Here is a 57,671-nt window from a genome sequence, read left to right on the forward strand (position 1 = left end):
TATTGTCTTCTGGTCGGAAAAGATATAAACCAACAATTCGCGGTTGATAAGACTCTATTTTCTTTAATAGCTGATTGATTGTCCGATCTGATAGAGGCCATTTCTCGCGTTTGAGATCGTTATCAGTAATTTTTACTAGCACAATCCGCCGATCGGGTGCTTCTGATGGACGCGATCGCAACATCTGGTCATAAACTCTTAACTCCCAAGGCTGTAACCATTTGAGTTCCCGAATTCCCCAGATAAAGGCAGTAACTCCTATACTGGTAACAAAAATAATTTGTAGCCAACTTTTGCTCTTAGAAGTTTCACGGGAATCCTGAACTTTGACAAAAGGTACGCGGAGTTTTTCTAATAGTCCACTAATCACGGCGTCGAGGCGGTAGCCTGAATTGGGTAGATGTTGTCGGCACAGAAGTCAATTTTGGGAATCTAGGTTAAAAGCTAATTAACCTAAAGCTCCTATTAATGTAACAATTTACTTGTTAGTTAGAGATTTTGACGTATTCCTACTTTTAAAGCAAGCTTACGCCCAGCGTCAACCATAGAATTAGACAAGCCCTAATCATCTGTTTGAGATGTTGGAACATCTTCAACAGAATTGCTAATTGGGAAAGAAATCGGATTAGTAGATGGAGTTAGTGAATCTAACTGAGGTTGTTCAAGTGATGCTTCAATGCTGGAATCTGCAAAATAGGAGCCGACAATTTTATCATAGTTAGAAGCAACAGCTAAAAAAGCGCCACCCAAAATATAGATAGGTAACGGCAGATTAAACTCTTGCAACCAGTCAAACAGTTCTGCTAAGGCAAACAACACTAAAAAGCAAGCAAGCCAAACCTTCATATTCTTATCCCCTGAATTGAAACAATTCTATTACTAGCTTAAATAGCTTGCATCATAGTTGATGTAATACATAATCACCAACTTACAAGGTCTATAGCCGGAGATAAATGGAGTCAAAGTTATCGCAGATGCTATATTCCAATATTTAAGTAGGTGGGTGGGAAAATTTATTGTTGAAATAAGGCAGGAGGTAGGGGAGCAGGGGAGCAGGGGGAGAATTTATAACTTCTAACTCTTGGAAAGACTTGGGTTAATCGCGTCTCTAATGGTGCTACACCTACTTAATGACAAGCTAGCTGAATTAGCTAACATAAATAAGGAAGACTTCTTAGGCAAGAGTATTTGGGAGTTTCCTGACACAGTTAATGGCCTACTCTACACTGAACTGCACCGGGCTGTTGCTGAACATCGAATTTTTCAGCGCTCAAATTTTAGAACCTGACACCAATTTACTCAAAATGATGAGAGTGCGATCGCCACTCAAATTGGTCAGTTCATTGAGCAGCAGCGAAGCTCGTCACTATTGCCAGAAACGGAGGAAAAATATCGTCAGATTTTTGAAATTCCAGGTGTCTCGATTGGAGAGGAAAATTATACCATTGTTAAGTAGGTGGGTGGAAACATTTATCGTTGAGATCGGGCAGGAGGGAAGAGAGTTTTAGCCTAGTTAATTTTTCTTCATATAATTTGGTTTATTGTGCCGACTTACTTAAAGATTTAATTGATAACCTGAAAGCTCGAGAGGTTACAGATTTGCGACAAGATTTGGATGAACAGCAGCAAGTAGAAGAAAATCTGCGTCATAGTGAAGCACGCTACCGCTCACTGGCAGAAGCAAGTGCATCCATCGTCTGGAGCGCCGGGCCTTGGGGCAACGTTGTTGACGAGATTCCGACTTGGGAGGCGTTCACTGGGCAAAGTCCCGAACAATACAAAGGATGGGGTTGGTTTGAGGCACTACACTCAGATGACCGGACATCTGTAGCTGCTATTTGGAGACAAGCCTTTTTTGGGCGCAGCGTTGCAGTTGCCGAGTATCGCGTTTTGCGGCATGACGGCGAATACCGTGACATGGCTATACGCGGTGTGCCTATACTTGACGAATCAGGCGAAATTCAGGAATGGGTAGGAATGTGCGTGGATATCAGCGAACGCAAGCAAGCTGAGGCAGAACGCGAGCAACTGTTGGCGCTACTGAAAACAGAGCAGACTCGTTTGGTTGAAGCTAACGTTCTACTTGATACCCTCTTTAATAACGCCCCTGTAGGTATTGGTCTATGGGATGAGAAATTGAGATACGTTCGCTTGAATGACGCTTTAGCTGAGATTAACGGTTTTCCCCAAGAAGCGCATATCGGTAAGACCGTCGCTCAAGTGCTACCTGGAGTAGATCCTGCGGTGATGGAAGCTTTACACCATGCGATCGAGACGGGAGAACCTATTACCCAAGAGGCCAGTGGAGAGACACCCGCCGCACCTGGAAAGCAGCGGCACTGGTTGGTAAATTATTATCCGATTAAACTACCAAGTGATATTACTTGGGTGGGTGCAATCTGCCAAGAAATCACGGAGCGCAAGCAAGCAGAAGCCGAGCGGGAACAGCTGTTTGAGCGAGAGCAAGCGGCTCGTGTTGAGGCTGAAACTGCCAAAGAGCAAGTTACCAAGATTTTAGAGAGCATAACTGACGGCTTTCTTGCCTTTGATCGTGAGTGGCGCTTTACCTATCTCAATCATGAGGGAAGCAGAACTTTGGGGCGTTCCTGCGAGGATCTGCTCGGAAAAAATTTGTGGTCAGAGTTTCCAGAACTGGCTAATACTAGCTTTGGTCAACTTTATCTCAGCGCAGTTGCTCTAGGAATGCCGCTTGAGCTTGAAGATTATTACCCACCCTTTGATACATGGTTTGCGGTTCGTGCCTATCCTTCAGCCACAGGGTTATCACTTTATTTCCGTAACGTTAATCTACGCAAGCAGGCAGAGGCAAAACTGCGTGAGAGTGAGGCGTGTTTTCGGCTGCTGGCTGAGAATTCAACTGATATTATTTCCCGCCACACAGTAGATGGAATTCTTCTGTATGTTTCACCAGCTTGCTACACAGTATTGGGATATCAACCAGAGGAACTAGTCGGTCATCCCAGCCAGGAGTTAGTTCACCCAGAAGATTTGGCAGAGATTGCCAAGAATTACCCAGTCAATGCCGATTTACCAGATATTTATACCGTTACTCACCGCGCTCGTCACAAAGACGGGCATTATATCTGGTTGGAAGCAACTATTCGAGCTATTCGCGATCGCCAAACTCAAGAAATTTTAGAGATGCAAGGGTCTTCGCGAGATATCACTAAGCGCAAACAAGTGGAAGAGGAGCAGCGTTTCTTAGCTGAAGCTAGTGGGATTTTGGCTGCATCTTTGGACTACGAAACAACCCTAGCAGGTTTGGCGCGTTTAGCAGTGCCGGAAATCGCTGATTGGTGCTTAGTTGATATTATTGGTGACAATCAATTAGTTCGCCGACTTGCAACAGCCCATGCCAATCCAGAGAAGCAAGAATTGGTAGAACAGTTACAAAATTATCCGCCTGATTTGGCACAAACAGCAGGTGTTGCGAAGGTAATACGGACAGGCAAATCACAAATTACTCATTTTATTTCTGAGGAACAGCTCCAAGGGTTAACCCACAACGCTAATCACTTCAAAGTCCTGCAAGAACTAAATCCAACATCTGGGATGAGCGTACCGCTGATCCTTCGAGGACGAGTGCTGGGTGCTATAACTTTGGTATCTTCTTCAGGTCGTTTATACGATAACAAAAGCCTGATGTTAGCTGAGGAATTAGCTGGCCGAGCGGCGATCGCAGTTGATAATGCCCGACTCTACAGAGAAGCCCAGCAATCTCAACAGGCGGCTTTACGCGCAGCATCTCGCACTACCCGTCTGCAAGCCATTACCGCTGCTCTTTCTGAATCTTTAACTGCGACACAAGTTGTTGAAGTAATTGTAGAGCAAGGTATTGCAGCTTTGGGAGCTAGTTCTGTTTTTGTGGCACTACTGACTGAAAGCGGCACTGAATTAGAACTTATCCGCACTGTTGGCGGGCAACAAGAAATAATAGATTCATGGCGTCGATTCTCGATTAATGCATCCGCGCCACTGGCAGAAGCAGTCAGAACTAAGCAGCCTATTTGGGAAGAGCCAACCGAAGCGAGGATTGCTCGTTACTCAAATCTTGCCAAGGAATATGCTCAGTCCAACTACAACGCTTGGATTTCGATTCCATTGCTGATTGAAGGACAAGCTATTGGGGGAATGTCTCTAGCTTTTACCGAAATTCAGAAGTTTAATCAAGACGATCGAGCCTTTATGCTGGCACTCGCACAGCAGTGCGCACAAGCGATGGAACGTGCCCGTCTATACGAGGCAGAGCAAACCGCCCGGAAAACAGCAGAAAACGCCAACCGGATAAAAGATGAGTTTTTGGCGGTACTTTCTCATGAATTGCGATCGCCACTCAACCCAATTTTAGGTTGGTCAAAGCTACTCCAAACCAAAAAACTTGATGAAAAGACAATTCCTCAAGCGCTGAAGACTATTGAGCGAAATGCGAAGTTACAGGCTCAACTGATTGAAGACTTACTGGATATCTCCCGGATTTTACAAGGTAAAATCAGCTTGAATATCTACCCAGTCGATCTGACATCTGTGATTTCGGCAGCAATAGAGACAGTGCGGCTATCGGCAGAAGCTAAGTCAATAGAGATGCACATCAGCCTAGAACCAAATTTGGGGCAAGTTTTGGGTGACTCCAACCGATTGCAGCAAATCGTTTGGAACTTGCTCTCAAATGCAGTTAAGTTTACACCAGAGGGCGGACGGGTTGATATTCGACTATCGTCATATTCTAATGTCAACTCAGCACCCAGCACTCATAACTCAGCACTGATTCAAGTCAGCGACACAGGGAAAGGCATCGACCCCAATTTTCTGCCTTACGTGTTTGAATATTTTCGTCAAGAGAATAGCAGCACCACCAGAAAATTTGGTGGATTGGGGTTAGGATTAGCGATCGTCCGTCACTTAGTCGAATTGCATGGTGGGACAGTCCAAGTAGAAAGTGGGGGCGAAGATCGGGGGGCAACTTTTACTGTAAAACTACCGTTAATCCAAAATCAATTAGAGATTAAACAAGATAGTAGTAATTCTGAGCCATCTTCAAATTTGAATGGTGTGAAAATTTTAGTAGTGGATGATGATACAGATACGCGAGAATTTATTGTCTTCTTACTGGAGCAGTATGGGGCAAATGTGACAGCAGTAACATCAGCAAATGAAGCCCTAGCTACTTTAGCCCAATCCTTGCCAGATATACTTTTAAGTGATATTGGGATGCCAGAAGTGGATGGATGTATGTTTATCCGACAGTTGAGAACACTGCCACCAGAGCAGGGAGGAAAAATTCGCGCGATCGCCCTTACCGCCTATGCTGGAGAAATGAACGCTCAACAAGTACTAAGAGCCGGATTTAACAAGCATATAGCCAAACCAGTAGAGCCAAGCGAGTTAGTAGATGCGATCGCTAACTTAATCGCTGAATAAACCTGCTTCTATATGTTCGCCATTACTTGATACAGCTAAAACTAATTGTCAGTTTTAAATCATATAGCAACAGTCAAGGTGGTTAGGACATCAACAGACGATAAAACTTAGACACAAAAAGGCTTTTCACCCAGTCCCCAGTCCCCAGTCCCCAGTCCCTTGCTATATCTGTAAGAATATTTGCGATCGCTTGTTCCTTCCTTGGTTTTTACTTAACCAAACAATAGGCTTAACAAGTTAGTTGAGCAAATTGTTAAGCCCCTTGTTCAAGTTAGGCAAACTTCATATCTGATTATTCTCTACTTTTCACTTATCAGTGTTGGTGGAGTAATAGCTGCATATTCTTCAGGCGTGAGTAATGCTTCTTTAATATCAATTTTTTTGGGTAATATTTTTTCGTTATAGAACAAATCAGCAACATTTTGTTGAGCTTGCATTAGTTCTGGAGTAATTCCTCTTAAACGATAAGTAGCACGGCTAGAAATTACTTCCTGAATAGGTAGATCAATTTTGAGTACAGGTGCTATGAGTTTCGCTACTTCTTTACGATTCGCTTCTGCCCATTCACCATTTTTCTCAATTTCTTCTAAAATGGTGCGAACTAATTCGGGATTTTCCTTAGCAAATTCTCGTGTTCCTACATAGTATCCGCCTGGAGTACCGATATTGGTTGCATCTCTAAGCACACGAGCACCGTGGAGTTTTTCTACCAAAGCTAAATGAGGATCGCCAGTTACCCAAACTGGAATAGTGCCTTGAATAAATGCGCCACGGGCTTCCACATTGGGCATACTTAAGACTTGAATATCACTATATTTTAAACCTACTTCTTTTAAGGCTTGGATGATAAAATAGTGAGAAGCAGAACCTTTTTGAAAGACTACTTTTTGACCTTTAATATCAGCTAATTTTTTAATTGGAGAGTTTTTCGGAACTGCGATCGCACTACCTTTACCTGAATTAGGCCCAAGTCTTCTCCCAGCCAAATAGATGATTCTTGCACCCGCAGCTTGAGCAAAGATGGGAGGCGTTTCTCCAACAGAGCCAATATCAATTTTGCCCACATTCATTGCTTCCATAAGTTGTGGCCCTTGAGCAAATTGTGACCACTCTACTTTCAAGCCCAAAGGCTCCAAACGTTTTTCTAAAACTCCTCTGACTCTAACTAAATCACCAGAGCTTTGATACCCTATTCGCAGTAACTTTGTTTTAAAAGTTATAGTCTTAGCCCCTGCTGGCTCTGCTTTCGGAACGCTTCCTGCATTTGTGTTAGATACATTTGACGTACAACTTATTAAAGTACTAGATAAAGCCACAAAACCAGGGATTATAAATAAGGCTATTTTATTGATTACTGTTGTCTTATTTTTCACAAAATTATTAAACATTTCCCCCTCACTTTTTGATTAACTGCTGATTTAAAAGCATTAGCTAATAACGTAACTTTTTCAGTTTCTTAAACTTAATTACAGTTCTTTACTTATTAGATTTAATTGAATCAGGTGTGAATGCTGCATATTCTTCTGGAGTAAGTACTCCATCTTTGACATTAACCTTTTTTGGTAAAAGCCCTTGTGCATACCATAAATCAGCTATTTGTTGTTGTTTTTTAACAACTTCATCAGTAATTGGTAGCAGACCATATACTGCTTTACTATGAATTGTTTTGAGAGTGGGTACATCGATACCAACGTCACTCGTTTCAAGTTCTGCTAACTTATCAATATTTTTCTGCGACCAATCTTCAGCTTTAATAAACTCCTCTAGAAAAACTTTGAGAATATCAGGATGCTCTTTAGCAAATTTACGTGAGCTAGTATAAAAAATACCAATATCCTGAAGTCCTTGCCCATCTATTAATACACGACCAAGATTTTTTTGGACATTTCTAGTAATGTAAGGTTCCCAAATTACCCAAACATCAATTCCTCCCTGACTAAAAGCCACATTTGCATCTGGAGGTGGGAGAAACAGAGATTTTACATCACTCAGTTTTAGTCCCTCTTTTTGCAACGCTTTTAGCAAAACATAGTGGGCAATAGAAGCTTTTTGAAAAGAAACTTTTTTGCCTTTAAAGTCAGCAACACTTTTAATCAGAGAGTTTTTTGGTACTAAAAAAGAAACTCCTCTACCATTAAATCGGGTCGTTGCAATATACACAAGAGGCGTACCTGCGGCTTGAGCAAATATAGGTGGTGACTCAGCTGTAGCTGCGATGTCAAGAGAACCAGCATTTAACGCTTCTAAAGCTTGTGGCCCAGCAGCAAACTCTAGCCACTTGACAGTAAAATTCTTTGCTGCCAAACTTTTTTCTAGAGTTCCTTGCTTTCTCATCACTGCAAGAGAACCAAGCTTAGAATAAACAACTCGTAGTTCTTGTTTTTGGGGAGTATTAGAGACTGTTTTACTTTGAGATTGTGTACTAATTGGGGATAGTTGGTTTTGAGTATTTTTAGTTTCTTGACTACAACCAACTATGCTCATTGGTATAGTGAAAGTGCAAGCAGCAATTAATAAATATATATGTTTCGGCTCAATTTTATATTTAGCTTCTATAAGTTTAATATTTAGGCTAGATTCACATAGTATCTTGGTATTTTTGATTTTTGAGTGCAGAGGTTTATTGCTAGACAAACTTAACCTTTGCAAAGATTTGAAAAGCTTCATAATATTTTTTTAGTTAAGTTCAATAGTTCCCGTATTAGCGCTTTTAATGAGTGCTAACAACTCTGATTTTCAGTCTAGAGTCTATCAAAGTTGGTCTAAAAATAAAGTATTCATGAACACTTGTTTTTAACCAAAAAAATAATTTTTACTATTTTTGATTTACAAGCATAGAGTATGATATGTAGACAAGTTTTATTGGTCAAAAGTCCAGAATAACTCTTGACTTTTGACCAATAAAAGGTATATTTAAACGCTCATCAACTCAATCTTCTGAGCTATAAATCCTAAAAGGGACGACTACCTGCAAGGCTAACCCGCTTTAATACTCGTCGCTCATTCGGATCGAATGCTTGACGGTAATGTAAGGTAGCTTGATTATCCCAATAGACAATATCGCCTACAGACCATTTGTGTTGGTAGTAGAACTTGGGTTGAGTTAGATGTTGCCTCAATTGTTCAATCAGTTTAGATCCTTCTTCCGGCTCTAACCCGACAATTTCCACTTCTGTGGCAGCATCTAAATAAAGATGCTTTTTCCCACTCTCTGGATGGGTTCTAACTAAAGGATGGGGAAAGATCGGACTAATTAAAGGAATAGTTTTGTCTAAACGATACAAAGAGCGGGGTGCATTCCGATCTCGCAAAAATGGGTTGTAGGTAATTAACTGTAAATCTGCAATCCGTTCTTTGGTGGCTTCATCTAATGCCTCATAGGCTAAATTGGTATTTAACCAATAAGTATCTCCACCATGAGTTGGTATTTCCAACGCATAAAGAAGTGAACCACTAGATGGGATAGGAGTCCATTTGTGATCGGAATGGAAAGTGAGTTCTCCAGTACCGGTATAGCCACCATCAACATTGGAAATCGGAATCACCACCGGAGTTTCTCCTGGTTTAGAAGCCAATACTGGAGTTTCATCAGATGGTACAAAAAGCGCACCAAAGTATAGAGAAAAGTTCAAAAGTTGTTCATCGGATAGCTTTTGATTTTTGAAGATTAAGATGTGGCGATCGCGCAGAACTGCTTTAAGTTGTAAGATGACTTCAGGTGCGATCGCTTGACTGGCATCAAGATCGGTAACTATCGCTCCCAAAGGAGCATCAATAGACCTAATTTTCACCTTTGTCAAAGTCGAGGTAGACATAATATTCTCCTGAATTTTAGTTTCTTTTTAGGGATAACTACTTATTCGCTAGAACCTCTGAAGGAGTAATTTTGGCGTACTCTTCAGGTGTCAGGAATCCGTCTCTAACATTTACTTTCTTGGGGATAAGCCCTAAGCTGTACCACTTATCTGCAACTTCTTGTTGCTTAGTAATAGTTTTATCGGTGATTGGTAGCAACCCATAGTCATATTTTTTATGCATTATTTCTAGAGTTGGTGGATCTAGTTGAGTTACAGGAGCAAGCAGTTGTGCAACTTCTTTGGGATGATCCTTAGTCCAAATTTCTGCCTTTTCTAACTCCTCTAGAAACACTTTGATAACATCAGGATGAGCCTGATAAAACTGGCGTGAAGTTGAATAAAAGTTGCCAGTATCCCGCAACTTCTCACCATCGGCTAAAACACGAGCTATTTTATTTTGTACATTTCTGGTAGCAAATGGCTCCCAAATATACCAAGCATCCACCTTATTCTGACTGAATGCTGCATTTGCATCTGGCGGCGTTAAAAAAACTGATTGGACATCGCTCAGTTTTAGTCCGGCATCTTCTAAGGCTTTAACTAATAAGTAGTGACCGATAGAAGCTTTCTGAAAAGCTACTTTTTTACCCTTCAAATCGGCAACACTTTTAACAGGAGAGTTGACAGGAACTAAAAGTGAAATAGCTTTACCACTGGGGCGTGTAGTAGCTAGATAAACAAGAGGCGCTCCGGCTGCTTGTGAAAATACAGGAGGCGATTCGGCTGTAGATGCGATATCCAGTCCATTGGCATTTAGGGCTTCTAGTTGTTGTGGTCCAGCCGCAAACTCAGCCCACTGTACTTTAAAACCCAGAGGCTCTAATCGCTTTTCTAAGGAACCCTGTTTTTCTAAAATTGCTAAAGCAGTAAGTTGTTTTGAACGTACAATCCGCACTACTTGCTTCTCAGTTGACTTCTGTGTAGTGCTAGATGCAGCTACAGACTTAGGGGAAGCTGATGACTGCTGAGTGTTATTTTTGGCTTCACCACAACTCGATAAGACCGTCGATAGCATTAAGCAGTAGCCCAAAGCAAACAACAACGAACGACGTGTTGTTCTCTGGTTTTTCCTAAATTCAAACTTTCCTTTTAAAGCTGGCATGGGTTGTTTTATTGATTTCCCTCTAAGTGGTTGAAACGTGATGATTAATTGCTATGTGAAAAAACAAAAAATCTTTTTTATTAAGTTATTTAATAAGTAAAATAAATATTTTTACTCAAAATACCTTATCTATTAAATTAAGAAATAGGTGGGTATAACCCACCCTGAAACGACTCGAGGAACTGAGAATTTAATAGTTAGGAGGAAAAAGTTAGGAAGTGGAGTGAGAAAGACCCACTCCAAGGGGATGCTAGTGGAAGATTGAAATGTGTGAATGAAGCTCTGTTTTAATTTGAGTGCAATTTTGTTAGTGTTTCCAAGCGACTAAAATTGTAGCTTTGAGTTCTTCTGTAAAATTTCCAGACGGCTCAACTGCTAGTAGCGCTTCTCTAAGATCCTTTTCAAATGCTGGAGCGTTATCACCATAGAAAATTTTCAGAGAGAAGGCTGTAGTGTATAAATAGCCGAGATAGCTATCGATAGTCCAAGATTTTTCAAATAGCACTTCATAGTTTTCTTGACGAGCAAAAGCTGAATTACCAATTACAACTTCATGGGGAGGATCGAGTGGTTTACGAATGCCTTGTCCTCGTTGTCCAGTCCGGCGTTCTTCACCTAGCCATTTTTTCACTACTCCAACAGCAGCTTGCTTCCAAGGTAGATTGCTTTCCCAAGGGTTATCACCAGTCTGAAGCAGTGCTAATGCACCATCATCAGTTAACAATTCATAAAGGCTCTCAAGTACTAGTTCGCGTTCCATCCAGTGGAAGGCTCTACCGATAGTGGCTAACTTAAATTTTCCTAAACTAGCGTCGATGAATTCTGCGCCTTGTTGTAACCAAGTGATATTATTTGCTCCGACTGCTGCTGCTTGCCGTTTAGCTTCTGCAATCATGTCGGGATCGGGATCGATCGCTACAACTTCCTCAAATTTGGTACGCAGACCAATTGAAATTAATCCTGGGCCAGTACCTAAATCAAGGAGTCGTCCTTCACCATTGAGATTAAATATTTCGGCTAGTTTGTCGAATACAATCGGTGGGTATTTGGTTCTATATTGAGCGTAACCCTCAGCAGCTCCCTCAAATAAACTTGGGTCGTAGGTAGGAAGTGTTTTTAGTTGAGTCATTAGATTTTAGATTTTGTATTTTAGATTTTGGATTGTAGAGACGCGATTCATCGCGTCTTTGGCTAAGAATATTGCGTGATAACGGGTAATTCATCATTGAGTACCCAATCGCCGATCGCTCGCAATTTGTAGTCCACAGGATCGTGCAGGGTAAAGGTTCGCAAATCCCGCCAGTAACGGTCAAATCCATACTTAGTTGCAGTGGCGCGTGTTCCCGTAACTTCAAAAATGCGGTTGGTAATATCTATACCTACACGGGTAGCTAATGCCTTGGACGCAGAAACTGCGATCGCAACTTCTCCCCTCTCTTGATGAGTAAGTTCTACATCTTTCTCCCATGCTGCTTGTACCTTCTCAACTGCTTGGTCAGCTAGAGCGATCGCAGCTTGAATTTCCACCCAAAAGTCTCCGTAATGATGCAGAATATATGGGTCTTGAGTAGCACTATCTACCCCTGATGTAATCCACGGCTGTGTAGTAGTTTTAGTGTACTCACGAGCGGCGGCGAAAGCTCCTTTAGTAATTCCTAAATAAACGTTGGTTTTTGTTAGCTGGGCAATAATCCCAAGAAAAGTTGAGAAGGCACTATCAGAGGGATTTGGTGGCCCCAAAATCTCATCTTTTTCTACTAAAACATTGTTAAATGTATAACTACCGCTATCAGTGCGGCGTTGCCCAATATTATCCCAATCTTGATTAGAAACTAACCCTTCTCTGTCTTTGGGAATGATGAATATGAAAGGCAATTCTACGCCATCTTCCAAAGCGGAGAATACTCGGTAATCGGCAACGGAAATACCTGTACCAAAGCTTTTAACACCATTAACTCGAAAGTTCTCACCTTCTGGATTTATTTTCAGCCTAGTATCCTTTGTATTAATTGCATTTGCCCAAAATAAGTTATTTTTAGCAGTTTCTCGATAATATTTTTCTTTTTGGGCTGGTGTGCCGGAAACGTGACCCAAAGCTGTCAAGTTGAGATGATTACCATATAACTGACCAATTGAACCATCTGCTTTTGATAGCTTTCTAACAATTTTTAAAGCATCAATCCAAGTTGCACCAATGCCACCATATTGCTTAGGTACAATCAGTGGTAGCAGTCCACTTTCACGCAGTTTATTAATTTCCTCTTCTGGAACTCCAGCTTTAGCATCCCGTTCAACTGCGGATTGAGCAAGTTCCTTGGATAGAGAAGCTGCTAGGTCAATGTAATCCTTTGGTTTTGTTATATCTAGTACCATAATTAAATCATTTTTGTGTAGGTTAGTTTTTACAAACCAATGCAATCAAGGTGCAAGTAAATGCATCAAAGGTGCAACCCGATGCAATCAAGGTACAAGTCGATGCAACAAAGGTGCAAGTCAATGCAATCAAAGTGCAAGTCGATGCAATCAAGGTGCAAACCGACGCATCAAAGATGTAAACCGATGCAATGAAAGTGCAGATTGTGGGTATTAGACACAGAATTTAGAGAAATGTAGAGTGGGCAGGGCCCACGCTACAAGTGAACAGAGGAAATGGAACATGGAACGTTGTTATTGTCCTTTGTCATTAGTCCTTTGTCCTTTGTCCTTTGCAAATGACTAATGACCAATGACCAATGACAGTTATTTCTTAGCCGCTAGATATTCGTTTGCGGCTTTCTCAACACCTGTACCCTTGAAGAAGTCTTGATTGAGACTGGTGTACAACTCTAAGGGATGGATTGAGAGGAAGTAGCGGAGGTCTTCTTCGGTAATGATTTCGCGTTCTGCCATTGAGTAGGCGTTGGCTGTAACGGCGGTGATATCAGGCACATCCCAGTGACCGGAATCTGAACCCAAGAAAGCTTTAACTCTGTCGCCAAAGGGATTAGCGGCACGATTAAAAGCTTGAGCTACACGGGTATCATCTGATTCTGTACCGAAGTAGAAATGATTCAAGAAGCGATCGCGCACATCTTCTGGCTTCTCTATTCCTGCTAGTTCAAATTCGTCGAGTTCGCCCGGATTTTCTGGCGCTAATAATTGATGGTGAAATCCTAAACCATCACCAATTTTATCTAAGCGTCCATTTACAAGTTCGCCACCGTAGCGGGTGTACAACTCTACTAGTGCTTCCTTATCGATAATCGCAGGATTGTTATTTGACAACAGATGTTGTTTGTTGCGAGTTTCCCAATGCCAAATAATATCGGCGTATAGACTAGCACCCCAAGCTGAACCGCCTTCCAAGAAGGCAAACTTCAATTGTGGGAAGCGGCGAGTAACTCCACCAAAGAACAGCGATTTGCATAATGCTTCGGCTGCAAAGGCGAAGTGATTAATGTGATTGTACTGGGCGTTGGTGACAGAACGCTGAGTTGTCCAACCTTGGCTAGAAGCGTGAGTTGTGGGTACAACTTTCAGTTCTTGGCACTTAGCCCAGAATGGATCGTAATCATACTCGCTATCTAAGCCAAAGTTATCAATCCAAACTACTTCGTTAGCCACTTCTTTGCCATACTTCTCAAAGGCAGGAATTGGACGACGAACATAACCGGGAATTTGAATTGCTTTGAGTCCCAGAACATTTACCGCATATTCCAACTCTTCAATCCCTTCTTCGGGAGTATGTAGGGGAATGGCGGCGATGGGTGTTAAGCGATCGCTATAAGGACGGAAAATATCAGCATGGTAGGTGTTAACTGCCCGACAAACAGCCCGCCGCATTTCTTCGTTGCCGATATTCGGGGCCATTGTTGCCAAATTGGGGTACACAACGGCAAAGTCTGTACCTGCTTCTTGCAAGCGTTCGTGCAGCAACTTGGGCAAGCTAATGGTAGCCAAATTCAAAGTGTTTTTTGTCGGACGACCCCACCAGTTAGGGCGATTAGTGCGATAAGCAAAACGTTCTTCCCAACTTTGCTTGTACCACTTAAAGCGGGAAGATCCTGGTAAATTCTCTTTGAAACGTTCAACAAGTGCAGTTCCACCAACTTGCTCTAAATAATCCAAGACTGCTGGTTCAAATTCTTGGGTATGTACATCGGTGTCAACGATTGGATAACCAAGTTTTTCCCGAATCTGAGCAGACCTGGTTTTTTGTGGGCGGTCTAGAGCGATCGTCATGATAGTTTACCTTAGATTGGGTACTGGGGATTGGGGATTGGGGATTGGGGATTGGGGATTGGGTACTGGGGATTGGGGATTGGGGATTGGGGATGGGGCATTGGGGAAGGTGGGGTTCCCTCTGGGGATAAGGGGTAATGGGGATTGGGGATGGGGCATTGGGGATTGGTTATTAATTCTTTTCCCTCATCTTCTTCATTCCTAGTCCCCAGTCCCCAGTCCCCAGTCCCTAGTCCCTAATCCCTTTCCCAGCCAAAAATTCATCTGCGGTTTTCTCAACAGCCGTACCTTTGAAGAAGTCACGATTCAGGCTGGTGTACAACTCCAAGGGATGAATTGACAGGAAGTATTGCAAATCTTCTTCGGTGATAATTTTGCGTTCTACCATTGAATAGGTATTAGCAGCGATCGCAGTAATATCAGGTACATCCCAGTGACCAGAATCAGAACCCAAAAATGCTTTAACACGATCGCCATAAGGATTAGCTTTGCGGTTAAAAGCTTGAGCTACACGGGTATCATCCGATTCTGTCCCGAAGTAGAAGTGATTCAAAAAGCGATCGCGGATATCTTCTGGCTTGGTAACTCCGGCAACGGCGAATTCATCTAAATCACCTGGTTCTAGGGGAGATAATAAATCAGCGTGGAAACCTAAACCACTACCTAGCCGATCCAAACGACCATGTACTAATTCACCACCGTAACGGGTATATAGTTCTAACAGTTCTTCGCGATCGATATTGGCAGGATTGTTATTTTCCACCAAATGGTCTTTATTGCGAGTATCCCAGTGCCAAATCAAATCGGTGTACAAACTAGCACCCCAAGCTGCACCTCCTTCTAAAAAGGCAAACTTGAGCGTGGGGAAGCGGTGAGTTACACCACCAAAAAATAGAGATTTACATAGTGCTTCCCCAGCCGATGCAAAGTGACCAATATGGTTGTATTGGTAATTGCTAATCGAACGCCGATTGATCCACCCCATACCGGAAGAGTGGGTGGTGGGTACAACTTTCAGTTCTACACACTTCGCCCAGAAGGGATCGTAATCATATTTACTATCCAAGCCAAAGGTGTCAATCCAGATGGCTTCGTTGGCTACTTCTTCGCCATACTTCTCGAAGGCGGGAATCGGGCGGCGGATATGTCCGGGAATTTGAATTGCTTTGAGTCCCAGCACTTTCACCGCATATTCCAATTCTACGATCGCCTCTTCGGGCGTATGCATGGGGATAGCGGCAATTGGTGTTAAGCGATCGCTATAAGGACGGAAAATATCAGCGTGATAAGTGTTAGTTGCACGGCAAACAGCCCGCCGCATCTCTTCATTGCCGATGTGTGGAGCCATTGTTGCCAAGTTGGGGTACACAACAGCAAAGTCTGTACCAGCTTCTTGTAAGCGTTCGTGCAGCAACTTCGGCAAACTAATAGTAGCTAAATTTAGGGGATCGTTAGTGGGACGAGTCCAGAAAGGAGGACGGGCGGTGCGGTAAGTGCGGCGTTCATCCCAAGATTGCTTAAACCATTTAGAGCGAGATGCACCGGGTAAGTGTTCTTGAAAACGCTGTGCGAGCGCAGTTCCAGCAACTTGCTCTAAATAGTCCAAGAATGCTGGGGGAAACTCTTGAGTATGTACATCGGTGTCAATGATCGGATAACCTAGTTTTTCCCGAATTTGAGCAGACTTAGTTTTTCTGGGACGGTCTAATGCAATAGTCATAGGTTCTACCTTATTTTTCAATTGTATTGGGTAGATAGTACTGATTAAGAAGGTTGTCTACTTTCTTTTTACCAGCATTTTTTTGAAGAAGTTGCGATTTTTCTTTACATCTAATGTGGCGAGATTAGTAAAGATAAAATCTCGAAAATCAGCAAAGCTGATCGTATTCTTCTCCACAAACTTGTATATATTAGCTGCAACAGCAATATTCATAAAATCTTCCTCTAAAGTGAGGAGTATTTTTGTGTAACAAGCTCAGACAGATAAAATTAACGAGGCTGTTCTTTAGCAACCCAATCTGTTAATTTAAAGTCGGATTTTGCTAAACCTTGCGAGACTAAAAATTTCTTTGTCCCTTCTAAAAGTTTCACGCCTTCGGCTGGTAATGGTTCTTCTGATACCTGTTTGAGTGGGAATGATACTTTAATGATGTTGATGGGATATTTAGTAGTTTGAGCATGGTACTGATAATATTCTTCAGAATTCGCTTTTAAATCCTTCGCTGCTAGGGTGAGAATTGCATTAAATTTCTGCGGAAAATCAGGTTGTTTCGCCAAAAAGCTTTCGGTTGCAACAACTAATGATGTCCCTGATAAACCCTGATGATTTCCCGAAGAATCAATCACTGGAAACCCTTGTGATTTCAGAAAAAGCCCGAGATCGCTGGAAGTTGCATAAGCTGCTACATCACCACGTTCTAAAGCAGCTTTTGCTTCAGTAGTCATTAAGTGAACAACTTTTACATCTTTGGCAATTTTAGCTTCAGCTAATAGACCCAACAGGTATCTATGCATATAAGAACCTTTTTGAGTAGCTATTTTTTGACCTTTCAGTTCAGCAAGCGATCGCGCACCATTTTTTTTCGCCACTAACCAGGCGGTTGTATCAAATTGAGTAATTCGCAGCAGTCGCGTTTCCTGACCCCTTGCTCTCAAAATTATGGCTGGTGTATCGCCTAAAGAACCAACATCTAATTGTCCGGCAACAAGCGCCTCATTTAGATCCGGGCCGTTAGGAAATCTTGCAAAAGTAATGTTTTTAAATCCTGCTTTTTGCAACTCCCGATCTAAAATTCCTTTTTTATTTGCCCAACCAAGTGGCCCTGTCGGTGCTGAACTACCTACATAACCTATACGTAGTGTAGAAATATTATTGGATGCAGCAACAGTGTTATTGACATTAACAGCCTCAATGGATTGAGCAGATTTAGTTTCGCCTTGGCTACATCCTGTAGTAACTAACAGTAGGACACAAGCCACAGAGGTTGATAATCTGGTACTAGACATAAGGTATCTAGGGCGTGTTTTCAAACCTCTGGTTAAGCAAACTAGTCTTTGAAGATCCCCCCAACCCTCCTTAAAAAGGGGGACTTTAAGAATTTCTTTTTCTCCCTTAAAAAGAAGGGCTTTAAGAATTTCTTTTCCCCCCTTTTTAAGGGGGGTTAGGGGGGATCTTCGAGTTTGAAAACAGTCACTAGACTCAAAATTCCTAACTTTTCTAGGACTACGTTCTGCTTCCTGCTTCTTGCCTCCAGCCTTCTTTAATGCCAGCATGACTTTTTCTTTGCCGTACTATTTCATCTGCTTCAAAATTTGGAATGTTTCATCGGCTTTTGCTGTTGAGGTGCGTTTATGTCCCCAACCAACATTTTCACGATAACTACCCAGTAGCCCTACTTCTGCCAATTCTGCCTCGTTGACTGAAGTGGTTACATCACTTTCTGGTGCAACATAAAGAGCATCAACTGGACAATACAACTCGCACATATAACAGGTTTGGCAGTCACTCTGTCGAGCAATGGTTGGCGGTGCATCAGGTACGCGGTCAAATACGTTGGTTGGGCAAATATTCACGCAGATATTACATTTTATGCACCGCGACTCGCTGACCAACTCAATCACACTGCTGCTCCTATTTTGGATTTTAGATTTTGGATTTTGGATTGGAAAATATCTTCTGCATTCAGTAAAGGCTGAGTTTTTACCCAGACTCGATCTAATCCGCCACTAATCAGGTGATGTTGCTGGTTAGCATCAAGTTCTGGATAGTCTTGATGTTTGTGCATACCACGAGTTTCTTTACGTTCAATGGCACTGCTGTACATCCATCGCGCTGTGGCTACCATTGCCGCAGCTTCTCGCGCTCTGGGAAGCTCTTTCTCTGATGTTACCTGGCTACTGCGGAGTTCTTGCCAAAGATGATTTAGCTTACTCAAAGACTCGGTTAAGCCTTGTTCTGTACGGAAATAGTTCTTTTCGTAGGGGAATACTTCAGCTTGGACTGCTTGAATAATTTCGTCAGTTGCTAAGGAGCGATCGCTTCCACTTTCTAATCCTACCCCTCCAACTCCCTTAGCTTGTCGTTGAGTTTTCTGTTCTCCCAAATTACGGCTATATTCAGCAGCGGATTTCCCCGACCAATAGCCAGAAGATATTGCCCAAGCAGCATTATGACTACCACCGCCAGTAAATCCGCCACAAATCAGTTCGCGTGTAGCGGCATCTCCAGCCGCATAGAGTCCTCGTACAGAACTGGCACAACTTTCATCTACAATCCGAATCCCCCCCGTACCGCGCACAGTTCCCTCTAGGCGAAGAGTCACAGGAAAACGTTGGGTAAAAGGATCGATACCTGCACGATCGAAGGGTAAAAAGAAGTTGGGCTGTGCTAAACGCATAGATGGCCGCATCGATTCTGCGGCTTTGTCTATGATGGCGTAAACTGGCTGTTGCAGTAATGTCTGGGCTATTACTGAACGTCTATGAGAACTTGCCCCTGGAATTACAGTACCGTCTTCGTAGGTGAAAGTTGCCCAATTATAAAACAGGGTTTTGGTAACTGAAGAAAAGGCGGGAGAGATGCCATAAGCATTGGAGAATTCCATACCCGACATCTCGGCTCCGGCTTCTGCCGCCATCAGATAACCATCCCCCGTCAGGACGTTGCATCCTAACGCTTTACTCAAGAATGCACAGCCACCTGTAGCGATAATTGTGGACTGCGATCGCACTATCCATTTCTCACCAGTTTGACGGTTTACACCTGTTGCACCAGCAACAGCACCATCGTCATCAACCAGTAATTCTAAGGCGGGGCTGTTGTCTAAAATCTTAACCCCAGCGCGTTGAATTTGCCGCCGCATCAGTCGCATATACTCCGGCCCTTGCAGCGATCGCCGGTAGGGTTTACCTTCATCGTCGGTAGGGAAGGGATAACCCCACTCTGCTAACTGATTGACGTTTACATAAGTCTGATTCAGTACCCGATCCATCCAGTTGCGATCGGATAAAAACCCACCTAACGATTCCCGACTTGCCTTTGCTGTTTCTCTTGCTTCGGGATCGGGTGGCACGTACCACACACCATTTCCAGATGCAGCAGCGCATCCAGTTGTGCCGCAATATCCTTTGTCCACCAAGACAACTTTAGCTCCACTTGATGCAGCACTCCATGCCGCCCAAGTTCCAGCCGGCCCACCTCCAATCACAAGTACATCTGCTTCTAAGTTGAGTTCAAAATCGTTTGTTAACGTCTTTAGCATCTACCATTTCCCTCCATCAATAAACTCTTAAGCATCAAGTCTTCATCCCATCCATGCTGCAAAATAAATATTTAAAAATCTAGAAATTGCGATCGCTTAATACAGGTTCTAACTAGCTTGACATTAATTAAATACTTTATCTTTATCGGTAAACCGTAGTTTATGACTTAATAAAGTCTTTCACAGTTTTCGGCAAAAAGCAAGCATTTTACCAAACAACTTCAAACGTAAATTTATGTAAAATTAACGGAATTATCTTTCTCAAGAACTTGCTTTGTAACGTCTTTTGTGTAGTGGTCGAATTTTAGTTCATAAGATACTTAAATTCGATAAGTTTGCCGTAGTTTAATAAATTTTTCTAAACGGTTTTGTCTAGATAGAAAAGACACGAAATTGAAATGTCTTTGTCTTGCGACAGTAACATTCGCTCCCTTAAGACTCAAGAATCCCCGGACTTTTGATTAAACGAATGTAAGTCCTGTTTTTATTCAGTCCGGGGAGTGCCATTCGGTTAAAACCTAAAGACAGTACGAACCCAAGCAAATAAACTATCAGGATTGCTGGAATCCGAATCAGGTGCAGTAATCCAGATCAAACCTGGCGTAACCTCAATATTATCTCCGATTTTATATTGGTAGAATGCCTCAACGTGCAGAGAAGTATCTCTGTCCGCTTGTCCTAGACCTTTTCCCAGATTTATATTATTACTAAGACTGATGAGTTTTGGCTCCATACCAACTAAAATCCCCCCTAAAGCACCTTCACTAAAAAGATCCGGGAATGCCAGTCCTACGGCCCAATCCATAGCTTCACCATTTCCGCGCCCCAAATAGGTGTGTACCCCATAACTTATCCACCCATTGATTGCCAACTTGGAATTAACTTGATAGAAGGCCTGTAAGCCATAAAGGTTGCCTAGAGTTGCTACTCCATCCACAGTGCTGTTTACCAGGTTACTCCCGACTGCTGGGCCAAAATTTGTCCCACTAAAACCTATTGTCCTTGGTGGGCTATAGGTATTAACGTAAGTTGCAGCTACCCGAAAATTCCGATTACCGGAGTAGTATATTAACTGTGCTAAAGCTAAATATCTGCCTGTAAATAAGCCGTTATTAAGTGTCGGATTACCACCGTTTGGTGCGCTGTACGCTATCCCGAATTGAACCTGTTTGCCTAATCCCTGGAGTATGGCAATTCCAGGGCCGCTATCTCCATAGTTATAGACCAAAGACCGCCGTGAAAATCGCGAAATCCCATTAGCACCAGTCGCAGAAGACGATTCAAAATATGGGTTAACCGGACCAGAAAGACCTATCTCACTAGCTCCGTCAGACAAGGGATAAATGTTGACTTGGGTATTTGGAAAAGGTAGAAACCGATAGCGAACACCACTGAGAATAAGAGTGTTGCGTGCAAAAGTAATACTGGAGTTATCAGCAGTTCTCCCCTCATAAGTTCCCAATAATCCAGCTCTTGTTTGTCCGAGTGATTCAATATTTCCACCTCCTATTGTTATACCTAGTGAATCTTTACCGTTAAAACTGGTGTTTAACCGTAAAGTCGTTGAGCCTTGAAGTGTGAGATTGTTAGGTGCTGGTCTCTTAGTCTCGACATTATTACCCGCCAGAAGTTCGCCAGCAACAATCTGGACTCTACCTATAAGTTTGGTTGTGGTCGTAAACTGAGTTGATTCTAACTTCGCATTTCGTGCTTCCAAGCTATCTACGCGTCCCCGAAGTTGAGCGAGTTCTGGAGAAAATTGTTCTTGTAGTTTTTTGATGGTATCCAAGTCTTCGCGTTTGACTAAATCTGTCGTTGAAGTCGCTATTAGTTCATTGAGGCGATCTAAAGCTGCATTCAACCCAGCGGCAAATTCATAGCGCGTTAGGGAGCGATCGCCTTTAAATGTACCATCTGTATATCCTGCAATTACACCGTAGCGCTCAACTAGAGACTGTAATGCTTGAAATGCCCAATCTGTCGGCTTAATATCTGATAGTTGCGAGACGGATGTAACTTGCCCTGCTGCATTCTTTGGGGTTTTTTGGTTAGTTGGCGGTGTAGCTTGCAACAATTGTGATACAGGTATCACTCGATCTTGCAGCTCGTTTGGAGCTTTTTTAAGAGTGACTGGTGCAATTGAAGTGTCTACTGTTTGATTGACAATTGCTTCTGGAGCTTTGTTCTCTTCTACAATAGTAGATACATCAGATTTAGGTAATTCAGCCTGACTTTTAGCTGGATGAAAAACCAGTATAGCTAGAATATCTAGCACAGAAATCAGCAACACTATGGATCTATAATTCCAGCGAAATTTCGACATGACTCCTTAACTCCTCAACCTTAAAGATGAATAAAATCGCCCTTTATTTGACATAAAAGACAAGACAAATCATTGCTCTAATGTTTATAGAAAACGATTAGAACATAGGTTCACCAGGGCTTTAGCCGCTAAAAAAGTGCAAAATTTTGATAAATATTGAAACCAGTACTAAGTAGTTAAATGCCCAATAAAAAATTCGCAACAAACTAAGAATTCTGACGTTTAAAATAATCCTCAAAACATCTAGAATCAGACAATGACTGCCTTAGCAAGGACTTCTCTACTTTTAAGGGAAACTCAACCACACGCTATATGAACTGATCCTTCTAATACATCCTAAAATCCTTTTTTTGGGTTATGCTGTATAAAGTTCATCAATGACTATTGACATTGACTCAAGCTTGATTTCGATTCGATTATTTGCCAATTAACATTAATTGAAAACACTATTTTCTAATCAGCTATATTTTGACAGCATCAAGCGTTACTGAAGTACGATACTTCTATCGACTTACCGTACATTCGTAGCATTATCTTTGCATAGAGCTTGGTACAATGCAAGACCTAGTACTTTTTCATCCTTAGAAAGTGCAAATTAGCAAGGTTTCTGGCGATCAAACCAGAAATGAACACTTCAAAGTCGCAAAAAGGTGAGTAATTGACACAAAACTTGTATTCTTCACAACAGCTATTGTTGCAAAAAAAGTGTCATGATGATTGGCATTGTGCGTAAAAACTCAATCTTGTGGGCAGTTATTGTTTATGAATCGTTAATCTATACTGGCGTTTTAAATAATTTCCTGTAAAATGCTGAATGTAAACTACGGTAATTCGATCGACCTACCGTAGGATATATACTTATACCCTGTCTGACACAAATGCAAATTCTCTGGTTTATTCCTACTGGATCTCATGACGGACGCTATTTAGGCACAGATATTGGCTCTCGTGTTGCCACACCTGATTATTTACAGCAAATTGCCCAAGCTGTGGATAGTTTAGGCTACACAGGCGCATTGTTACCTACAGGGAGTTCTTGTGAGGACGCTTGGATAACCGCCGCCGCTTTTATATCTGTCACCAAGCAGATGAAGTTTCTCGTGGCAATTCGTCCAGGAATTACTTCCCCAGGTGCTGCTGCACGGATGGCAGCAACATTTGACCGAATTTCTAAAGGAAGATTGTTGATTAATGTAGTGACAGGTGGAGATCCGGTGCAGCTGGCTGGGGATGGCTTGCATCTTAATCACGACGATCGCTATGATTTAACCGATGAATTTCTCAGAGTTTGGCGGGGTATCGTCAGTGGGGAAACAGTTGATTTTAAAGGAAACTACCTCGATATTAAAGGCGGTAAACTCCTATTCCCACCAGTTCAAAAACCCTATCCACCTTTGTGGTTTGGTGGTTCATCTGCTGCCGCCAAGCGGGTTGCTGCTAAACATATAGATGTTTACCTGACTTGGGGCGAACCTCCACAACAAGTGGCCCAAAAGATTGCCGAAGTTAAGAAATTGGCGGCTGAACAAGGTAGAACAGTTCGTTTTGGGATTCGCTTGCATGTAATTGTGCGAGAAACCGAGTCAGCTGCTTGGGATGCAGCCAATGAGCTAATTAAGTATGTGGATGAAGATGCGATCGCTAAAGCTCAGAAAGACTTAGCTCAATCTGATTCTGAAGGACAGCGGCGCATGAGTCAACTACATAGTGGTAGTCGAAAAACCTTAGAGATTAGCCCCAACCTCTGGACAGGAATTGGATTGGTGCGGGGTGGTGCTGGTACGGCCTTAGTCGGAGATCCTGACACCGTTGCCGCTAGGATGCTGGAATATCGCAATTTGGGGATAGAAACATTCGTTTTCTCTGGATATCCCCATTTAGAAGAAGCGTATCGCACCGCTGAATTATTATTTCCTCGCCTACCTTTGCAAAGTGAACCTACACCTTTAACATCACCAGTCTTGAGTTCTGTTGGCGAAACCGTCGCCAATGAAAAATTTGCGAAACAACTCACAAGTCCTTCATGACTAATTTGTAATTCGTAATGACGCTCGTGGACTCGCTACCGCTACCCTAACGTAATTCGTAATTAAAGAGCAAATTACAAATTACGTTGGTGATGCTTCTAGATTCATCCTTTGGAACAATCTAAAATCCCAAATTCCATGACTATTACCTTTAAAAGCACCAAAAGCAAAAACAAGATATCCCTGAGCGAGGTATTAGACAACCCGCAAATCGAGAAAATAGTTCCTTGGATTGTGCCTGTTACCATATTAATTCTTTGGGAACTTGCTTCTAGAACTGGTCTACTTTCAACCAGGATTTTACCAGCCCCTAGTGGTGTAATCGCTACAGCAATTAAACTTGGCTCAACTGGAGAACTGTTCCAACATATAGGAATTAGTGCTGGGCGGGCGATATCTGGTTTTATAGTTGGTGGCAGTATTGGGTTCGGTTTAGGATTGCTCAATGGCTTTTCCCGTACCGCAGAAAAGTTATTGGATAGTTCCTTACAAATGCTCCGTACTATCCCTAATTTGGCATTAATTCCGCTAGTGATTCTTTGGTTTGGTATTGGCGATCAAGCTAGATTATTTCTAGTATCTATGGGGGTATTTTTTCCGATATATCTCAATACATTTCATGGTATTCGTAGTGTTGACCCTGGGCTGATTGAAATGGGAAAAGTCTATGGATTAAAAACACTACAACTTCTGTGGCAAATAATTTTTCCAGGAGCTTTGTCTTCGATTCTCGTTGGTGTTCGTTTTTCCTTGGGGATTATGTGGCTGACACTAATTGTCGCAGAAACGATCGCAGCAGATTCCGGTCTTGGTTATATGGCAATGAATGCTCGTGAGTTTATGCAAACCGATGTTGTGGTTTTGAGTATTGTAATCTATGCACTACTAGGTAAATTAGCAGATGCTGTTGCCAGAGGATTAGAAACAAAATTCTTGGCTTGGAATCCCAATTATCAAAAGTCATAAATGCTAAATTCACCAAAATCAAGGTTGAAAAATCTTGATTTTAAATGTAGTTTCTTTCTTCAATATCTCACCAAATAATTAAATTCCAATTGTTCTCGAAAGGAGGTTTTGCAAGTGGTTTCAAATGTACAGGGTACACAACTAAGTATTTTGGATTTGACGAAATCTTTTGGCAAGAAAACTGTTTTAAACTCGCTGAATTTAGAAGTTGAAGCAGGTGAGTTTGTCGCTATTGTCGGACGAAGTGGTTGTGGTAAAAGTACCTTATTGCGTCTTGTGTCAGGATTAGATAGAGCAACTTCAGGTGGAATACTACTTGATGGAGAACCACTACATAGACTCAGCCGCTCTGTAACAGTGATGTTTCAAGATCCCCGCTTGCTGCCGTGGAAGCGCGTTATTCAAAACGTAGGGTTAGGCTTAGAAGGTAATTGGCGTGAAAAAGCTTTGTGGGTACTCAATAAAGTCGGACTTAAAGATAGAGCTGATGAGTGGCCTTATGTTTTGTCTGGAGGACAACGGCAACGGGTATCATTGGCCAGAGCGTTAGCCAGTCAGCCCCGTTTGTTGTTGCTAGATGAACCTTTGGGAGCGTTGGATGCTCTAACTCGCCAAGAAATGCAGTATTTGATTGAAAACTTGTGGCAAGAGCGAAGATTTACTGCGTTTTTGGTTACTCACGATGTGGAAGAGGCTGTGGCGTTGGCAGACCGAGTGATAGTGATCGATCAAGGAAAGATTTCTATGGATTTACCTGTGAAACTTTCACGCCCGCGAGATCGAAGTAGCGAAGTGTTTATCAATATCAGAGAAGCTGTTTTAGAACGAGTAATGAGCAATGAAAATACTCAAGTAAATAACCAGTTATTACAGCTAAGTAGTTGAAATTTAAGCTTTTAGTAGTCAATCAATATTCAACTTGAGGTAGCTGCGGTAAATAGGCTACTTCGAGATTAAAACTTGCCTATAGCAATAAAAAATTATTTGTAGGGACTAGGGACTGGGGACTGGGGACTGGGAAGAAGGAATAAAGGTGTACCTAGCCTTGCAAAAATAAAATATGAGTCCTATATGAACACTCAAAATACCTCCCAACTATCCTCTGTGCTGGTCTGGGTAATTTTTTCTATATTTACGAGCTAGATAAACTAAAATATAATCTATATTGCTTTATTGAAAATTAAATAATACACAAGTATCTATTACTTATATTTAATTTAATGATTGTCAAAAAATTAACAAAGGCTGATACAGAAGATTATAGACAGATCAGATTAGAAGCTTTAGAGAAAAATCCAGATTCATTTGGCACAACATATCAAGAAGAAGTACTTAAAACTATAGAACAATTTCGGGATAGAATTCCAGTAGATAACAACAATTTTATTTTGGGATGTTTTGAGGATAAACATTTAATTGGAATAGTCGCATTTAACCAAGAATCCAGAATAAAACTCCGGCATAAAGCATATATTAGTAGCATGTATGTTAAACAAGAATATCGGGAAAAAGGTATAGGTAAACTTTTATTGAATAAATTAATTGAAAGAGCGAAAGCTATTAACGAAGTAGAAATTTTATTACTTGATATTGTTAAAGGCAATTTTTTAGCAAAACAACTTTATTTATTATTGGACTTTCAAATATATGGTACACAGAAAATGGCGTATAAATTTAATAGCCAATATTTTGATTTAGAGTTTATGTATTTACAGATTAAAGAATAAATTTTGAAATATTACTAAATATCATCATAATGTGTGCCAATGAAAAATGGCACTTAGTTTTTTGTCAAGCATAAGCAATTTACAGATATAGCCTTGTAAATAAAGAAGAGGTAATCTACAATGAAGCTCATTTTGCCACTCGATTTGGTTGCTGACATTGAGCCACATCTACCACCCAATACACAGATTGTACGAGTAGATGTTGAAGGAAATCTAGATGGGGATGCTAGCGATGCTGAAGTTTATTTTAGTTGGTTTTTATCGAGAAGTCCGACACTGCATAAAATACTAGAATCAGCACCGGCATTGCGTTGGCATCACGCACCAAATGCAGGGGTGAATCACATCCTGACACCAACTTATTTGCAAAGAGATATTCTCCTCACTAATGGGGCTGGAGTACATGGAATTCCAATCGCAGAATTTGTAATCACTTATATACTGGCTCATGCCAAGCATCTACAAGAATTATATGCTTTACAAGCAGAACGTCACTGGAAAAGAGGCTTTGCTATCCAAGAATTAACAGATGCAACCTTGCTAATTATTGGCGCTGGTGGTATTGGTCAAGAAATCGCTGCCCGTGCTAAACCCTTCGGCTTAAGAATTATTGGCAGTCGCCGTCATCCTCATGAACTAGCAAATTTTGATAAAGTAGTAGGTGCTGATGAATGGCGATCGCTCCTGCCAGAGGTAGATTATATAGTTATTGCAACACCTCTAACTCCCGAAACCAAAGAATTTATTGATGAATCTGTATTGCGATTGCTCCCAAATCATGCCTACCTTATTAATATTGCTCGCGGCGGCGTAATCGATGAATCGGCATTAATAAAAGCGCTCACAGAAGGTTGGATTGCAGGTGCAGCATTAGACACAGTTAACTCAGAACCGTTACCACCAGAAAGTCCTTTGTGGTCACTCCCTAACATCTTTATTACCCCTCATACTTCCGGTCATTCACCCAAGAGTAAACAGCGTTCAATAGCTCTATTTATCGACAATCTAAAGCGTTACCAAGCTGGTCAGCCATTACGAAATGTAGTAGATAAAGAAGCAGGATACTAAACATTGGGTATTGGGCATTGGGCATTGGGAATTGGTAAAGAATTTAACTTTTAATCTTCTGTCTTTCTGCCCTAATACCCAGTCCGTTTGAAAATTCAAAATGAAATGGAAGACTAACAAATGGTGAAACTAATTTTACCCGATCATCTCATTGCAGATATAGAGCCACACCTACCATCTAATATCGATGTAGTAGAGGTGGATAGTGAAGGTAATCTCAATGGTGATGCCAGTGATGCAGAGATTTATGTCAATGGATTTTATCTGAAAACCTCTACTCTTGACAAAGTACTGACAGCAGCACCCGCGCTGCGTTGGCAACAGTCACCGAGTGCTGGCGTAAATCACATCCTCACGCCAACTTTTTTGCAAAAGGACATCATCCTCACTAATGGTGCAGGGGTTCATGCAATTCCAATTTCGGAATTTGTACTGGCATTTATGCTCTATCACGCCAAGAATCTGCGGAAATTGCAAACTTTGCAGAATGAGCACACTTGGGTAAGAGGAGTGTTTCTTGAAGAGTTGGCAGACGCAACTTTATTAATTCTCGGCACAGGAAATATCGGTCAAGCGATCGCATCTCGTGCTAAAGCCTTTGGAGTCACAGTTTGGGGTAGTCGCCGCCATCCCGAACCCTTACCGAATTTTGACAAAGTTGTAGGCGCTGATGAGTGGCGAACGCTCCTCCCAGCCGCAGATTATGTAGTGATTGCCACACCATTAACCCCAGAAACTAAAGGCTCGATCAATGAAGCTGCGTTGCGCTCTATGCGTCAGTCTGCTTACCTAATTAACATTGCTCGTGGTGCGATCGTAGATGAAGCCGCATTGCTGACCGCACTACGTGAAGGCTGGATTGCGGGTGCTGGATTAGACACTGTTGCAACCGAACCTCTGCCGCCAAAAAGTCCCTTATGGTCGTTACCGAACGCCTTTATCACTCCCCATTGTTCAGCCTTGTCGCCACGCCTGAGAGAGCGCATAGCACAACTATTTATCGATAATCTTCAACGCTACCAAAACGGTCAGCCCTTGCGGAATGTTGTAGACAAGCAAGCTGGATACTAAATATTGGGCATTGGGCATTGGGCATTGGGAAGATGAGAGACAAGGTGACTCTAATGAGAACTTGCAACAAGTCTTCCCCCATTCCCCATGCCCCATGCCCAATCACTAAACTTTCAGCACCGACTTTCCTAAAGATTGGCAAATAACATCATTTTGCGGCGTATGTATACGGCTGCACAAAACGTCACGGTAGTGACGCTCTAAAGGATTTCTTTTTAATAAACCAGGATTGCCAGTTAGTTCCAAGGCAATTTCTACAGCACGAATCGAGTTAGTTGTAGTAAGGTATTTAACAGCCTGTGCCTGTAATCCTACGTTAGGCTCATACTTACCCTTGTCAATATCATGAGCCAAACTATAAATCAATCTATTATTAGCAAACAGCAGTGCTTCTATCTCACCCACGGCAGTTTGGAAGCGTGGCAGAGTTGCCAGTGGCTCTTGGAGATTAGAAGGCGATCGCTCCCAAAGATATTTAACAAGCCAGTCTCGCGCACTACTAGCAACACCGAGATATAAGGCACTCACTGTCAAACTGCCCCAAGTGGAAATCAGTGGATCGAAAGATGGTGCAGCAGATATGGGGTTGATATTTAGAGCATACTCTGAGGGAATTAATACATTCTCTAAAATCAGGTCGTGGCTGCCTGTAGCTCTCATCCCCAAATGATCCCAGGTTTCGACAATTCGCAAACCTGGCAGATCGCGCGGAACCAGAAAATTCCCAACTTGTGGTTCATCTTCAGTTGTCCGTGCCCAAACAACAAAATAGCTGAGGATAGGACTGCCTGTGGTGTATTGCTTATGTCCTGTTAAACGCCAGCCCTCTGTTGTTCGTTCGGCAATTGTCGCTGGCAATCCGCCTCTGGCTGGCGTTCCTAGCTCTGGTTCAACACGGGCAGCATTTAGCAGGGCAATGCCTTCAATTGATTCACGACACAGCCATTTATATACTTCTGGATGCCAGCGACGGCTATGGGCTGCATGAGCGTGTTGAAGATAGTGCATTGTTAGTACTAATGCGGTCGAAGCATCGCCACGTGCTATCCCTTCAATCACCCGACAGATAGTTGCCAAACCCAAATCCTGACCACCAAATTCACGCGGAATGGTGAGGTTGAGTAATCCTGCCTTATGCAAAGCTGTAAAATTCTCGAAGGGAAAGGAAGCATCTCTATCGTGTGCCCCTGCGCGGGTGGCGAAATCTTTGGCCAAAGCCTCAACTTGGTCGAAAATATTGGGGAGAGTTTCTAGACCTTGGGCTACAAAGGTGTTTGGCACTGCTTGCTCCAACTGTGACATAAGTACTCCTTCGTAATTCACTGTACTACTAAATCAGAGATGTTTTTCAATATGGAAGCATCTCAAGTTTGTAGGAATATCAACTTTTCGCACGACGCCAGTCTCCCCTTACTTCCAATCCTCATTGCCCTAACTGTATTACTTCTAATACTCCCTAATGCCCTAAAAATACTACTTAAAATCGACCGATATTTAGTAATTAATGGTTTTTCTAAGTATGACACAAACTCCTTTCATAGAGCAAGCCAAGCGGAAAATTCAGCGATCGCGCCACAATTTAGGAACTAAATTCCCTACCGATTTAGGATTTACGCAAAATATCTCTCAAACTCTAATTTTTTTGCGTTCTCTGTGCCTCTGCGGTTGGTTATTTCGTAACTTGTGCGTAAGTCCTATGGTCTTTTAAGCTAATCATCGTTTAAATTAAATCTTTGCGTTTGGAACCAAGCATTTAAATATTCTCTGTTGAGAGTAATATAAAGATCCCTAGCTCGCACAGGGATAATTTTCTCATTAAGTAGATTTTCCAATGGATAAATATACAGCAACAGCATTGGCGATCGCAACCAAAGTGATATTGGCTACTTTTATAGCGGTTCCTCTGCAACTGAGGTATAACTGGACTGGATATATTTTTAACTTTGAGGATGTACCTTATCTGATTAAGAACCGCTATGGATGATTTTCTATATTTTACCAAATCGATGGTGTTACACTTTGTCAGGGCACTGGCTCATAAACCACCATTGAATTTATCCATTTATTATTACTTCACTCGATCGGCTCGCAATCTTTGGTTTTAAAAGACGAATTTGCTACTTATTGTCATTTTTTGAACTATAGGCTCATTTAAACATGACGGTTATTTCTCAACTTCTATCAAGCTGTAATATGTATTGCTGCTATACCCTTGAAGGAAAAAATGCTAAGATTGGCTTAGTTAACTAGTGTGTGTGCCCGATCACAACATTAATGTGTTTTACCTCACAGCTAATTTAAACAACTTAAATATTACGTTTAAGCAAACAATAGTCGCCGTTATGACTAGCATCATGTTCTGCCACCTCGCTATTTAAAGATTTAATGTATAAATAGTTGTGAAATATATTTTTTTTGTTAAATATCATCTATTAGGTGACTTGTCAGAAAATTTACATTAAGAAACTACTAAAATATCTAAATTTAAGAACAGAAAGAGTGTAAGCTAATTATGTGAATATCATGTTTGTATGTAAATATGATGATGTTCGCAAGTCTCTTTTGGTCACTTGCATTTGTTACACTATAGGAGGTATAATACAAACGTTAAATAACTTGCTAGATGCTCCCTAAAAGATACTAAGCAGTGCTGGAAAAAGATCCATTCTGGAATCTCCAAGCAAACTCAAGCAATATTTGTTTAAGTGTAATTTAGCTAAATTGGTAAAATACTACTTAAACAAAATTACGATGTGCTTTTATAGCTTTATAGTTTTTATCGTCTTCTGTTTCTTGTAGCCTACTCAAAATCTTCTTTTGTTCTAGGTTGCACGAGCGGGATGAAGCTATCCCGGAGACTATCCCCTAGACTCGCCAAAGTACTAGGGAATATGCTGGGAGCTAATTGCACATTGTGTAAATTTCTGATTAACACTACAACGTTAGTCAGATTTGTAGTTGTGTTTTTTTTGCTGTCAGGCTTTGTTCACACAACTGCTAATGAATTACGTTTTCACATAATTTACGACTTAATGCAATTTCTAACTACAATTATGTCACACCATTTAAGTCAAGACAAGGCTGTTAAAAAGTTAGGAATGTTTGAAAACATTCTTTTAAAAATTCTTCCGAGTCAGGTGTTGTTCAAGAGCATGAAATAACTTTCAGCCATAACATTGTCCGGAACTAGAAAAAACTTCAGTTTGTGATTGAGGAATGAAATACTTTGCATAGCTCTTACTGCATACAGCAAATTAGATTGCGAAAATAATTCCTCTTAAGGCTCGCTTACAACCACTGCTGATTGCAAAAATGAGCAATCCATATTTGTGCGGAGGCTGTCAATGCAGTTAGTTGCTTTTGAAGCTAAATGTCGTTAAACAAAGCTCTAGCTCGATATTCTAGCATTTACACTAGTTATTGCCACATCAATAACTCGCTGCAACAACTTGTAGATTGCCCACTCAATAAAAATACCTTGTATGTAAAAGATAGATGCTTTACTAGCATACTGTTTCTTTCTCAACTCTACTTTAATCAAGCTGAGAGTTTCCTCGGTGAAAATACGGGATTAAATAATATTTTTAATGAAGTTTTGAATTGGATTCGACTGATAAGTAAATTTTTTTTGTGGAGATGAAAAAATGCCATCAGTGCTTTCTAAGCAACATCTGGGTGAAAGAATTTTGTACACCTTAGAGACAAAACTCTCAGAAAAAGAATTAGAGGACTTCTTGGCAGAAATGGAGATTGTGGAGCCACCATCAGCAAAGCAATTCTGGGAATCTGCACAGACGAATCCTGGTATATATATTATTCTTACAGGTAAAGTCCGACTATTAGATAGCTCTGAGAATTTAATTACTACCTTTGGTGCGTGGTCTGTTTTTGGTGAATTGACCTTGTTTCCCGAAGCTAACTTTAGTCCTTATGTAGTTAGAGCTTCGACAAGCTTGAAACTTGGCTATTTCAGGCAAGAAGCATTGCAAAGGTTGATAGACAAGTATCCTAACATTCGCGATCGCCTATTTGCCCGTGCAGAACTTTGGGATTTGTTGTTGTTATGTCGCCAAGTATCACAATTCCCCCGCCATACATCACAAGTTTCAGGAATGCTCAAAGCCTTATCTTTGTTTGAGCGACACCAGTTAGAAACTGGCTCTGTAAGTCCACAAATATCCCAAGATTCACAGTTATGGCTATTGTACAAAGGTCAACTGCGGCATTCTGAAGGCGATTTTTTGACACCAGGTACAATCTTTGCTCAACCAAAACAAGGAGATTGGCAAACAACGCAACCAACGATTGCTTACATTCTGAAAAACGACCAAATGCAAACAGCACTAGAATACTTCCCGGAGTTGGGGGAGTGGGCTTTTGGCATGAGTGTCAGCGAAACGGAATTGGAGATTGAGGACACAACGACCGGCTCAGTGCGTCGCAGGGGATTAGGTACTAGAGAAAAAACTTCCCAATCTCCAAAATCTAAAATTATTCCTTTTCCCCAAAGAGAGAAGCCGTCACAACAACAGCCAACAAAAAAATCACGTTTTTACTTTCCCAGTCCGAAAGTACAAATGGGGCATTGGTGGAAGCGGATTACCAAAAGCTATCCCTTCTATGCCCAACAAAGTGCAGCTGATTGTGGCTCTGCTTGCTTGGTGATGATTGGTAACTATTGGGGCAAACATTTTAGTATCAATCGCCTACGGGATATGACCAATGTCACTCGCAACGGTGCATCCCTAAAAGCGATGGCAGCAACAGCAGAATACCTGGGTTTTGCCACCCGTCCAGTAAAAGCTACTCTTGATAAATTAGCAGAACAGCCTTTACCTGCAATTGCTCACTGGGAAGGTAAACACTTTATTGTTGTCTATGAAATCACTCCTAAGCGGGTGATTGTATGTGACCCGGCTCTTGGTCAACGCAGTTTGACAAAAGCTGAATTTCAAGCAGGTTGGACTGGTTATGCATTGTTACTACAACCAACAGCTCTACTAAAAAGTGCTAAAGACGAAAGTAGAAGCTTCTGGAAGTTTTTTGAGCTAGTCAAACCTCACTATCGAACACTATTAGAAATCTTCATAGCTTCGATAGTCATTCAATTATTTGGGTTAGTAACGCCAGTATTTACCCAGTTGTTGCTAGACAGAGTACTTGTGCAACGCAGTGTTCCAACCTTAAACGCCATTGGTTTGGGAATGATTGTTTTTGGGTTGTTTGGTGTTGCTGTCAACGGTGTACGGCAATATCTGTTATTTCACACTGCTAACCGCATTAGTATCGCCTTACTCGTAGGCTTCATCAAACATACCTTCCGTTTGCCCCTTGCTTATTTCGAGTCGCGTTTCGTTGGGGATATAATCTCGCGCATCCAAGAAAACCAGAAAATTCAGCACTTCCTTACTGGTCAGACACTTTCCATTGTCTTGGATATGCTGACATTAGTGGTTTATCTGGCTTTGATGTTCTCCTATAGCTGGCGGATGGCATTATTCGTGCTGTGTACTGTACCGCCATTTTTTATCTTGGCGCTGGCCAGCACAAGTATTTTGCGCCGCATCTCCAGAGATATTTTTAATGCAGCTACCAAAGAACAAAGCTATCTCATAGAATCCCTGAGCGGAATTCGTACCGTCCGTTCATTAGCAATTGAACAGACAGTGCGTTGGCGTTGGGAGGAACTGCTGAATGATTTAATCAAAAAAGACTTTAATGCTCAAATAATTGACAATCGCTTGCAGATTATCAGTGGCGTCATCCACACCTTTGTCAATACTTCATTGCTGTGGTATGGAGCAACCCAGGTAATTAATAACGAACTAACTATTGGACAATTAGTTGCTTTCAATATGTTGGTGGGTAACGTCTTGAGTCCTTTCCAACGGCTAGCTTTGCTGTGGAATGAATTACAGGAAATCGTGATTTCTACCGAACGGATTAATGATGTATTGGAGGCGGAACCAGAAGAAGACTTAGCAATTAAACCCCGCAAATCGTTGGGTAAACTTCGCGGTAACATTTGTTTTCAGAATGTTACTTTTCGTTATCACTCAGAAAGCGACACTAACGTATTAGAAAATCTCAACTTTGAAATTCAGCCAGAACAGATGGTTGCAGTCGTAGGGCGCAGTGGTTCTGGAAAAACAACTCTCAGTAAATTAATTTTAGGTTTATACCCACCGACAGATGGCAAAATACTCATTGATGGTCACGATATCACCAGTGTATCTATGCGATCGCTCCGTTCCCAAATCGGCGTTGTAGACCAAGATACTTTTCTGTTTGGTGGGACTGTTCGCGAAAACATTGCGATCGCTAATCCAAATGCTTCTTCAGAAGAAATTAGCCAAGCAGCAAAATATGCTGGAGCTGATGAATTTATTCAAAAATTACCAATGGGTTACGAATCCGAAATTGGTGAAAGCGGCGGAATGCTTTCTGGTGGACAGCGACAACGCCTAGCTATTGCTCGTGCTTTGCTCGGAAATCCCCGGTTATTACTGTTTGATGAAGCCACTAGTCACCTAGACTCAGAATCAGAACGAATTATTCAAAACAACCTCAAAACAATTCTTAAAGGACGCACAAGTGTAATTATTGCCCACCGCCTCTCTACAGTCCGCAACGCGGACTTAATCCTGGTTTTAGATCAAGGTATTTTGGTAGAAAGCGGTACCCACGACGAATTAATCGCTAAAAAAGGTCATTATTACTACCTGAATCAACAACAGATGTCTCAAGTTAGTTGATGAGGCATTGGGCAGTCTTTTTTTTCTTTACCAGACTCTACACGAACAATTTTGAATTTTGAATTTTGAATTGATTTCTCCCTCATTCCCCATCTACTGTTATTGGAAATAAAACCATGCCACATCCCAACAGATCGTCCCCACTTTCCCCAGATGAGCAAGATGAATATCAAGGTTACAAACAGCAAGAAGAATCGGTATTTGACGAGCAAACAGAGGTAGAAAATGAAAGTCAAGATTTGTACTACGGTACAGAAAAACTACTCGATGCCTTACCTCGAATTTGGACTCGTGGTTTGTTATATACGCTCATCGGCTTTGCTGGTCTATTCTTGCCTTGGGCAACTCTTTCAAAAGTCGATGAAACTGGTAGCGCCAGAGGGCGTATAGAACCTAAAGGCGCAACTCAAAAATTAGACGCTCAAGCTGCTGGAAGTGTCAAAGCAGTTACGGTCAAAGAAGGAGATACAGTTAGAGCCGGCCAGGTTTTACTAGAACTGGATTCTGAGTTGCTGCAAACTGACCTCCAACAAGTCCAGAGCAAATTGCAAGGGCTACAAAATCGGCAATCCCAACTGGAAATGCTGAAAAATCAACTCCTAATGTCAACGAGTCTTTTAGAACAACAAAATAAATCCCAAGAATTAGAAAAAATGGCTCAAGTTAACCAGGTGCAGCAAAACCTGGATGCCAAACTGAGTAGCTATAACCTCCAAAAGTTAGAAAAAGAATCATCAGTTAAACAAGCACAGCAGCAAATTTCCAGCAGTCGCGACGATCAAGAATCGGCTAAAAAACTTTTGAGTATAAATTCTAAGCAAACTGAACGCTTTAGCACACTCGTTCAAGATGGCGCAGTTTCTCCAACCCAAGTTGATGAAATAAAAAAACAAGAGGAAGAAAGCAAACGACTTTATAAAAAGTCTCAATCAGATATTAAACAAGCCGAATTGCGTTTAGCCCAAGAGCTAAATAATTATCAAGTAACGATCAAAACGTTGGAGTCTGATATCAAACAAGCAAAACTCCGACTACAAGAAGAACAAAGTAGTTATAAAAGTGCCACGCAAGCCGGACAACTAGCTGTAATGAAAAATCAGGAGCAGCTAAAAGATTTACAGGCACAAATAACAGCAACACAATCAGAAATCGCTCAGACTAAAAGCCAGCTTACATCTATAAGAGTACAAATTCAGCAGCGCATGGTGCGATCGCCGATTAATGGAGTGATTTTTGAATTACCCACAACTAAACCAGGAGCGGTGGTACAAGTCGGTCAAAGGATTGCCCAAATTGCACCCGCAACAACAGACTTCGTACTCAGAGCCAATATGCCTAATCAGGATAGCGGTTTCTTGAAGGTAGGAATGCCAGTAAAAGTCAAGTTTGATGCCTATCCTTTCCAAGAGTATGGCATCGTGCCAGGAAAAGTTACTTGGATCTCGCCTGACTCGAAAGTTAGCCAAACACCCCAAGGCAACATCGAAACCTATGAATTAGAAATCACCTTAGACCAGCAGTATGTCCAAAATGGCAACAAACGTATTCCATTAGGTGCCGGTCAGACAGCAAATGCTGAAGTGATCATTCGTCAACGCCGAGTAATTGACTTTGTTCTAGATCCGTTCAAAAAACTGAAAAAGGGCGGTTTGGAGATGTAGCTAAAGATATTGCACCCAAATCAGGAAATAGGACAAGGGAGATTGGAGGAATAATTAATGCCGCGTGCTTACTTGTCCTGAGCGACTTGTGTCAAGCGTTGCGAGGTAAGCCGTTCGCCTAGCGTCTCGCAGAGAAGGGATACCAATCCCCTTAATTATTGGAGATATAGTGTTATGCCCCACAATCTGACCATTTCTACCTCAGATATCATTCACAATCTTAAACTCTCTTGTCAGATACCTGCTGTTGTAGAAGCGATCGCGTCGCAAAGTATTATTGCCGAAGCAGCTCAAGCGGCAGGAATTACAGTCACGCCAGAAGAACTACAGCAAGAAGGAGATAACTTAAGGTTCGCCAAGAAGCTTGTCAAAGCTAAAGACACCTGGTCATGGCTAGAAAAACACCACCTCTCTGTGGATCAATTTGAAGAATTAGCCTACAACAACATCCTTTCGCGGAAGTTAGCGAATCATCTATTTTCCAATCAACTGGAAAAGCACTTTTACGAACATCAGCTAGATTATATCGCCGCCGTTACCTACGAAGTTGTCTTCGAGGATCGAGACTTGGCTTTAGAACTTTTTTATGCCCTAGAAGAAGGCGAAATCAGTTTTCCAGATATTGCTCGTCTATATATCTCAGAACCAGAAGCTCGTCGTGCTTATGGATACAAAGGACTCCGATACCGTAAAGATTTTCGTCCAGAGATTGCAGCCGCCGTATTTGCTGCTGCACCACTAGAAGCTCTCAAACCGATAACGACTCCCAAGGGAGTGTATTTAATTTGGGTGGAAGAAGTCATTCAACCCCAATTAGATGAACAGTTGCGCCAAAAAATCATTACAGAATCCTTTTCTGATTGGTTAAAGCAACAAATCACCACGATGAAAATAGTTACTCAAATAGACTCAGACGGTTCACAAGAGGAATTAATAGATATGTTATACACCAAGACTAAATAATTTAATAATTTTCAAATGTTTTTGTCGCTAAGTATCTACCTAAGTTATGGGAGATTTCTTGAGGCTTCAAAATGTTGCAGATACAGATTTTATATACTTAAAACTTAATAGTTTTTCCTTTTTAGTGTTTTGTGAATATATCTACAAAGTGCTGTATTTGCGTTATTTCAAAATTAAATTTAATCGCTATAACTCTTGCTAGGCAGTAATTATTTTTATTTCTGCTTAGATTTTCCATGCAGTTTTTTCTAACTTCAAATAGGACTATATATAATGATTTTTCAACATAAATATATTAGTTTTTTTAATCAAAAATTCCTAAAAAAAGCATTGACTTTTTTGAGGAATAAAGTATATTAGATGTATAGCCAAACAAAACAAGTTGGTTAGACCAAATATTCCCAACAACAGTTACAAAATTTAGGAGAACTCAAATGATTATTTCTGATCTGAACTACTTGGAAAATACCACTGAAGAAATTATTGGTGGTGGTAAGCCTAAGAAAATCGTCGTCATCGTAATCCCGCCCAAGCCCCCTAAATTCAACAGCGCTGCACAAGCTGATGCAGATGCTTCAGCAAGCGGCGGCCTCAACAATATAGCTGTAACCTTTACTAACGTCACCGTTACTCCTAACAGTGCTACTGCTTCGTCATCAAGCGCTGCTTCTACTTCTAACTAAGTAGTAACAAGTAGTAATGTATTAACTTCTGCAAGTAGAGTTAGGCTCGAAAGCTTAGTATATTGATAAATGCCGAAGGCTCTTTGCTCATTTGAGCCTTCGGCTTTTACCAAAAATACACCCTTTGGCCTTAAAAAAATGTTTCTGCAATAAAGTTTTACAACTTAGAACATTTAATCCTTAACCCAGTTGCAACCTGTATTATTTACCCGCCCTGAATTAAAACTCTGGGCTAATAGTCATAAGAGCAAAAATTTTACCGTAGCTTTAAGCTTTTCGTAGACCCCCGAAAGATAGAGAAGAGTAAAATTCCTGTTAATTAAATTTAAGAAGTAACCAAGCAGACATGATATCAATCGATATCAGTTATAAGTTTCAAAAGCTTGAGTTCCTTGCAGATATAGGAACAAAAGATATTTTAAATAAAAAAGATTGTATTTATAGCCCATAAAAGCCCATAAATGAAAGGATATAAGCTCCTAAATTTATTAATGGGGATTGTTAATTTTGAATTTGGAGCAAAGCGACGTGACCACAATTCCTGATGCTCTCCAACTCGCAAGTCAATATTATCAAAGTAAGCGCTTCACCCAAGCCGAAGAGATTTATCGTCAAATTATAGACTTAGATCCCCAGCAGTCAGAGGCATTCTATGGATTAGGTCTGCTGGCGCAGCAACGGGAACAATATCAGAATGCAGAACAATTTTTTCAAGCAGCTTTGCAATTACAGCCAGAAGCAGGGGCAATACATAACAGTTTGGGGTTTAGTCTGCAACAACAGGGTAAGCTAGAAGAAGCGATCGCCTGTTATGAAAAAGCACTCTTAATTCTCCCAGACAGCATAGAAGTACAAATTAATATCAGAAATATTCTTCACATTCAAGGTAAGCTATCACCAGAAGAACAAGCCCACTATGCAGAGTTGAACGAGCAGTTTGCTTTAGGTAAGCAAAAGGCAGGCGATTTCAAGACAGCAGAATTATATTATCGCCAAGCTATTGCATTGCAGCCAGATTTGGTATCATCTCATACTAATTTAGGAGAAGTACTCCAAAAACAAGGGCGATTCAATGATGCCATCGATTCTTACCAGCAAGCACTAAAAATTAAACCAGACTATCATTACGCATATCACAACTTAGGGTATCTTTTCCAGGAAAAAGGAAAATTTGCAGAAGCAATAGAAGCTTATGAAAAAACTTTAAGTATTCAACCTGATTTTGCAATCACCTATAACAACTTAGGAAATATTTTCAGGGCGCAAAATAAATTTGATGCTGCCATAGAATCCTATCAAAAAGCGATTAAATTTCGACCTGATGTTGATTATATATATTCCAACTTGGGAACAGCATTAAGAGATGATAACCAAATAGAAGCAGCAGTCCAAGCGTTTGAGCAAGCCGTAAAAGTGAATCCAAACTATAATATGGCTAAATTTGGTGCTTGTATGAGCCAACTACCAGTTATCTATTCTAATGTTGATGAAATTGCATTCAGACGAAATCAGTATCAACAGTATTTGCAAAATTTAGCTAAACATTATGAATTAACTAATTGGGAAGAACGGGCAAAAGCATCGGAAGCTGTGGGAGCATTTCAACCTTTTTACTTGACATATCAAGGTTTCAATGACCGAGATTTACAGCGAACTTATGGAGAAATGATTTTCCAAATTATGTCGAGTCGCTATCCCCAAGATTGCCAGCCGCTTGCTCTGCCAAATTTAGATAAAAATCAAAAGGTTCGGATTGGGATCGTTTCTGGGTTTTTATCTAGTCATTCTAATTGGAAAATCCCGATTAAAGGTTGGGTAGAAAATATAGATCGAAGTGAGTTTGAATTATTTGGTTATTATACTGGAGACAAAAAAGATTACTCAACAATGAGTGCCACCAAGACTTTTGATAAATTTGTTCAAGGTGTTCGCTCAACTGAACAATGGTGTGAGGTAATTACAAAAGATCGGTTACATATCCTGATTTTCCCAGAATTTGGGATGGACCCAATGGCACTCAAACTGGGTTGTTTGAGATTAGCGCCAACTCAAATGACATCTTGGGGACACCCTGAGACTAGTGGACTCCCGACAATTGACTATTACTTGAGCAGTGACTTAATGGAACCCGAAAATGCTCAAGAACATTACACAGAAAAATTAGTTAGATTACCCAATCTATCTATTCATTATATGCCTTTAGCAATTCCACCCGAAGAAATTAAGAAACCAGATATAGGTTTAAAAGAGGATGATATTTTCTTCTGGTGTTGTCAGTCATTATATAAATATTTGCCCGATCATGATGATGTTTTTCCTTCTATTGCTAAAGAGCTAGTAAATTCTAAGTTTGTATTTATTAAAAGCAAAAGTGAAGAAATAACAGAAAAATTTCGCCAGCGCTTAAATCATGCTTTTGCAGAATTAGGATTAGATTATCAAAATCACTGTTTGTTTTTGTCTTTCCTCAATGACAGGAAGTTTGCTGGAACAACAGCTATAGCAGATGTCTTCTTAGATAGTATTGGTTGGTCTGGATGTAACTCCACGCTCGAATCTATTGCTCATAATATTCCGGTTGTCACTTTACCTGGAGAACTGATGCGATCGCGCCATTCTCTAGCAATTTTACAGATGATGGGTATCGAAGAGATGATCGCCTCAAATAAATCAGAATACGTCCAAATTGCCATCCGTCTGGGGAAAGATGCTAAATATCGGCAATATATTTCTCAGCAAGTTGCAGAAAATAAACATAAATTATATGGCGATTTAAAGCCAGTCAGAGCGCTGGAAGATTTTATTTTGCAGTTGGTTAATAAACCAAGACAATTTAACGCTAAAGAAGTTGCTGAACTGTTTCAACTTGCACTTCAGGAGCATCGAGCTAATCGCCTAGATACAGCCGAACAGCTATATCGTCAGATAATAGAAAAACAACCAGATTATTCAGAAGCATTATACAATTTGGGGATGCTGGTACAGCAGAAAGGTGAGTTGCAAGAAGCCGAGAAGCATTTGAGTGCAGCTTCGCAAGTTCAATCTAACTCCGTGAAAATTTGGTTTAGTTTAGGCAATTTGCTGCAAGGCCAAGGACAATTACCAGAAGCTGAAGCAGCTTACCGAAAAGCTATTGCTTTGCGACCAGATGCAGGGACAATATACAACAATTTGGGCTACACCTTGCAACAACAAGAGAAGTGGGAGGATGCGATCGCATCATATCAAAAAGCTCTGGAATTTCAGCCCAACTGCATAGAAGCAGAAATCAATTTAGCGAATGCGCTGTTTGCTCAAGGGAAGCTTTCACCAGAGAAACAAGCCTATTATGCTGACTTGAATTATCAGATGGGCTTTGCCCACCAAGAAGGAGCTGATTGGGAAACTGCTATTGCTTACTATCGAAGTGCGATCGCAATACAGCCTGATTTGGTAGATGCCCATTATAACTTGGGGGTGGCACTGCAAGCACAAGGAAAGCTAGAAGAAGCGATCGCTTGCTATCAAAAAGCTTTGGAGTTCAATCCCCAACACCAAGAAGCCAACATCAAATTAGGAGAGATTTACCAAAACCAGCAACAAAAAGTTACACAAGTGGACTCACTAAAAGTTTCTCGCTAAACGGGTTATTTGATGCGATCGTCAATTTTCATCAATCTAAACTTCAACTTTCAAATTAAGGGGGTAAAATTTATGTCATTAACAATTTTCGAGAAAGTTAAAGAGTTCATAATCAGACTAGTTAAAGACGAAGCTTTTTACACTCAATTGATGAGTGATAAGATTGAGGAAGTGATAAAAGTCATGGAAGAAGGTGGCTATAATTTTTCTCAAGAAGAATTTGAAACAGCCTCAATTAAAATATTGGAATTAAAAGAACTAGGCCAGTTTGACGACCTCAGTGAAGATGAATTAGTAGGAGCCTTTGGCGGGCTTACAAACACAGTCGCTCAACCATTGTATGGAGCTGTAGTCTCACCTCCACCTGTGGACGAAGAATGTGGAAAACCACCAGTTAAAAAATGTAAATGGATTCCTAAACCAAATCCAAAGCCATGGCCACTTCCCAAAGGAAAAATTCCACCTGTACAACCGTTATATGGAGCAGTTCTTAGTTCAACAGAAGTACAATAACCCGATAAAACGATGAAGAAATAGAATTCGTTCGTTTATTTCGAGGGTTGAGATTGAGAGTTAACCTATGACATATCAGCGCAAAAGCTACGCAGTTTGGGAAATTACCTTGAAGTGCAATCTAGCATGTAGTCACTGTGGTTCCCGTGCAGGACATGAGCGCGCCAAAGAACTTTCCCCAGAAGAAGCTTTGGATCTCGTCAAGCAGATGGCAGAAGTTGGAATTAAAGAAGTTACTCTCATTGGTGGTGAAGCATTTCTGCGTCCAGACTGGCTGAAAATCGCCAAAGCTATCAACGAGGCGGGAATGTTATGTGGTATGACTACAGGCGGTTATGGCATTTCCTTAGAAACCGCCCAAAAAATGAAGGAAGCGGGAATTCGTACTGTCTCTGTTTCTATTGATGGCTTGGAAGCAACTCATGACCGCCTGCGGGGAAAGAAAGGCTCTTGGAAATATGCATTTAAGACCATGAGTCATCTGCGAGAAGTCGGTATTTCTTTTGGTTGCAACACCCAAATTAATCGCCTGTCAGCGCCAGAGTTTCCGTGCATCTATGAGTGCATTCGTGATGCAGGTGCGCGTGCTTGGCAAGTTCAGCTAACTGTACCAATGGGAAATGCAGCCGATAACGCAGATATCCTCCTCCAACCCCATGAACTGCTAGATATCTACCCCATGCTTGCCTGTGTGGCGCGTCGTGCTTACCAAGAAGGCGTGCAACTTCAAGCGGGAAATAATATTGGTTACTACGGCCCTGATGAACGACTGTTGCGGGGACGGGGAAAGGAGGATGACTTCTCATTTTGGCAAGGTTGCGGTGCAGGACTTTCCACTTTGGGAATTGAAGCTGACGGAGCGATTAAAGGTTGTCCCTCACTGCCGACTACTGCCTATACAGGTGGTAATATTCGAGAACATACCTTGCATGATATTATCGAAGGTGCAGAAGAACTACGCTTCAATCTAGGAGCAGGAACACCTGAAGGTACAAAACACCTATGGGGTTTCTGTAAAACCTGCGAATATGCTGAACTTTGTCGTGGGGGTTGCAGTTGGACAGCCCATGTTTTCTTTAATAAAAGAGGTAATAATCCTTACTGTCATCATCGCGCTCTTGTTCATGCCAAACAAGGTATGAGAGAGCGTGTAGTTCCCAAAGTAAAGGCGCAAGGATTGCCATTTGATAATGGCGAATTTGAGCTAATTGTCGAGCCTACAGATACTTTATTGCCAGCAAACGACCGATTACACTTTACTGCTGACAGCATTCAGTGGTCGGAAAGTTGGCAAAAAGAACCCGATCGTTATTACTCTCTCGTGAGATAATAAATTATGGCAGAAAATTCCGAAATTAACACAATTTCAGCGGAAAAAACTGACCTTGAGTCATCACCATCTCAAGAATTAGAGAAAATACCACTACTTCCACGTTCCGCTTGGAATAGTCAACTAACCTATTTCAAAGTACTGTTAAAAGCGAAGCAAATCCTGGATAAAAGCTAACAGGTTTATTAGGGATATCAAGAGATTTAGCTCGTAAATTAGGAGAGAATTACTTCCCAAATATTTACGCGCCAATTTGTTAACTCACAAAATAAACACAGTTTTTTATGGCATCAAGAATAAGTCTAACACTGACAGTTCCAAAGTTACTTTCTTTCAATGGTAGAACTAATCTCAACAATAGACCCGATCCCAAGCCCGATCCTAGTCCTAATTTTGTTACCGCTGAAGGGGATGCTACTTTTTCTAACTATAGTGAAAGTGCTGCAAGCATTTTAACTACTACTCAGGCAGATACCTTAGTTAAAGGTGGTATAACTGCTGCAATTGCTGAGGCTCAAGCAAGTTTTGATCCAACTTTTTCATCACTCTTCACTAAGGCTGCTGTAGTGGGATTAAGTGGTCAATTTGAAGGTACTTCCAACAGCGAAGCAAAGGTACTTGCTAGTTTTGCGGTTGGTCGTAATGAAAGCTTCTCTTTTGATTTTTCAGCAAATTTAAAATTGGCAGCTAAAGAAATTGAAAATCCTGACGTTGAATATAACAAGGGCCAGTCGACAACAACTTTTTTGGTATTAGATACCACAAATCCTAATCGGGCCAAAGTTTTAGATTATTTTGGCATCCAAGGTAAATTAGTCTCCTCCGATCAAATCGGGGATCTAACATTTGGTCGTAGTCGCAATGTCACAATCGAGACTCGTGACAAAGATGATGATATTGATGGCGACAATGGTACTGATTTCCTCAATGGTAGTGCTGTTGGTACTTATGAACGGAATTTTAATCGTAATACCAACTTAACTATAGTTAAAATTAATACTACTTCTGTTGAATTGGCAGGAGACACTTTAATCGGCAACCTGGGTAGAGATGTTATCTACGGCACGATTCGGAAGGATAATCTGACGGGAACCAACGGGGCAGACAAACTTTATGCTAGCTTGGGGGATGATAAGCTATCTGGAAAAAGAGGTAATGATAACCTCGACGCCGGCCAAGGTAATGATTCGCTAGATGGTGGCGATGGCAATGATACACTCTATGGCGGTAAAGGCAATGATACACTCTATGGTGGTAGTGGTAATGATGTCTTAATTGGTGGCGAAGGTAATGACACATTTACTTTCAAACGTAGCGATTCATTGTTGAAAAAAGATTTTGATGTCATTCAAGATTTTCAGGTTGGTGTTGACAAGCTTGTATTAGATGGCTGGGGAAGTCGAGGTAACATCACAGATACCAGCGATGGCGCTCTTCTCACCTTAAATTCTTTGTCTCTTGGTAATACTTTGTCTATCGGTAACACTTTGTCTCTCGGTAATAATCCTCAACAAAGCATACTATTTTCAAAGGTAAGTGCAAGCGATATCAGCTCGGTAATATAATTTGCTTAAGGCTAATTGCCCGTTTCATTTCCTAACAGACTCTGATTTACAAACGTCTCAGTCAAAACAATCGGGTGAGTAAAAAAATCCGATTGTACAAGAAAATGTCGATACCTTTTCTGGGAGAGGTTTTGCCAACAGCAAACCCTATGGTGTACGCACTGAAATTACTTGACTTGGTAATGTTCGATCGCTAGCTTCAGGCTTATTTCTCGTCCATACTGTTGACAAAATCTCTCCCTTATTTTAATTAAATAGCTTTGCTTGATTAACAGGCAAAAATAGGGAAAATATTTTATTAATAGTTATCACTTATGTTCTGAAATTATAGTAATCTATAACAATATAATATCAAATTCAAATATAGTTATAGATACTACAGAGTTATGAATGCTACAAATATTTCAGCATCTAGAGTTAAATCTCTTATTCAAATTGCGATACAAAAGCATCAGTCAGGTGACAAGGATGAAGCTGAATCGCTAATTCAAATAGAAGTAGCTGAAATCCTTGAACTAGCAGTTCAACAGCAACGAGACAATAGTTTATTGGAGGCAGAACTGCTGTATAGTCAAGTTCTGGAAAAACAACCCGATAACCATGAAGCTTTATATGGTTTAGGGATGTTAGCGCAACAGATGGGGCAACTCCAAACTGCTGAACAGTGGCTAAGTGCGGCTTCACAAGTTCAACCAAATTCTGTAAAAACTTGGTTCAGTTTAGGTAATTTGCATTTATTTCAAGAACAGTTTTCCGAAGCAGAGAAAGCTTATCGGCAAGCTTTAGTTTTATTACCTAATTCATTACCAATTTACAACAACTTGGGCTATACTCTGCAACAACAAGGATTATTTGAAGAAGCAATTAACTATTATCAAAAAGCTCTAGAGTTAAAGCCAGACTTTATCGAAGCAGAGACTAATTTGGGTAATGCGTTACACGCTCAAGGTAAGCTCTCGAGCAATCAAAAAATATACTATGCACAATTAAATAATCAATTGGGTGTTGCTCGGAAAAAAGCTCTCGATCTGAAAAATGCTGTTACTTGTTACAAGCAAGCGATCGCACTACAACCAAATTTCCTAGAAGCTCATTATAACTTGGCTTTGGCGCTGCAAGAACAAGGAGAATTAGAAGAGGCGATCGCATCCTACCAAAAACTCTTAGAACTTAATCCCAACGATGGAGAAATATACCTCAATTTAGGCAAAATTTATCAACAACTCAACCAATATCAGAAAGCTGTTTCTGCCTATCGACAAGGATTAAAGCTAATTAATCCTCACTATGCCAAAGCATTAGTATCTAGTGAGGATGTTGAAATTCCTCAACAAGTACCAGTCACGCCCTCAATTCCCCAAAGAGAAGTAATTGTAGGGGAATACAGCTTTCCAACCATTCCAACCGTAGCAAATACAGGTAAGCGTTCTTTCTGGAGTGTGGTGGTAACTGTATACAACCGCATAGATTATCTACTCGAATGCCTTGTTAGTGTATTGACCCAATGGCAAGGAGAAGAGCAGATGGAAATCATCGTCATGGACGATGCTAGTACAACGCCAGTATTTGAACTGGTGAATAGTATCGGACAAGGAATAATCAACTACTATCGCAATCCACAAAATCTCGGTTTGCCAGGAAATTGGAATGCCGGAGTTGCTCTAACTCGCGGTCATTGGATTCATTTACTGCACGACGATGATTATATTCTCCCAGGTTTTTATTCTCGGCTACAAGAAAGTCTAGAAGGGTCTTCAGATTCTATAGGAGCCGCTTTTACAGCTTATGAAAATATTAACGAGAAAGGGGAAGTAATTTTCAGCCAACAAGTCTATGGAGAGCAGCGAGGAATTGCCCAAAATTGGTTGCAAATTATCGGAGTTAGTAACTCATTGAATATGCCTGCGGTAGTGATTCGTCGAGAAGCACACGAACAATTGGGCGTATATCATCCTGAACTGACCTATACAAGCGATTGGGAAGTTTATAAACGCATTGCCTCTGTTTATGATTGGTGGTATGAACCAGAAATTTTAGCTCGTTACCGCGAACATGCTAACAATGTCACCAGCCAACTGTTACTCTCTGGGAAACAGATGATATCCATCCGCCGTGCAATTGAAATTTCAAAGAGTTATTTTCCTATTGAATACTCGGCACAAATTACCGCCCAATCTCGGAGTCATTATTTTCTTTATTGTCTAGAATCGCTGATAATTCCATTACAGGCTGGGAATCTGGCTGGAGTTTGGCAAGGGTTAGAAGAAGCTTTAAAAATAGATCGTAGCCCGGAAGCAGTGGCAAAGTTATTCCGATGGTTAACACAAGAAAAAGCAGCTCCTCTGCGTGAGGAAATTGCCTCAAGATTTATCTCACTTCCTTTATAAAGACTTGTTTAGGAAAAAGCAAAAATTTTCTAGTTTTGGACTAAAAAACTATGTCAATTAATCAAGTAGAGCATCCTACTATAAATGCTTCATCTTTTGAGCCACAAAATCGACAAGATGGAATCAGCGGTCTGATGCGAGTTCGTAATGAAGAAGAGTTTTTGGCACCAACAATCGAATCTTGGATTGATTATGTTGATGAATTGGTAATAGTGTTTCATCAGTGTACAGACAAAACTCCTCAAATAATAGAGGCATTTGCACAAAAATACCCTCAGAAAATACGGGCTTTTCATTACTTACCTCACGTCTATTCGTTTAGTACAAAAGAACAAGTTGAATTGGATGTAAACAACATTCATTCTTTCGTTTTTTATTCTAATTTTGGTCTTAGTCAGACGCGGTATAAAATTTGCGTTTATATCGACGGCGATTGCATAGGTATTCCTGATAATTTAAAAATCATTTATAATTATTTGAAGCAAAATCATCTGCAAAATACAGCCTTATTTTTTTCAGGAGTAAATTTATATCAACGTCCAAACGATCCCAACTACTACACAAATTTAAAATGTGTTGCTTCTGGTGATGGAGATGTGGCATATTGGACAGTTTCACCGCAAAATATTTTCGATAAAAATGCCAAAATTCCATTTTGTGAAGCCATTCAATTTGAAGGAATTACACCATATTATTTAGGTTTTATTTTTTGGCATACACATTGGTTAAAGAAGAACGCATTTTCGAGAAATGGCGGCAGAGAATTAGATGGCGAGCTTTTAGAAAAACTGAACGATATGGAGAAAAGAAATAGAGAGAAAGAATTAGTTTTACTATCTCCAAAATTTAAGCAAGAAAATAAAAACTTTCAAAATATCCCTTACCAAAGGTTTTTATTGTATTTCGATTTTGCTTCTCTGCCTGATGTAATAGCCCTAGAGTCAAAGCTAGTAGCAAGACATAATAACTTGGGTTATACTTTGGAACAACAAGGTAAGTTTGATGAAGCAGTTGCTTGTTATCAAAAAGCCTTAGAACTTCAGCCCAACTTTGCCGAAGCAGAAGTCAACTTAGGCAACGCCCTGAACGCGCAAGGTAAACTATCAAAAGCTCAACAAGCAGACTACGCGGATTTGAATCAGAAATTTGCACATTCTTGCACAATTGCAGGGGATTTTAAGAAAGCAATTAATTATTATCGTCAAGCGATCGCTCTTGACCCAAATTCGCCAGAGACATATTATAGCTTAGGCAACATCCTGCAAGAAGTAGGTCAGTGGGAAGAAGCGATCGCCTCATATCGCCAAGCCCTAAAACTCAATCCTTTAAACTGGAAAATCTACATCCGTTTGAGTCAAGTTTACCAAGCTCAAAACAAGAGAGCAGAGGCGATTTCTGTGTATCGTCAGGCATTAACTTTACTCAATCCTAACTATGCCAAAGCCGTATCTGCTTACTTTGATGCTGCCATCACTCCAGAAATGCTCGTTACTCCCTCCATTCCTCAAGCTGAAGTTACTATCGGCGACTATCAGTTTCCAGCAATTCCACCTGTAACAGACCCAGACAAACCCCGACCATTTTGGACTGTAGTGATTCCGGTATATAACCGCACCGATTATCTCCTGGAATGTCTAGCTAGCGTCTTAGTGCAATGGCCTGGGGCAGAGCAGATGGAAATTCTGGTAATGGATAATGCCAGTACAACACCGTTGTTCGATCTAGTGAATAGTATTGGAGGAGGAGTAATCCGTTACTATCACAATCAGCAAGATATTGGAGTACTGTCAAATCACAATGCAGGCATTTCCCTCAGTCGCGGTCAGTGGATTCATATCCTGCATGATGATGACTGTGTGCTTCCAGGTTTTTATGATCGACTCCAGCAAAGTCTTCAAAGGTGTCCAGATTCCGTAGGAGCCGCTTTTGCAAATTTTGAATATTTCAATGAAAAAGGAACAGTAGTTGACAAAGGGGAAGTGATTTCCTGGTTTGGAGATCATAAAAATATTCCTCAGAATTTTTGGCAGGTGATTGGTGTGACATGTCCGTTACAGGTGCCGGCGGTTGTCATTCGTCGCATCACTCATGAACAACTAGGAGGTTATTATCCGAAGTTAGTTTGCGCTTCTGAATGGGAACTTTATAAACGCATTGCTGTTTCTTATGATTGGTGGTACGAACCGGGAAGTTTGGCTCGTTACCGTGTACATTCCCACAGACTGACTGATGATGACTTATCATCTGGTATTCTGGCGATATCCATCCGCCAGGGTATAGAAATTTCTGAGAGTTATCTTCCTGTTGAACATCGCGCAGACATTACAAACCAAGCTCGTAGCTATAACTTCAATTATTGTCTGACACGGGCAGCAATTCCTTTGAAAACTGGCAATGTTGCTGGGGCTTTGCGTATGCTCCAAGAAACTCTCAAACTCGATCGCTCCCCGCAAGCAGTAGCAAAGTTATTTACTTGGTTGACTCAAGATGAAGCCGCTCCCCTACGTGAAGAAATCATTGCTAAGTTGCTATTAGCACCTATAGACAATATTCCTACTGAATTAAAACCCCCACAAACTGCGATCGCACTATAGGATATGAAAATACTTGTAACTGGAACTGAAGGTTATATCGGCTCATTGTTAGCTCCTTTGTTGATTCAACAAGGTCATGAAGTTATTGGTTTAGATACTGGCTTCTATAAAGTAGGTTGGCTATATAACGGCACCAAACTAACTGCCAAAACCCTCAACAAAGATATCCGCCACATTACAATAGAAGACCTACAAGGCGTAGAAGCAATAGTTCACATGGCAGAACTCTCTAACGACCCTTTAGGTCAGTTAGCCCCTGATATCACTTACGATATCAACCACAAAGGCTCAGTACATATAGCGAAACTGGCGAAAGCAGCAGGAATCCAACGCTTTGTCTATACATCATCATGCAGTGTCTATGGTTTTGCCACTGAAGACTACGTTACCGAAGAGTCTACCATCAATCCCCAAACAGCTTATGCCAAATGCAAAGCACTTGTCGAACAGGATGTGAAACTTCTTGCTGATGATGGCTTTTCTCCCACCTTTCTCCGAAATGCTACAGCCTATGGCGCTTCTCCGAGAATGCGCTTTGATATTGTCTTAAACAATCTAGCCGGTTGGGCATGGACAATTAAAGAAATTAAGATGAACAGCGACGGTACACCTTGGCGTCCCCTAGTACATCTATTGGATATCTGCAAAGCAATTATCTGCACCTTAGAAGCTCCGCGCGATGTAATTCACAACCAAATTTTTAATGTCGGCGATACAAATAGCAACTATCAAGTCAAACAAATTGCTCAAATAGTTGCAGATGTTTTTACAGATTGTCAATTGAGCTTTGGTAAACACGATCCCGATAACCGCAGCTATCGGGTTTTATTTAATAAGATTAACCAAAATTTACCAGGATTCAAATGTGAATGGGATGCCCAACGCGGTGCCCAACAACTATATAATGTCTTCCAGCAAATTGATATGGATAGAGGAACATTTGAGTCTAGAGGTTTTACGCGCCTGAAACAATTAGAATACCTCATTCGCACTCAGCAAATCGATCGAGATTTCTTTTGGCAGACTGTTTAAAAATTTCATATAATAAGTTATGAATTTACTACAGCCAACAAATAATCAATTAATAACTGGTAACTGTCTATTCTGTGGAACAGGATTGCGCCATACCTTCGTAGATTTAGGTATGTCTCCTCCCTGCGAAAGTTATCGTAGTCTCAAACAACTCAATGAAGTAGAAGCATTTTATCCTCTGCATGTCTATGTTTGTGAAGAATGTTTTTTAGTTCAACTCCAAGAATACATTAGCCCAGAAAATATTTTTAGCGACTACGCTTATTTCTCTTCCTACTCTGATAGCTGGTTGCAACACGCCAAGAAATATGTTGATTTGGTAGTAGAACGTTTCCAATTAAACCAGGAAAGTCAGGTAATAGAAATTGCTAGCAATGATGGCTACTTACTGCAATACTTTGTAGCCAAAAGCATCCCAGCACTGGGAATAGAGCCAGCAGCAAATGTAGCTGAGGTAGCAATCCAAAAAGGTATTCCTACAATTGTCAAATTTTTTGGACAGGAGACAGCAAAAGAACAGGTTGCTAAGGGTAAACAGGCAGATTTATTACTCGGAAATAATGTTCTTGCTCATACACCATATCTGAATGATTTTGTCAAAGGAATGAAAATCATCCTCAAACCGCATGGTGTAATTACTATGGAATTTCCCCACTTGATGCGATTAATTGAGGAAAATCAGTTTGATACTATTTACCACGAGCATTTTTCTTATTTTTCCTTTCTTACCGTAGACAAGATTTTTGCTGCTCACGGTTTGACAATTTTTGATGTAGAAGAATTAACTACTCATGGTGGTTCTTTGAGAATTTATGCCCGCCATAAGGAAGACTCTTCTAAACCCGTCACTCAGCAAGTCTCAGAACTGAAAAATCGGGAAGAAGCGGCTGGGTTTACGCAATTAGAATGCTATTTTTCCTTTGGAGAACAAGTTAAAGAAACTAAACGCAACTTATTAGATTTTTTGATTAAAGTTAAGCAAGAGGGAAAATCGATTGTTGGTTATGGTGCTCCAGGTAAGGGAAATACTCTCTTAAACTATTGCGGTATCCGCACAGATTTTCTTGACTATACAGTAGACCGTAATCCTTATAAACAGGGTCAATTTTTACCAGGAACTCATATTCCGATTTTTCATCCAGACAAAATTGCCGAAACCAAGCCTGACTATATACTAATTTTGCCCTGGAATCTGAAAAATGAAATTACGATACAACTAGCTTACATTCGGGATTGGGGAGGTCAATTTGTTGTACCAATTCCTGAAGTTAATGTCTACTCTTAAGTATTTAGTATTTTTGCTCGTCAAAAAATCGTCAAAAAGAGGTAAGTGACATGAAAGTAGTTTTATTTTGCGGTGGTTTAGGAGCCAGAATGAGAGAATACTCAGAAAGTATTCCTAAGCCAATGGTAAATATTGGTTATCGACCAATATTATGGCACGTCATGAAATACTATGCTCACTATGGGCATAAGGATTTTATTTTATGTCTTGGTTACAAGTCTGACCTAATTAAAAGCTATTTTTTGAATTACAATGAATGGCTTTCTAATAACTTTAGCCTTTCCAATGGAAGCAAAATTGAGTTGTTTAATCGGGATATTCAAGATTGGAATATTACATTTGTAGATACAGGGTTAACTGCCAACATTGGTCAAAGATTCAAAGCAGTAGAAAAGTATCTAGAAGGAGAAGAAGTATTTTTAGCTAACTACAGTGATGGTTTGACAGACTTACATTTACCAACGTATATCAATAATTTTTATCAGCGTGATAAAATTGGTAGTTTTTTGTGTGTCAGACCAAGCCAAAGTTTTCACCTAGTTGATATGAACGAGGATGGTTTAGTACAAAATATCCAAGAGGTAAAACAACGTGATATTTGGATTAATGGAGGATATTTTATCTTTAAAAAAGAAATTTTTAACTACATAAATTATGGTGAAGAACTTGTTCTTGAACCTTTCCAAAGATTGATTGCCAAAGAAGAGCTTTTTGCATATAAATACACTGGCTTTTTCGGAGTAATGGATACGTTTAAAGAGAAACAACAGTTGGATGATATGTATGCTCAAGGTAGAAGACCTTGGGAAGTTTGGGGAGATCAACAAGTACAAATCGACCATGTATGATCCAACTTAGGTTGAATAAGACAGAAGCATCTGAGTACAAAATTCTTTGTCTCGGTTCTCATTGTGATGATATCGAGATTGGTTGTGGAGGCACAATCTTAAAGCTGATAGAGAGTTATCAAGATGTTGTTATCTATTGGGTTGTCTTCAGTTCTAATGAACAAAGAGCAGAAGAAGCAACTGCAAGTGCTAATCTATTCTTAAAAGAAATCCCAGTCAAGAAAATTATCATTAAAAATTTTCGAGATGGCTTTCTGCCTTTTGAAGGGATAGAGGTGAAGGAATGCTTTGAACAGTTGAAGCAAGAATTTTCACCAGATATAATTTTTACTCATCATCGAGACGATCGCCACCAAGATCACCGCTTAATTTCTGACTTGACTTGGAATACCTTTAGAAATCATTTAATTTTAGAATATGAAATACCCAAATATGACGGTGATTTGGGTATTCCTAATTTCTTTGTTCATTTAAATGAAACACTCTGCCATCGAAAAATTCAATATATTTTGGATGCGTTTGCTACCCAAAATAATAAGCAGTGGTTTACAGAAGAGACTTTTCGTGCAATTCTCAGAATTCGTGGTATTGAATCAAATTCACCGAGTAAATATGCTGAAGCATTTTACTGTCGAAAAATGTTTTTCTAGAAAATTAGAAATAATTTTAATTTCTTTTCATAATTTGTAATATTTATGATTTTCACTGAAACTAAAATAAAAGAAGCATTTATTGTTGATTTAGAACTGCACCAAGATATTCGCGGCTTTTTTGCTCGGAGTTTCTGTACTCAGGAATTTCAAGATCGTGGCTTAAAACCTACTATTGCCCAATGCAATTTATCTTTTAACTATAAAAAAGGAACATTGCGGGGTATGCATTATCAAATGCCTCCTTCTCAGGAAACAAAATTGGTGCGTTGTATCAGAGGAGCTATTTATGATGTAATTATCGATTTGCGTCCAGATTCTCCTAGCTATTTATCTCATATTAGTATAGAGTTAACTGCCGAAAATCGTCTTGCTCTCTATATCCCAGATAGGTGTGCTCACGGTTTTCAAACTCTCAGCGATGAGACGGAGGTGATGTATCAAATGGGTGACTTTTATGCACCAGAATATGCTGGCGGGTATCGCTATGATGACCCAGCTTTTGGTATTGAATGGCCTCTATCTGTGACTGAAATTTCGGATAAAGATCGGGCTTGGAGTTTATTTGAATCGAAAGAAATTGTAACGCCTACGGTAATGTCAGACTTTTAAGAGCAATTTAAAAATATATAGTTGCTGAGTGAATATAGGATTAAGAACGCACAGAGGCGCACAGACACAGAAAATCAAAATTTAATTTTTCAAATTTTGATTTTCATACTTAACACTGTGTTCAAACTTTGTTACAGCAAATGAGGGCGAAGTGAGTACAATTTATTTTGATTCGATTTTTAGTGATGAAATCAGACGCAAGCATCTTTATGATGGACAAGTGTTTGTCTTTTCTCCTTGCGCCAGTGCGATCGCTCTATGCAATTTTGCTCGTGGCATGGTTGAAGAAGCATTTGCCCCTTTAGATCCAAGAGATGCACAACATAGCTTGCCTGTAGAGAAATACGTTGATATTTTAGCACAACTCAAGCCAGCTTTTATCCATCACCCTGAATCTAAACAACTTATTCAAGGCATCTTGAAAGAAAGTGGATGTGACTTAAACAAAACCTATTTCGATGTACCTCGCCTGAGAACAGCAACCAGCGATCGCTATCTGACTGCTGGTATTGCTTACGCTTTCCATCCTCATCGTGACACCTGGTACTCTGCTCCTATGTGCCAGATCAACTGGTGGATTCCTGTCTACGATATTACCCCAGAGAATGCGATGGCATTCCATCCGCGCTACTGGAGTCAACCAGTTAAGAATAGCTCAAGGGATTATAACTACGCTCAGTGGGTTAAAGAAAGTCGCAAAAATGCGGCACTGCATATTAAAACAGATACGCGCAAGCAACCCCATGCCGAGGAAACTTTAGAAATGGAGCCGCAATTGCAGTTAATCACACAAGTCGGTGGCATGATTCTCTTTTCAGGAGCGCAGATGCACTCCACTATTCCCAACACATCAGGCTATACCCGTTTTAGTATTGACTTTAGAACTGTACATTTTGATGATGTCATAGCTCAAAAGGGTGCGCCAAATATTGATTCAGCTTGTACAGGAACTTCTTTAGGCGACTTCTTGCGAGGCACTGACTTCTATCCGATTACTGACACATTGTTGTTGTCTACAACAAACAATCTCTTGTAGAATAGCTTTTGTTTTCCCAACTCCAGTCTGTATAAATGGTGAACTCTGTTGAAAAATTGTCTGGACAAACAATACTAATTACAGGTGCTAGCGGATTTCTGGGATCTCATTTAGTCCGTCATTTATGCCACGATGGTGCAGAAGTACATGCTGTTTCTCGCAGTTTTCATACTTCTGATATTAGCTGCTTACGATGGTGGCAAGGTGACATGGAAGACATTAAGTTTGTTCAAAATCTTTTCCACAGCATTAAACCTGACCTAATCTTCCATTTATCCGGTCTTGTGACAGCAGTTCCTAATCTAGAGTTCATATTGCCTACCTTTCACAGTTTACTGACTAGTACTATTAACTTATTGACGGTAGCTGCCGAAATTGGTTGTAGTCGCATTGTGTTAATAGCTTCTTTAGAAGAACCAGAACAAGATCGTCCTGAAGTAGTTCCTTCTTCTCCTTACGCTATTGCGAAATTTGCTAGTAGTACTTATGGTCGGCTGTTCCATCGACTCTATCAGACACCTGTAGTTCTTGTTAGACCCTTTATGACCTATGGGCCAGGACAAAATGTGTATAAGATCGTTCCTTCTGTTATTCTTTCCTTGTTGCAAGGGCAAGCTCCAAAACTTAGTAGTGGAAAGCGTCAAGTTGATTGGATTTATATTGATGACGTGATTGCAGGACTTCTGGCTGCAACACAAGTTCCTAGTGTAGAGGGTTGTACATTCGACTTAGGTTCGGGAGAACTAGTACCCATTCATGCAGTTGTGTCCCAGCTTGTTAATCTGGTTAACCCTCAAATCCAGCCTCTATTTGGTGCTTTACCTGAGCGACCGATGGAAAGAATAAGAGTAGCTGATACGGCTTATACATACGATAAACTGGGTTGGCAACCTTCAATCCCTCTAAAGAAGGGCTTGGAATTGACTGTAAATTGGTATACAAAACATCATTAACAATTCAAAATTCAAAATTCAAAATTAAAGACAGTTGAAGTTGGGAATTTCAACCCCAACTCAATTGATACTACGTGTAGACGTAAAGATACCCCTTGATTTCAGGATAAAAGATTAGATA

General features: G+C 40.7%; 43 protein-coding genes. 28 read left to right on the top strand and 15 right to left on the bottom strand.

Annotated elements, in window-relative coordinates; translation table 11 throughout:
* Nucleotides 1-370, bottom strand: a 370-nt coding sequence (locus RMY32_RS18225) for a CHASE2 domain-containing protein (protein WP_322714279.1), incomplete at its 3' end; no start/stop codon positions are given.
* 191 nt (nt 371-561) lie between these two features.
* Nucleotides 562-846 carry a hypothetical protein gene (locus tag RMY32_RS18230; RefSeq protein WP_322714280.1) on the bottom strand — a complete coding sequence of 95 codons (285 nt, stop codon included), beginning with the start codon at nt 844-846 and terminating at the stop codon, nt 562-564.
* A 753-nt stretch (nt 847-1,599) separates the two neighbouring features.
* On the opposite strand from RMY32_RS18230, the gene RMY32_RS18235 reads away from it, so the two are divergent.
* Entirely contained in the window at nt 1,600-5,439 is a 3,840-nt protein-coding gene (locus tag RMY32_RS18235; protein ID WP_322714281.1) for a PAS domain S-box protein, read from the top strand.
* A 299-nt stretch (nt 5,440-5,738) separates the two neighbouring features.
* On the opposite strand, the gene RMY32_RS18240 is transcribed toward RMY32_RS18235, so the two are convergent.
* The 6 genes from RMY32_RS18240 to RMY32_RS18265 all read right to left on the bottom strand — a co-directional run bounded on the left by RMY32_RS18240 (nt 5,739) and on the right by RMY32_RS18265 (nt 12,771).
* Complete coding sequence (locus tag RMY32_RS18240) at nt 5,739-6,827, bottom strand: sulfonate ABC transporter substrate-binding protein (RefSeq protein WP_322714282.1); 1,089 nt, start codon at nt 6,825-6,827, stop codon at nt 5,739-5,741.
* An 88-nt stretch (nt 6,828-6,915) separates the two neighbouring features.
* Nucleotides 6,916-8,106 (bottom strand): aliphatic sulfonate ABC transporter substrate-binding protein, encoded by a 1,191-nt coding sequence (locus RMY32_RS18245; protein WP_322714283.1) that lies wholly within the window; start codon nt 8,104-8,106, stop codon nt 6,916-6,918.
* Between the two features lie 284 nt (nt 8,107-8,390).
* Nucleotides 8,391-9,254, bottom strand: coding sequence for a TauD/TfdA family dioxygenase (locus tag RMY32_RS18250; RefSeq protein WP_322714284.1), 864 nt, complete (start codon nt 9,252-9,254; stop codon nt 8,391-8,393).
* Nucleotides 9,255-9,291: 37 nt separating this feature from the next.
* Nucleotides 9,292-10,398: an aliphatic sulfonate ABC transporter substrate-binding protein gene (locus RMY32_RS18255; protein WP_322714285.1), complete on the bottom strand. Its 1,107-nt coding sequence runs from the start codon at nt 10,396-10,398 to the stop codon at nt 9,292-9,294.
* Nucleotides 10,399-10,705: 307 nt separating this feature from the next.
* A complete protein-coding gene (locus tag RMY32_RS18260; RefSeq protein WP_322714286.1) occupies nt 10,706-11,527 on the bottom strand; it encodes a class I SAM-dependent methyltransferase in 822 nt (273 codons plus the stop codon).
* A 62-nt stretch (nt 11,528-11,589) separates the two neighbouring features.
* Complete coding sequence (locus RMY32_RS18265) at nt 11,590-12,771, bottom strand: acyl-CoA dehydrogenase family protein (RefSeq protein ID WP_322714287.1); 1,182 nt, start codon at nt 12,769-12,771, stop codon at nt 11,590-11,592.
* A gap of 50 nt (nt 12,772-12,821) precedes the next feature.
* Between RMY32_RS18265 and RMY32_RS18270 the strand changes: the two genes are divergently transcribed.
* Nucleotides 12,822-12,953 (top strand): hypothetical protein, encoded by a 132-nt coding sequence (locus RMY32_RS18270; RefSeq protein WP_322714288.1) that lies wholly within the window; start codon nt 12,822-12,824, stop codon nt 12,951-12,953.
* Nucleotides 12,954-13,137: 184 nt separating this feature from the next.
* On the opposite strand, the gene RMY32_RS18275 is transcribed toward RMY32_RS18270, so the two are convergent.
* The 6 genes from RMY32_RS18275 to RMY32_RS18300 all read right to left on the bottom strand — a co-directional run bounded on the left by RMY32_RS18275 (nt 13,138) and on the right by RMY32_RS18300 (nt 22,203).
* Nucleotides 13,138-14,619 (bottom strand): amidohydrolase family protein, encoded by a 1,482-nt coding sequence (locus RMY32_RS18275; protein ID WP_322714289.1) that lies wholly within the window; start codon nt 14,617-14,619, stop codon nt 13,138-13,140.
* Nucleotides 14,620-14,848: 229 nt separating this feature from the next.
* Nucleotides 14,849-16,339, bottom strand: a complete 1,491-nt coding sequence (locus RMY32_RS18280) for an amidohydrolase family protein (protein WP_322714290.1) — start codon at nt 16,337-16,339, stop codon at nt 14,849-14,851.
* Nucleotides 16,340-16,608: 269 nt separating this feature from the next.
* Nucleotides 16,609-17,625 carry an ABC transporter substrate-binding protein gene (locus tag RMY32_RS18285; protein WP_322714292.1) on the bottom strand — a complete coding sequence of 339 codons (1,017 nt, stop codon included), beginning with the start codon at nt 17,623-17,625 and terminating at the stop codon, nt 16,609-16,611.
* A 285-nt stretch (nt 17,626-17,910) separates the two neighbouring features.
* Nucleotides 17,911-18,240: a ferredoxin family protein gene (locus RMY32_RS18290; protein WP_322678249.1), complete on the bottom strand. Its 330-nt coding sequence runs from the start codon at nt 18,238-18,240 to the stop codon at nt 17,911-17,913.
* Nucleotides 18,237-19,880 (bottom strand): FAD-binding protein, encoded by a 1,644-nt coding sequence (locus tag RMY32_RS18295; RefSeq protein WP_322714293.1) that lies wholly within the window; start codon nt 19,878-19,880, stop codon nt 18,237-18,239. The genes RMY32_RS18290 and RMY32_RS18295 overlap by 4 nt, the downstream gene beginning before the upstream one ends.
* A gap of 511 nt (nt 19,881-20,391) precedes the next feature.
* Entirely contained in the window at nt 20,392-22,203 is a 1,812-nt protein-coding gene (locus RMY32_RS18300) for an iron uptake porin (RefSeq protein WP_322714294.1), read from the bottom strand.
* 878 nt (nt 22,204-23,081) lie between these two features.
* Between RMY32_RS18300 and ssuD the strand changes: the two genes are divergently transcribed.
* The 6 genes from ssuD (at nt 23,082) to RMY32_RS18330 (ending at nt 29,062) form a co-directional block, all read left to right on the top strand.
* Entirely contained in the window at nt 23,082-24,230 is a 1,149-nt protein-coding gene (ssuD, locus tag RMY32_RS18305) for an FMNH2-dependent alkanesulfonate monooxygenase (RefSeq protein WP_322714295.1), read from the top strand.
* Nucleotides 24,231-24,368: 138 nt separating this feature from the next.
* Nucleotides 24,369-25,196 carry an aliphatic sulfonate ABC transporter permease SsuC gene (gene ssuC / locus RMY32_RS18310; RefSeq protein WP_322714296.1) on the top strand — a complete coding sequence of 276 codons (828 nt, stop codon included), beginning with the start codon at nt 24,369-24,371 and terminating at the stop codon, nt 25,194-25,196.
* A gap of 114 nt (nt 25,197-25,310) precedes the next feature.
* Nucleotides 25,311-26,081: an ATP-binding cassette domain-containing protein gene (locus RMY32_RS18315; protein WP_322714297.1), complete on the top strand. Its 771-nt coding sequence runs from the start codon at nt 25,311-25,313 to the stop codon at nt 26,079-26,081.
* Nucleotides 26,082-26,416: 335 nt separating this feature from the next.
* The gene (locus tag RMY32_RS18320) at nt 26,417-26,923 is read left to right on the top strand and encodes a GNAT family N-acetyltransferase (RefSeq protein ID WP_322714298.1); all 507 of its coding nucleotides are present in this window, start codon (nt 26,417-26,419) and stop codon (nt 26,921-26,923) included.
* Between the two features lie 120 nt (nt 26,924-27,043).
* A complete protein-coding gene (locus tag RMY32_RS18325) occupies nt 27,044-27,991 on the top strand; it encodes a D-2-hydroxyacid dehydrogenase (protein WP_322714299.1) in 948 nt (315 codons plus the stop codon).
* 120 nt (nt 27,992-28,111) lie between these two features.
* Entirely contained in the window at nt 28,112-29,062 is a 951-nt protein-coding gene (locus RMY32_RS18330) for a D-2-hydroxyacid dehydrogenase (protein WP_322714300.1), read from the top strand.
* A gap of 105 nt (nt 29,063-29,167) precedes the next feature.
* On the opposite strand, the gene RMY32_RS18335 is transcribed toward RMY32_RS18330, so the two are convergent.
* On the bottom strand, nt 29,168-30,364 hold the full coding sequence (locus RMY32_RS18335; RefSeq protein ID WP_322714301.1) for an acyl-CoA dehydrogenase family protein: 1,197 nt from the start codon (nt 30,362-30,364) through the stop codon (nt 29,168-29,170).
* Between the two features lie 217 nt (nt 30,365-30,581).
* Here RMY32_RS18335 and RMY32_RS18340 point away from each other — a divergent pair, with 217 nt between their 5' ends.
* The 20 genes from RMY32_RS18340 (at nt 30,582) to RMY32_RS18435 (ending at nt 57,550) form a co-directional block, all read left to right on the top strand.
* Nucleotides 30,582-30,770 (top strand): hypothetical protein, encoded by a 189-nt coding sequence (locus RMY32_RS18340; protein ID WP_322714302.1) that lies wholly within the window; start codon nt 30,582-30,584, stop codon nt 30,768-30,770.
* Nucleotides 30,771-30,893: 123 nt separating this feature from the next.
* Nucleotides 30,894-31,046 carry a hypothetical protein gene (locus RMY32_RS18345; protein WP_322714303.1) on the top strand — a complete coding sequence of 51 codons (153 nt, stop codon included), beginning with the start codon at nt 30,894-30,896 and terminating at the stop codon, nt 31,044-31,046.
* Nucleotides 31,047-32,706: 1,660 nt separating this feature from the next.
* Nucleotides 32,707-35,817: a peptidase domain-containing ABC transporter gene (locus RMY32_RS18350; RefSeq protein WP_322714304.1), complete on the top strand. Its 3,111-nt coding sequence runs from the start codon at nt 32,707-32,709 to the stop codon at nt 35,815-35,817.
* 116 nt (nt 35,818-35,933) lie between these two features.
* Nucleotides 35,934-37,478, top strand: coding sequence for an HlyD family efflux transporter periplasmic adaptor subunit (locus tag RMY32_RS18355; protein WP_322714305.1), 1,545 nt, complete (start codon nt 35,934-35,936; stop codon nt 37,476-37,478).
* Nucleotides 37,479-37,652: 174 nt separating this feature from the next.
* Nucleotides 37,653-38,441: a peptidylprolyl isomerase gene (locus tag RMY32_RS18360; protein ID WP_322714306.1), complete on the top strand. Its 789-nt coding sequence runs from the start codon at nt 37,653-37,655 to the stop codon at nt 38,439-38,441.
* Nucleotides 38,442-38,875: 434 nt separating this feature from the next.
* Entirely contained in the window at nt 38,876-39,124 is a 249-nt protein-coding gene (locus RMY32_RS18365) for a hypothetical protein (RefSeq protein ID WP_322714307.1), read from the top strand.
* 528 nt (nt 39,125-39,652) lie between these two features.
* A complete protein-coding gene (locus tag RMY32_RS18370; RefSeq protein WP_322714308.1) occupies nt 39,653-42,745 on the top strand; it encodes a tetratricopeptide repeat protein in 3,093 nt (1,030 codons plus the stop codon).
* 72 nt (nt 42,746-42,817) lie between these two features.
* Nucleotides 42,818-43,258, top strand: coding sequence for a Nif11-like leader peptide family RiPP precursor (locus RMY32_RS18375; RefSeq protein ID WP_322714309.1), 441 nt, complete (start codon nt 42,818-42,820; stop codon nt 43,256-43,258).
* A gap of 67 nt (nt 43,259-43,325) precedes the next feature.
* A complete protein-coding gene (locus RMY32_RS18380) occupies nt 43,326-44,588 on the top strand; it encodes a nif11-class peptide radical SAM maturase 3 (protein ID WP_322714310.1) in 1,263 nt (420 codons plus the stop codon).
* A 6-nt stretch (nt 44,589-44,594) separates the two neighbouring features.
* Nucleotides 44,595-44,765: a hypothetical protein gene (locus RMY32_RS18385; RefSeq protein ID WP_322670007.1), complete on the top strand. Its 171-nt coding sequence runs from the start codon at nt 44,595-44,597 to the stop codon at nt 44,763-44,765.
* A 107-nt stretch (nt 44,766-44,872) separates the two neighbouring features.
* Nucleotides 44,873-46,153: a calcium-binding protein gene (locus RMY32_RS18390; RefSeq protein ID WP_322714311.1), complete on the top strand. Its 1,281-nt coding sequence runs from the start codon at nt 44,873-44,875 to the stop codon at nt 46,151-46,153.
* A gap of 386 nt (nt 46,154-46,539) precedes the next feature.
* Nucleotides 46,540-48,540, top strand: a complete 2,001-nt coding sequence (locus RMY32_RS18395) for a tetratricopeptide repeat protein (RefSeq protein WP_322714312.1) — start codon at nt 46,540-46,542, stop codon at nt 48,538-48,540.
* Between the two features lie 50 nt (nt 48,541-48,590).
* Nucleotides 48,591-51,134 carry a tetratricopeptide repeat protein gene (locus RMY32_RS18400; RefSeq protein WP_322714313.1) on the top strand — a complete coding sequence of 848 codons (2,544 nt, stop codon included), beginning with the start codon at nt 48,591-48,593 and terminating at the stop codon, nt 51,132-51,134.
* Nucleotides 51,135-51,137: 3 nt separating this feature from the next.
* Entirely contained in the window at nt 51,138-52,166 is a 1,029-nt protein-coding gene (locus RMY32_RS18405; RefSeq protein ID WP_322714314.1) for an SDR family oxidoreductase, read from the top strand.
* A gap of 19 nt (nt 52,167-52,185) precedes the next feature.
* A complete protein-coding gene (locus RMY32_RS18410; RefSeq protein ID WP_322714315.1) occupies nt 52,186-53,451 on the top strand; it encodes a class I SAM-dependent methyltransferase in 1,266 nt (421 codons plus the stop codon).
* A 50-nt stretch (nt 53,452-53,501) separates the two neighbouring features.
* The gene (locus RMY32_RS18415) at nt 53,502-54,299 is read left to right on the top strand and encodes a sugar phosphate nucleotidyltransferase (protein ID WP_322714316.1); all 798 of its coding nucleotides are present in this window, start codon (nt 53,502-53,504) and stop codon (nt 54,297-54,299) included.
* On the top strand, nt 54,296-54,949 hold the full coding sequence (locus RMY32_RS18420; protein WP_322714317.1) for a PIG-L deacetylase family protein: 654 nt from the start codon (nt 54,296-54,298) through the stop codon (nt 54,947-54,949). Before RMY32_RS18415 ends, RMY32_RS18420 begins: the two co-directional genes overlap by 4 nt.
* 45 nt (nt 54,950-54,994) lie before the next feature.
* Nucleotides 54,995-55,561 carry a dTDP-4-dehydrorhamnose 3,5-epimerase gene (gene rfbC, locus RMY32_RS18425; protein WP_322714318.1) on the top strand — a complete coding sequence of 189 codons (567 nt, stop codon included), beginning with the start codon at nt 54,995-54,997 and terminating at the stop codon, nt 55,559-55,561.
* 151 nt (nt 55,562-55,712) lie between these two features.
* Entirely contained in the window at nt 55,713-56,597 is an 885-nt protein-coding gene (locus RMY32_RS18430; RefSeq protein WP_322714319.1) for a hypothetical protein, read from the top strand.
* Nucleotides 56,598-56,632: 35 nt separating this feature from the next.
* The gene (locus RMY32_RS18435; RefSeq protein ID WP_322714320.1) at nt 56,633-57,550 is read left to right on the top strand and encodes an NAD(P)-dependent oxidoreductase; all 918 of its coding nucleotides are present in this window, start codon (nt 56,633-56,635) and stop codon (nt 57,548-57,550) included.
* Nucleotides 57,551-57,671: the final 121 nt, after the last annotated feature.

This window comes from Nostoc sp. ChiSLP03a (genome assembly GCF_034531215.2).
Taxonomy (GTDB): domain Bacteria; phylum Cyanobacteriota; class Cyanobacteriia; order Cyanobacteriales; family Nostocaceae; genus Nostoc.

Coding starts and splice junctions, on each gene's coding strand:
- RMY32_RS18230 (WP_322714280.1), bottom strand. CDS start 846: ATGAAGGTTTGGCTTGCTTGCTTTTTAGTGTTGTTTGCCTTAGCAGAA.
- RMY32_RS18240 (WP_322714282.1), bottom strand. CDS start 6,827: ATGTTTAATAATTTTGTGAAAAATAAGACAACAGTAATCAATAAAATA.
- RMY32_RS18245 (WP_322714283.1), bottom strand. CDS start 8,106: ATGAAGCTTTTCAAATCTTTGCAAAGGTTAAGTTTGTCTAGCAATAAA.
- RMY32_RS18250 (WP_322714284.1), bottom strand. CDS start 9,254: ATGTCTACCTCGACTTTGACAAAGGTGAAAATTAGGTCTATTGATGCT.
- RMY32_RS18255 (WP_322714285.1), bottom strand. CDS start 10,398: ATGCCAGCTTTAAAAGGAAAGTTTGAATTTAGGAAAAACCAGAGAACA.
- RMY32_RS18260 (WP_322714286.1), bottom strand. CDS start 11,527: ATGACTCAACTAAAAACACTTCCTACCTACGACCCAAGTTTATTTGAG.
- RMY32_RS18265 (WP_322714287.1), bottom strand. CDS start 12,771: ATGGTACTAGATATAACAAAACCAAAGGATTACATTGACCTAGCAGCT.
- RMY32_RS18275 (WP_322714289.1), bottom strand. CDS start 14,619: ATGACGATCGCTCTAGACCGCCCACAAAAAACCAGGTCTGCTCAGATT.
- RMY32_RS18280 (WP_322714290.1), bottom strand. CDS start 16,339: ATGACTATTGCATTAGACCGTCCCAGAAAAACTAAGTCTGCTCAAATT.
- RMY32_RS18285 (WP_322714292.1), bottom strand. CDS start 17,625: ATGTCTAGTACCAGATTATCAACCTCTGTGGCTTGTGTCCTACTGTTA.
- RMY32_RS18295 (WP_322714293.1), bottom strand. CDS start 19,880: ATGCTAAAGACGTTAACAAACGATTTTGAACTCAACTTAGAAGCAGAT.
- RMY32_RS18300 (WP_322714294.1), bottom strand. CDS start 22,203: ATGTCGAAATTTCGCTGGAATTATAGATCCATAGTGTTGCTGATTTCT.
- ssuD (WP_322714295.1), top strand. CDS start 23,082: ATGCAAATTCTCTGGTTTATTCCTACTGGATCTCATGACGGACGCTAT.
- ssuC (WP_322714296.1), top strand. CDS start 24,369: ATGACTATTACCTTTAAAAGCACCAAAAGCAAAAACAAGATATCCCTG.
- RMY32_RS18320 (WP_322714298.1), top strand. CDS start 26,417: ATGATTGTCAAAAAATTAACAAAGGCTGATACAGAAGATTATAGACAG.
- RMY32_RS18325 (WP_322714299.1), top strand. CDS start 27,044: ATGAAGCTCATTTTGCCACTCGATTTGGTTGCTGACATTGAGCCACAT.
- RMY32_RS18330 (WP_322714300.1), top strand. CDS start 28,112: ATGGTGAAACTAATTTTACCCGATCATCTCATTGCAGATATAGAGCCA.
- RMY32_RS18335 (WP_322714301.1), bottom strand. CDS start 30,364: ATGTCACAGTTGGAGCAAGCAGTGCCAAACACCTTTGTAGCCCAAGGT.
- RMY32_RS18340 (WP_322714302.1), top strand. CDS start 30,582: ATGACACAAACTCCTTTCATAGAGCAAGCCAAGCGGAAAATTCAGCGA.
- RMY32_RS18345 (WP_322714303.1), top strand. CDS start 30,894: ATGGATAAATATACAGCAACAGCATTGGCGATCGCAACCAAAGTGATA.
- RMY32_RS18350 (WP_322714304.1), top strand. CDS start 32,707: ATGCCATCAGTGCTTTCTAAGCAACATCTGGGTGAAAGAATTTTGTAC.
- RMY32_RS18355 (WP_322714305.1), top strand. CDS start 35,934: ATGCCACATCCCAACAGATCGTCCCCACTTTCCCCAGATGAGCAAGAT.
- RMY32_RS18360 (WP_322714306.1), top strand. CDS start 37,653: ATGCCCCACAATCTGACCATTTCTACCTCAGATATCATTCACAATCTT.
- RMY32_RS18365 (WP_322714307.1), top strand. CDS start 38,876: ATGATTATTTCTGATCTGAACTACTTGGAAAATACCACTGAAGAAATT.
- RMY32_RS18375 (WP_322714309.1), top strand. CDS start 42,818: ATGTCATTAACAATTTTCGAGAAAGTTAAAGAGTTCATAATCAGACTA.
- RMY32_RS18380 (WP_322714310.1), top strand. CDS start 43,326: ATGACATATCAGCGCAAAAGCTACGCAGTTTGGGAAATTACCTTGAAG.
- RMY32_RS18385 (WP_322670007.1), top strand. CDS start 44,595: ATGGCAGAAAATTCCGAAATTAACACAATTTCAGCGGAAAAAACTGAC.
- RMY32_RS18390 (WP_322714311.1), top strand. CDS start 44,873: ATGGCATCAAGAATAAGTCTAACACTGACAGTTCCAAAGTTACTTTCT.
- RMY32_RS18395 (WP_322714312.1), top strand. CDS start 46,540: ATGAATGCTACAAATATTTCAGCATCTAGAGTTAAATCTCTTATTCAA.
- RMY32_RS18400 (WP_322714313.1), top strand. CDS start 48,591: ATGTCAATTAATCAAGTAGAGCATCCTACTATAAATGCTTCATCTTTT.
- RMY32_RS18405 (WP_322714314.1), top strand. CDS start 51,138: ATGAAAATACTTGTAACTGGAACTGAAGGTTATATCGGCTCATTGTTA.
- RMY32_RS18410 (WP_322714315.1), top strand. CDS start 52,186: ATGAATTTACTACAGCCAACAAATAATCAATTAATAACTGGTAACTGT.
- RMY32_RS18415 (WP_322714316.1), top strand. CDS start 53,502: ATGAAAGTAGTTTTATTTTGCGGTGGTTTAGGAGCCAGAATGAGAGAA.
- RMY32_RS18420 (WP_322714317.1), top strand. CDS start 54,296: ATGATCCAACTTAGGTTGAATAAGACAGAAGCATCTGAGTACAAAATT.
- rfbC (WP_322714318.1), top strand. CDS start 54,995: ATGATTTTCACTGAAACTAAAATAAAAGAAGCATTTATTGTTGATTTA.
- RMY32_RS18435 (WP_322714320.1), top strand. CDS start 56,633: ATGGTGAACTCTGTTGAAAAATTGTCTGGACAAACAATACTAATTACA.